52 protein-coding genes and 1 pseudogene (2 of these 53 running past the window's edge) are annotated in these 57,172 nt (G+C 70.3%); 13 read left to right on the top strand and 40 right to left on the bottom strand.

The genetic code is table 11. The annotated features are described in order from the left end of the window. Positions 1-215 carry the 3' end of a PRC-barrel domain-containing protein gene (locus LR394_RS23585; protein WP_231445791.1) on the top strand. Its footprint begins 271 nt before the window's first position, so the window shows 215 of its 486 coding nt (coding positions 272-486); its start codon lies off the left edge, out of view; it ends in the stop codon at positions 213-215. A gap of 58 nt (positions 216-273) precedes the next feature. Here the strand turns inward: LR394_RS23585 and LR394_RS23580 are convergent, their stop codons facing one another. Next, positions 274-1,398 carry a regulatory protein RecX gene (locus LR394_RS23580; RefSeq protein ID WP_231445774.1) on the bottom strand — a complete coding sequence of 375 codons (1,125 nt, stop codon included), beginning with the start codon at positions 1,396-1,398 and terminating at the stop codon, positions 274-276. 491 nt (positions 1,399-1,889) lie between these two features. Then, entirely contained in the window at positions 1,890-2,924 is a 1,035-nt protein-coding gene (gene recA, locus LR394_RS23575; protein ID WP_231445769.1) for a recombinase RecA, read from the bottom strand. Positions 2,925-3,524: 600 nt separating this feature from the next. Between recA and LR394_RS23570 the strand changes: the two genes are divergently transcribed. Beyond that, the gene (locus tag LR394_RS23570) at positions 3,525-3,956 is read left to right on the top strand and encodes an ankyrin repeat domain-containing protein (protein ID WP_231445768.1); all 432 of its coding nucleotides are present in this window, start codon (positions 3,525-3,527) and stop codon (positions 3,954-3,956) included. Between the two features lie 144 nt (positions 3,957-4,100). On the opposite strand, the gene LR394_RS23565 is transcribed toward LR394_RS23570, so the two are convergent. From LR394_RS23565 to LR394_RS23550, 4 genes are all read right to left on the bottom strand, one after another. Beyond that, the gene (locus LR394_RS23565; RefSeq protein ID WP_231445764.1) at positions 4,101-4,931 is read right to left on the bottom strand and encodes an ABC transporter permease; all 831 of its coding nucleotides are present in this window, start codon (positions 4,929-4,931) and stop codon (positions 4,101-4,103) included. Further along, on the bottom strand, positions 4,928-5,728 hold the full coding sequence (locus LR394_RS23560; RefSeq protein WP_231445762.1) for an ABC transporter permease: 801 nt from the start codon (positions 5,726-5,728) through the stop codon (positions 4,928-4,930). The genes LR394_RS23565 and LR394_RS23560 overlap by 4 nt, the downstream gene beginning before the upstream one ends. Next, positions 5,728-6,648, bottom strand: coding sequence for an ABC transporter ATP-binding protein (locus LR394_RS23555; protein ID WP_407937112.1), 921 nt, complete (start codon positions 6,646-6,648; stop codon positions 5,728-5,730). Before LR394_RS23555 ends, LR394_RS23560 begins: the two co-directional genes overlap by 1 nt. Before the next feature lie 344 nt (positions 6,649-6,992). Beyond that, positions 6,993-7,220 (bottom strand): DUF3046 domain-containing protein, encoded by a 228-nt coding sequence (locus tag LR394_RS23550; RefSeq protein WP_231445753.1) that lies wholly within the window; start codon positions 7,218-7,220, stop codon positions 6,993-6,995. Between the two features lie 119 nt (positions 7,221-7,339). Between LR394_RS23550 and LR394_RS23545 the strand changes: the two genes are divergently transcribed. Then, positions 7,340-12,241, top strand: a complete 4,902-nt coding sequence (locus LR394_RS23545; RefSeq protein ID WP_231445752.1) for an Lhr family helicase — start codon at positions 7,340-7,342, stop codon at positions 12,239-12,241. Positions 12,242-13,059: 818 nt separating this feature from the next. Here the strand turns inward: LR394_RS23545 and LR394_RS43715 are convergent. The 3 genes from LR394_RS43715 to LR394_RS23535 form a co-directional block, all read right to left on the bottom strand. Further along, positions 13,060-13,497, bottom strand: coding sequence for a protein-tyrosine phosphatase family protein (locus tag LR394_RS43715; RefSeq protein ID WP_407937106.1), 438 nt, complete (start codon positions 13,495-13,497; stop codon positions 13,060-13,062). Positions 13,498-13,614: 117 nt separating this feature from the next. Continuing rightward, positions 13,615-14,982 (bottom strand): MFS transporter, encoded by a 1,368-nt coding sequence (locus LR394_RS23540; RefSeq protein ID WP_231445857.1) that lies wholly within the window; start codon positions 14,980-14,982, stop codon positions 13,615-13,617. Between the two features lie 2 nt (positions 14,983-14,984). Beyond that, the gene (locus LR394_RS23535) at positions 14,985-15,557 is read right to left on the bottom strand and encodes a winged helix-turn-helix domain-containing protein (RefSeq protein WP_231445750.1); all 573 of its coding nucleotides are present in this window, start codon (positions 15,555-15,557) and stop codon (positions 14,985-14,987) included. Between the two features lie 168 nt (positions 15,558-15,725). Between LR394_RS23535 and LR394_RS43140 the strand changes: the two genes are divergently transcribed. Next, positions 15,726-16,613, top strand: a complete 888-nt coding sequence (locus LR394_RS43140) for a DNA-formamidopyrimidine glycosylase family protein (RefSeq protein WP_231445748.1) — start codon at positions 15,726-15,728, stop codon at positions 16,611-16,613. A 92-nt stretch (positions 16,614-16,705) separates the two neighbouring features. Here the strand turns inward: LR394_RS43140 and LR394_RS23525 are convergent, their stop codons facing one another. The 6 genes from LR394_RS23525 to LR394_RS23500 all read right to left on the bottom strand — a co-directional run bounded on the left by LR394_RS23525 (position 16,706) and on the right by LR394_RS23500 (position 23,777). Further along, the gene (locus LR394_RS23525) at positions 16,706-17,017 is read right to left on the bottom strand and encodes a helix-turn-helix domain-containing protein (RefSeq protein WP_231445746.1); all 312 of its coding nucleotides are present in this window, start codon (positions 17,015-17,017) and stop codon (positions 16,706-16,708) included. 408 nt (positions 17,018-17,425) lie between these two features. After that, on the bottom strand, positions 17,426-18,052 hold the full coding sequence (locus LR394_RS23520; protein ID WP_231445744.1) for a CinA family protein: 627 nt from the start codon (positions 18,050-18,052) through the stop codon (positions 17,426-17,428). 64 nt (positions 18,053-18,116) lie between these two features. Then, positions 18,117-18,704, bottom strand: coding sequence for a CDP-diacylglycerol--glycerol-3-phosphate 3-phosphatidyltransferase (gene pgsA, locus LR394_RS23515; RefSeq protein WP_231445742.1), 588 nt, complete (start codon positions 18,702-18,704; stop codon positions 18,117-18,119). After that, on the bottom strand, positions 18,701-20,197 hold the full coding sequence (rimO, locus tag LR394_RS23510; protein ID WP_231445740.1) for a 30S ribosomal protein S12 methylthiotransferase RimO: 1,497 nt from the start codon (positions 20,195-20,197) through the stop codon (positions 18,701-18,703). Before rimO ends, pgsA begins: the two co-directional genes overlap by 4 nt. A gap of 186 nt (positions 20,198-20,383) precedes the next feature. Then, positions 20,384-21,061 carry an NYN domain-containing protein gene (locus tag LR394_RS23505; RefSeq protein ID WP_231445733.1) on the bottom strand — a complete coding sequence of 226 codons (678 nt, stop codon included), beginning with the start codon at positions 21,059-21,061 and terminating at the stop codon, positions 20,384-20,386. Continuing rightward, positions 21,054-23,777, bottom strand: a complete 2,724-nt coding sequence (locus tag LR394_RS23500) for an FtsK/SpoIIIE family DNA translocase (protein ID WP_231445731.1) — start codon at positions 23,775-23,777, stop codon at positions 21,054-21,056. The genes LR394_RS23505 and LR394_RS23500 overlap by 8 nt, the downstream gene beginning before the upstream one ends. Positions 23,778-23,944: 167 nt before the next feature. On the opposite strand from LR394_RS23500, the gene LR394_RS23495 reads away from it, so the two are divergent. Next, positions 23,945-25,213, top strand: coding sequence for a GDSL-type esterase/lipase family protein (locus LR394_RS23495; RefSeq protein WP_231445729.1), 1,269 nt, complete (start codon positions 23,945-23,947; stop codon positions 25,211-25,213). On the opposite strand, the gene LR394_RS23490 is transcribed toward LR394_RS23495, so the two are convergent. The 6 genes from LR394_RS23490 to LR394_RS23465 form a co-directional block, all read right to left on the bottom strand. After that, positions 25,168-26,124, bottom strand: a complete 957-nt coding sequence (locus LR394_RS23490) for a pseudouridine-5'-phosphate glycosidase (protein ID WP_231445722.1) — start codon at positions 26,122-26,124, stop codon at positions 25,168-25,170. The genes LR394_RS23495 and LR394_RS23490 overlap by 46 nt on opposite strands. Before the next feature lie 24 nt (positions 26,125-26,148). Continuing rightward, positions 26,149-27,012 (bottom strand): carbohydrate kinase family protein, encoded by an 864-nt coding sequence (locus LR394_RS23485; protein WP_269329625.1) that lies wholly within the window; start codon positions 27,010-27,012, stop codon positions 26,149-26,151. A 7-nt stretch (positions 27,013-27,019) separates the two neighbouring features. After that, complete coding sequence (locus tag LR394_RS23480; RefSeq protein ID WP_231445855.1) at positions 27,020-28,666, bottom strand: ribonuclease J; 1,647 nt, start codon at positions 28,664-28,666, stop codon at positions 27,020-27,022. An 82-nt stretch (positions 28,667-28,748) separates the two neighbouring features. Then, the gene (gene dapA / locus LR394_RS23475) at positions 28,749-29,648 is read right to left on the bottom strand and encodes a 4-hydroxy-tetrahydrodipicolinate synthase (protein WP_231445713.1); all 900 of its coding nucleotides are present in this window, start codon (positions 29,646-29,648) and stop codon (positions 28,749-28,751) included. A 165-nt stretch (positions 29,649-29,813) separates the two neighbouring features. Beyond that, entirely contained in the window at positions 29,814-30,314 is a 501-nt protein-coding gene (locus LR394_RS23470) for a dihydrofolate reductase (protein ID WP_231445711.1), read from the bottom strand. Beyond that, positions 30,311-30,982 carry an HAD-IA family hydrolase gene (locus tag LR394_RS23465; protein ID WP_231445708.1) on the bottom strand — a complete coding sequence of 224 codons (672 nt, stop codon included), beginning with the start codon at positions 30,980-30,982 and terminating at the stop codon, positions 30,311-30,313. Before LR394_RS23465 ends, LR394_RS23470 begins: the two co-directional genes overlap by 4 nt. A 57-nt stretch (positions 30,983-31,039) precedes the next feature. Between LR394_RS23465 and LR394_RS23460 the strand changes: the two genes are divergently transcribed. Both LR394_RS23460 and LR394_RS23455 read left to right on the top strand, forming a co-directional pair. Further along, positions 31,040-31,585 (top strand): GNAT family N-acetyltransferase, encoded by a 546-nt coding sequence (locus tag LR394_RS23460; protein WP_231445706.1) that lies wholly within the window; start codon positions 31,040-31,042, stop codon positions 31,583-31,585. Then, positions 31,578-32,768 carry a heparan-alpha-glucosaminide N-acetyltransferase domain-containing protein gene (locus LR394_RS23455; RefSeq protein ID WP_231445704.1) on the top strand — a complete coding sequence of 397 codons (1,191 nt, stop codon included), beginning with the start codon at positions 31,578-31,580 and terminating at the stop codon, positions 32,766-32,768. The genes LR394_RS23460 and LR394_RS23455 overlap by 8 nt, the downstream gene beginning before the upstream one ends. On the opposite strand, the gene dapB is transcribed toward LR394_RS23455, so the two are convergent. Further along, positions 32,759-33,493 carry a 4-hydroxy-tetrahydrodipicolinate reductase gene (gene dapB, locus LR394_RS23450; protein ID WP_231445702.1) on the bottom strand — a complete coding sequence of 245 codons (735 nt, stop codon included), beginning with the start codon at positions 33,491-33,493 and terminating at the stop codon, positions 32,759-32,761. The genes LR394_RS23455 and dapB overlap by 10 nt on opposite strands. Before the next feature lie 44 nt (positions 33,494-33,537). On the opposite strand from dapB, the gene LR394_RS23445 reads away from it, so the two are divergent. Both LR394_RS23445 and LR394_RS23440 read left to right on the top strand, forming a co-directional pair. Then, a complete protein-coding gene (locus LR394_RS23445) occupies positions 33,538-34,038 on the top strand; it encodes a MarR family winged helix-turn-helix transcriptional regulator (protein ID WP_407937105.1) in 501 nt (166 codons plus the stop codon). 7 nt (positions 34,039-34,045) lie between these two features. Next, positions 34,046-34,477: a MarR family winged helix-turn-helix transcriptional regulator gene (locus LR394_RS23440; RefSeq protein ID WP_231445698.1), complete on the top strand. Its 432-nt coding sequence runs from the start codon at positions 34,046-34,048 to the stop codon at positions 34,475-34,477. Here the strand turns inward: LR394_RS23440 and eutC are convergent. The 6 genes from eutC to LR394_RS23410 form a co-directional block, all read right to left on the bottom strand. After that, positions 34,474-35,307: an ethanolamine ammonia-lyase subunit EutC gene (gene eutC, locus LR394_RS23435; RefSeq protein WP_231445693.1), complete on the bottom strand. Its 834-nt coding sequence runs from the start codon at positions 35,305-35,307 to the stop codon at positions 34,474-34,476. The two genes, LR394_RS23440 and eutC, sit on opposite strands and share 4 nt — an antisense overlap. Beyond that, a complete protein-coding gene (locus LR394_RS23430) occupies positions 35,304-36,722 on the bottom strand; it encodes an ethanolamine ammonia-lyase subunit EutB (RefSeq protein WP_231445691.1) in 1,419 nt (472 codons plus the stop codon). The genes eutC and LR394_RS23430 overlap by 4 nt, the downstream gene beginning before the upstream one ends. Before the next feature lie 167 nt (positions 36,723-36,889). After that, positions 36,890-38,266, bottom strand: coding sequence for a M16 family metallopeptidase (locus LR394_RS23425; protein ID WP_231445689.1), 1,377 nt, complete (start codon positions 38,264-38,266; stop codon positions 36,890-36,892). A 1-nt stretch (position 38,267) separates the two neighbouring features. Further along, entirely contained in the window at positions 38,268-40,505 is a 2,238-nt protein-coding gene (locus LR394_RS23420; RefSeq protein ID WP_231445688.1) for a polyribonucleotide nucleotidyltransferase, read from the bottom strand. A 323-nt stretch (positions 40,506-40,828) separates the two neighbouring features. Next, entirely contained in the window at positions 40,829-41,098 is a 270-nt protein-coding gene (rpsO, locus tag LR394_RS23415) for a 30S ribosomal protein S15 (protein ID WP_231445685.1), read from the bottom strand. A gap of 152 nt (positions 41,099-41,250) precedes the next feature. Further along, the gene (locus LR394_RS23410) at positions 41,251-42,255 is read right to left on the bottom strand and encodes a bifunctional riboflavin kinase/FAD synthetase (RefSeq protein ID WP_231445683.1); all 1,005 of its coding nucleotides are present in this window, start codon (positions 42,253-42,255) and stop codon (positions 41,251-41,253) included. A 165-nt stretch (positions 42,256-42,420) separates the two neighbouring features. On the opposite strand from LR394_RS23410, the gene LR394_RS23405 reads away from it, so the two are divergent. Further along, positions 42,421-42,594: a hypothetical protein gene (locus tag LR394_RS23405; RefSeq protein WP_231445681.1), complete on the top strand. Its 174-nt coding sequence runs from the start codon at positions 42,421-42,423 to the stop codon at positions 42,592-42,594. Between the two features lie 125 nt (positions 42,595-42,719). On the opposite strand, the gene truB is transcribed toward LR394_RS23405, so the two are convergent. The 8 genes and pseudogenes from truB to LR394_RS23365 form a co-directional block, all read right to left on the bottom strand. Then, positions 42,720-43,619 (bottom strand): tRNA pseudouridine(55) synthase TruB, encoded by a 900-nt coding sequence (gene truB, locus LR394_RS23400; RefSeq protein WP_231445680.1) that lies wholly within the window; start codon positions 43,617-43,619, stop codon positions 42,720-42,722. Then, the gene (gene rbfA, locus LR394_RS23395) at positions 43,616-44,071 is read right to left on the bottom strand and encodes a 30S ribosome-binding factor RbfA (RefSeq protein WP_231445678.1); all 456 of its coding nucleotides are present in this window, start codon (positions 44,069-44,071) and stop codon (positions 43,616-43,618) included. The genes truB and rbfA overlap by 4 nt, the downstream gene beginning before the upstream one ends. Positions 44,072-44,116: 45 nt before the next feature. Then, positions 44,117-44,413: a DUF503 domain-containing protein gene (locus tag LR394_RS23390; RefSeq protein WP_231445670.1), complete on the bottom strand. Its 297-nt coding sequence runs from the start codon at positions 44,411-44,413 to the stop codon at positions 44,117-44,119. Positions 44,414-44,476: 63 nt separating this feature from the next. Continuing rightward, entirely contained in the window at positions 44,477-47,449 is a 2,973-nt protein-coding gene (gene infB / locus LR394_RS43135) for a translation initiation factor IF-2 (RefSeq protein WP_407937111.1), read from the bottom strand. 9 nt (positions 47,450-47,458) lie between these two features. Beyond that, positions 47,459-47,596: pseudogene (locus LR394_RS43710) on the bottom strand (translation initiation factor IF-2 N-terminal domain-containing protein); the annotation flags it as partial. Between the two features lie 120 nt (positions 47,597-47,716). Further along, positions 47,717-48,073, bottom strand: coding sequence for a YlxR family protein (locus LR394_RS23375; protein WP_231445669.1), 357 nt, complete (start codon positions 48,071-48,073; stop codon positions 47,717-47,719). Between the two features lie 46 nt (positions 48,074-48,119). After that, positions 48,120-49,139, bottom strand: coding sequence for a transcription termination factor NusA (gene nusA, locus LR394_RS23370; protein ID WP_231445668.1), 1,020 nt, complete (start codon positions 49,137-49,139; stop codon positions 48,120-48,122). 10 nt (positions 49,140-49,149) lie between these two features. Further along, positions 49,150-49,674, bottom strand: a complete 525-nt coding sequence (locus tag LR394_RS23365; protein ID WP_231445666.1) for a ribosome maturation factor RimP — start codon at positions 49,672-49,674, stop codon at positions 49,150-49,152. Positions 49,675-49,833: 159 nt separating this feature from the next. Between LR394_RS23365 and LR394_RS23360 the strand changes: the two genes are divergently transcribed. After that, entirely contained in the window at positions 49,834-50,970 is a 1,137-nt protein-coding gene (locus LR394_RS23360; RefSeq protein ID WP_231445660.1) for a DUF4439 domain-containing protein, read from the top strand. Between the two features lie 21 nt (positions 50,971-50,991). Here the strand turns inward: LR394_RS23360 and LR394_RS23355 are convergent, their stop codons facing one another. The 4 genes from LR394_RS23355 to LR394_RS23340 all read right to left on the bottom strand — a co-directional run bounded on the left by LR394_RS23355 (position 50,992) and on the right by LR394_RS23340 (position 55,403). Beyond that, on the bottom strand, positions 50,992-51,717 hold the full coding sequence (locus LR394_RS23355; RefSeq protein ID WP_231445658.1) for an HAD family hydrolase: 726 nt from the start codon (positions 51,715-51,717) through the stop codon (positions 50,992-50,994). Next, positions 51,714-52,163, bottom strand: a complete 450-nt coding sequence (locus tag LR394_RS23350; protein WP_231445657.1) for a pilus assembly protein CpaE — start codon at positions 52,161-52,163, stop codon at positions 51,714-51,716. Before LR394_RS23350 ends, LR394_RS23355 begins: the two co-directional genes overlap by 4 nt. Positions 52,164-52,182: 19 nt before the next feature. Further along, a complete protein-coding gene (locus tag LR394_RS23345) occupies positions 52,183-53,964 on the bottom strand; it encodes a proline--tRNA ligase (RefSeq protein ID WP_231445655.1) in 1,782 nt (593 codons plus the stop codon). A gap of 170 nt (positions 53,965-54,134) precedes the next feature. Next, positions 54,135-55,403 carry a M50 family metallopeptidase gene (locus LR394_RS23340; protein WP_231445653.1) on the bottom strand — a complete coding sequence of 423 codons (1,269 nt, stop codon included), beginning with the start codon at positions 55,401-55,403 and terminating at the stop codon, positions 54,135-54,137. Between the two features lie 302 nt (positions 55,404-55,705). On the opposite strand from LR394_RS23340, the gene ispG reads away from it, so the two are divergent. Further along, positions 55,706-56,857, top strand: a complete 1,152-nt coding sequence (gene ispG / locus LR394_RS23335; RefSeq protein ID WP_231445651.1) for a flavodoxin-dependent (E)-4-hydroxy-3-methylbut-2-enyl-diphosphate synthase — start codon at positions 55,706-55,708, stop codon at positions 56,855-56,857. A 25-nt stretch (positions 56,858-56,882) separates the two neighbouring features. After that, positions 56,883-57,172 carry the start of a GNAT family N-acetyltransferase gene (locus tag LR394_RS23330; RefSeq protein WP_231445638.1) on the top strand. 562 nt of this gene lie beyond the right edge of the window, so the window shows 290 of its 852 coding nt (coding positions 1-290); it begins with the start codon at positions 56,883-56,885; its stop codon lies off the right edge, out of view.

Here is a 57,172-nt window from a genome sequence, read left to right as displayed (position 1 = left end):
TGGCGCGCCTGCACGAGTTCTTCCACACCTTTGACGGACGCACGCGAATCATTGCGGCGCCCGAGAACGAGCCCATCGTTGCTGCGGTACCGGAGCCGGGCGAAACGATGCCCTTCACCGGGCGGGTACATGAGCCGGCGTTCGGTACTGGGCAGCCCGGACCGGGTGAGCCGCACGATGTGACGCTTCAGGGGACGGGTAATCCGGCTCCTTGAGCTCTGCAGGTGGGGAGTTGCCGTGTGCGGCTGCTCCCCACCTGGCTGAGTTCAGCGGTCAGTCGAAGTCCGGGTGCCCGAACATGCCCTCGGCGTCGAGATCGGCGAGTTCTTCGCGGATGGCCTGGTAGGCGATGCCGGAGCTGTAGCCCTTGCGGGCCAGCATTCCGGCGAGCCTGCGCATCCGGCGTTCCGGGTCGTCCTTGGTCATGCTGCCGGCCTTCTTGCGGACCAGTTGCCGGGCGGTGGCGAGTTCGTCGTCCGAGCTGAGCGAGTCGACGGCCTCGCGCGCGGTTTCGTCGGCCACGCCCTTCTGCCGTAGTTCATAGGCCAGCGCGCGTTTGGCCAGGCCTCGCCCGGAGTGCCGGTTCTCCACGTACTGCCGGGAGAACGCAGCATCATCGACCAGGTCGACCTCTTCGAACCGATCGAGCACGGTCCGGGCCACTTCATCCGGGATTTCGCGCTGGTCCAGGGCTTTGGCTAGTTGAGAGCGGGTACGTGGGCCGGCCGACAGTTGCTTCAGCAGGATCTCGCGCGCCTCTTCCTCCGGATTGACCGGTGGGCGACGGCTGAGCGAGCCCCGGGACACGGCGCTGCGGTCGGTGCCGAGCCCATCGTGGTCGGCTTCTTCATGGCCGACCGATTCGTGGCCGTCGCCATCGTTGCGGGGGTTGGCTGATCCGCGCCGGCCGCCTCCGCCGCCCAGGCCGCGGCCGCGCGCCGCGAAACCGCCGCGGCTCAGCCCTTTGCGCTGTTTGGTTCCGCGTTCGCGGCGGGCGGGTTGCTCGGTCTCGTCGAAATCGGACGCGCCGAACTCTGGGGTACCGAACTCGGGAGCGCCTGTCTCAGGTGAGGCGGACGGGTTGCCGTAGCCACCCCGTCCTCGTCGGCCGAGACCGTTCGAGCGCCGGGAATCGCCTACGCCGGAACGCTGGGACTTCTTGGTCGGACGCTCGGTGTCTTCGCCCCAGCCCGGCAAAGTCCATGCAGGCTGGGCAAGTTCGGCGCCTGGCTCCGGAGCTGGTTCGTTCTGCCGGAAGCCCGGACGGCTGCGAGCGCCCTGACCGGCAGGGCGGTCCGACGCATCACCGGGATCGGCGGCACGCCAATCGGCTTCTTTCTGGGCGATCATGTCGCGCAGGTCGTGCGGGTTCAGCTTGGAACCGTCGAGGCTGACCACGGTGTTCTGGTCCGGCTCAGGCGCAGGCTTACGACGCCGATTGAGGCTGTTACCACGACGCCCCGGCTGATCCTTACCATCGCCGCCGAGCTGATCTGCGCCATCCGAGCCCGGGCCAGTCAAACCCTTGCCGTTCGAGCCTGTGCTGTTCGAGCCTGTGCTGTTGGAGTTCGCGGCCTCTGGCTCTACACCGGCCACACCCCCGCGGCCGCCCCGCTTCCCGGCAGCCGATCGGCCGGATGAATCGCGGCCGGAGAACAGGTTGTGGACAGTCGCCAGCCCCGGGGTGCCCCCCTCCGGGACACCCCGGGACCGTCGCTGATCGTCGGTCATGCGTGCTTCACCTTTTCCGGCCGGTACCGGCCGATCGGGCGCACTCGGCTCCGGCCACCACAGCGGAGCGAGTGCTGAATCCTGGCGATGAGCCTGTCACGATCCCGGCCGGTACCGGAGGAGGTCGGCCGGGACCGTGACGGGACGCACCGCTGGGATCAGAAGTTGACCGCGACCTCGGCGGGAGCGTCCACCTTCGCGCCCACACCAAGCTTTTCCTTGATCTTCTTCTCGAGCTCGTTGGCCAGGTCGGGGTTGTCGCGCAGGAAGTTACGCGCGTTCTCCTTGCCCTGGCCGAGCTGGTCGCCCTCGTAGGTGTACCAGGCGCCGGACTTGCGGATGAACGAGTGCTCGACACCCATGTCGATCAGGCCGCCCTCACGGGAGATGCCCTGGCCGTAGATGATGTCGAACTCGGCCTGCTTGAACGGCGGGCTCATCTTGTTCTTGACCACCTTGACCCGGGTCCGGTTACCGACCGCGTCGGAGCCGTCCTTCAGGGTCTCGATCCGGCGGACGTCCAGGCGGACCGAGGCGTAGAACTTCAGCGCCTTACCACCGGTGGTGGTCTCGGGAGACCCGAACATCACGCCGATCTTCTCGCGCAGCTGGTTGATGAAGATGGCGGTGGTGCCGGAGTTGTTCAGCGCACCGGTGATCTTCCGCAGCGCCTGCGACATCAGCCGGGCCTGCAGGCCGACGTGGCTGTCACCCATCTCGCCCTCGATCTCCGCCTTCGGCACCAGGGCCGCCACGGAGTCGATCACGATGATGTCCAGCGCGCCGGAGCGGACCAGCATGTCCGCGATCTCCAGGGCCTGCTCACCGGTGTCGGGCTGGGAGACCAGCAGCGCGTCGGTGTCCACCCCGAGCTTCTTGGCGTACTCCGGGTCGAGCGCGTGCTCGGCGTCGATGAAGGCGGCGATACCACCGGCGCGCTGGGCGCTGGCCACGGCGTGCAGGGCCACCGTCGTCTTACCGGACGATTCCGGGCCGTAGATCTCGACCACACGACCCCGGGGCAGGCCCCCGATGCCGAGCGCGACGTCGAGCGCGATGGCGCCGGTCGGAATGATCTCGATCGGCGGGCGGGTGTCGTCGCCGAGGCGCATGACCGAGCCCTTGCCGAACTGCCGGTCGATCTGGGCCAGGGCGGCGTCGAGAGCCTTTTCACGGTCCGCAGCAGCGGGCATGAGTGTTCACCTCACAGTCGGCCGGCTTCGCGGGGATCGCTTGCGCCGGGATTCCTTCGTCGATGCAGACGCTAGACGCGACCACCGACAGTCTTGGCCGAGTAACTTCGCCCTGTGGACAACCGGGCACTCGTATGTGCCGGTGGAGAACTGATCCTCGTCGACCCGCAGCCACCGGAACACCGGGACTCTATCCGAACAGGTGTTCGGACGGGCAATCGACACGCCCGCCCGATCTGGCCTGCGACCCCTCACGCCGACCGGCCCGACCGGCCCGGCCGCACCGGCAAACCGGCCCTGGCCTGCAGTGCGACATCTGTCGGGCAACGGTGCATATGTGCATTTTGCAAGGCCTGCAAAAGATCCCCCGGCGAATCCATGGCCCTCATTTTGTCACGCTGCGCAATCACTGTTGAACACGCAATGTGATCACAGCCTGCGTCCGTTCTGGCCCTGAAAGTTACGCCCCATCCGCCCCGTAGATCCCTGCTGACTCAGCATCATCACTGGCCAAGGGGCCGATCACGATTGTCGGAACAGGGCGTGACACGAGTTCCCAAGGGGTAGAAATGGTTGTTACTTAGAGGCACAATGCCGGACATGATCGATGCACTCCGCGAAACCGACGAGTTCGGGCGTTCCCCGCTCCACTACGCCGCTGCCGACGGCGACGCCGCTGAGGTCCAGCGTCTGCTGGCCGAGGGTGCCGACCCGAACCAGCCCGACGCCGTGCGCTTCACCCCGCTGCACTTCGCCGCGCAGGAGCAGCACCCCGAGGTGATCGCCCTGCTGATCGCCGCCGGGGCGGCCACCACCGACACCGACCGCTGGGGCAACACCCCGCTGTGGCGAGCCATCTTCACCGCGCACGGTCAGCGCGCGGCGGCCAACGCCCTGCTCGCCCACGGTGCCGACCCGGATGCGGCCAACTCCACCGGGATCAGCCCGCGCCGGCTGGCCCAGCGGATGGGCCTGGGCGACCTGCTCGCCCCGTCCACCCAGCCCATCCAGCTGCCCCGCCAGCGCGACTGACTCAGGCGCCCACGACGTCCATTGGTTGGAAGCCCTTACCCCGGCGCGACCGACTGAGGTGCCCCACACCTGGGGACCGTTGCTGGACGCTTACCCCAGCGCAAGAAACGTAGGTGCCCACACCGTCCGTTGGTTGTAGGCAGTTCAAGAAAGCAGTAGCCGTTCCAGCCTGCGCCCGGCCAGCCACAACCCGGCCGCGCCGAGCGCCAGCAGATACGCCAGATGCCCGAGCACGGTGAGGTCCATCGTGCCCAGCACCAGCGCCCGCTCCAGCTCGACCCCGTGGTACAGCGGGGTGAGCTGCACGAGCAGGCCGAACACACCTGGGTAGGTACTGAGCGGGTAGAACGTGGTGGAGAGCAGGAGCAACGGCAGCACCACCAGGTTCACCAGGTCGAAGTCCTGCCAGGAGCGCATGAACGTGGTGGCGGCCATCCCGGCCCCGGCAAAGGCCAGCCCGATCAGCGAGGCCGCCGGCACCGCGAGCACCGCCCACCACGACTTCACATAGCCCGCGGCCAGCAGCACCAGCAGGAACGCCGATGCGTAGCCGGCCCCGCGCAGCAACGCCCAGCTGATCTCCCCGGCCGCCAGTGCCCGCGGGTTCAGCGGAGTGGCCAGCATGCTGTCGTAGATCCGGGTGTACTTGAGCTTGCCGAACACGTTGAACGTGGAGTCCGCCACCGCGCCGTTCATCGCCGAGGCCGCCAGCAGCGCCGGGCCGACGAACTCCTGGTAGCTGAACGACCGGCCGCCGTACTGCACCTCGCCGACCAGCACCCCGATGCCGATGCCCATCGACAACAGGTAGAACAACGGCTCGAAGAAGCCCGAGATCACCACGAACAGCGAGCGCCGGGCGGAGCGGGCGTTGCGGTGCACCACCGAGCCGGCCCCTCGTAACAGAGCGAGTTCACCGGCCACCCGGTACAGAGCGCTACGGGCGGTTCGGGTGCCCTGATCCAGAACGCTCATGAGCGCAGCATCTTCCGGTAGGAGCGAAGGGCCAGCAGATAGCCGCCCACGCACCACAGCAGCAGGTAGGCGAGATGCCCCGCGGAGGCGAGCACCCCGGCGTCCCCCAGCGCCAGCTCCCGGCACAACTGCGTGCCGTGCCACAACGGTGTGAGCCAGGCCAGGAGCTCGATGCCCAGCGGGAACTGATCGACCGGGAAGAAGGTGCCGGCGAAGAGGAACATCGGGGTCATCACGAAGCGCATCAGCACGGAGAAGTCGGTGTCGTTCTCGCGGGTGATGGCGAACGCGATCAGTGGGGTGGCGTGGGCCAGGCCGGTGAGTACCGCGACCGGGACCGCGAGCACCAGCCAGGCCGAGGAGAACGCCCCGATCAGGGTGCCGATCAGGGCGAACGCGACCGCGCCGAGGGTCAGCCGGAAGGCGATGAAGAGCAGGTGCCCGGTGACGATGTCCGCGATGGTCAGCGGCGATCCGGCCTGGGCCTGGTAGTGCCCGTTCCATTTCCGGCTGGACAGGACCGGCCAGGTGCACTCGCCGAACGCGCTCTGCATCGCACTCGCGGCCAGGATGCCCGGGGCCACGAAGGCCAGGTACTCCACATCGCCGAGCGGGCCGGTGGTGTTGCCGTCGACCAGGCTGCCCAGGCCCAGCCCGAAGGTGCCGAGAAAGACCAGGGGCATCACGAAGGCCGTGACGGCGCTGGAACGCCAGGTGCGGCGGTAGGCGCGCAGCCAGTACTCCAGGGCGGCCAGCGAGCGCTTCGGATCGCCCAGCTCGAGTGTCGGCGTAGCCATCAGTCGACCAGGGTCCGGCCGGTCAGGTGCAGGAACACGTCTTCCAGCGAGCTCCGCCGGACCAGGACCGACAACGGACGGTCGGGTCCGGTGTCGATGCTCCGAGCCACCGCGTCGCCGTGGTCGGTGTAGATCAGCAACCGGTCGGGCAGGACCTCGACGCGGGCGGCCAGGTCGCCGAGATCCAGCCGGTCGCGGTGGGCGGCGAGGTCGAAGTCGGGGTAGCGCACCTCCACCACTTCTCGGCTGGAATAGCGTTCGATGAGGTCGCGCGGGGAACCCTCGGCCACGATCCGGCCGTGGTCCATCACCACCAGGCGGTCGCACAGCTGCTCCGCCTCGTCCATGTAGTGCGTGGTCAGGACCAGGGTGACGCCCTGTTGTTTGAGCCGGTACAGCCGGTCCCAGAGCACGTGCCGGGCCTGTGGGTCGAGGCCGGTGGTGGGTTCGTCGAGCAGCAGGATCTCGGGGGCGTTGATCAGTGCGCGGGCGATGGTCAGGCGGCGTTTCATCCCGCCCGAGAGCGGCTCGACCGGGCTGTTCGCGCGGTCGGCGAGCTGGGCGAAACGCAGCAGTTCGTCGGCGCGATGGGCGATCTCCCAGCGGCGCAGGCCGAAGTAGCGGCCGTAGACCAGGAGGTTCTCGCGCACCGTGAGTTCCTCGTCGAGCAGGTCCTTCTGCGCCACCACGCCGAGCTTGGCCCGGATCGCCGGGCCGTCGTGCTCGGGGTCGAGGCCCAGCATGGTGAGGGTGCCGGCGGTGACCGGGGAGACGCAGCCGATCATCCGCATGGTGGAGGACTTACCGGCGCCGTTGGGGCCGAGGAAGCCGAAGGCCTCGCCCCGGCGCACGTCGATGTCGATGCCGTCGACCGCGACGAAGTCGCCGAAGTGCTTGGTCAGGCCGCGGGCGCTGATCAGGACGTCGGGGTCGGCCGGGTCGCTCTTCGCGCCTTTGGTCCACTTGCGGACGTCGGGGTCTGCTCGGTCGTTCGGCGCGCCTTCGGTCCAATTACGGACGTCGGGGTCTGCTCGGTCGCTCAGCTTGCCTTCAGTCCACTTACGGACGTCGGGGTCTGCTTGAGCGTTCGGCGCGCCTTCCGGCCGATTACGGACGTCGGTGGGCGCGTCGATCTTTTCGTCCGGCCGGTGCCGGCTGGTGTCGTCGTGGTGATCCGGTCCGGCGTCCTGCCGGACCCTGATCTCTTCCCCCTGGTGGATGCCACTGCCGTCCTTGGTTGCTGGGCCCTCCCCTGCCCCACCTGTCATGCCCGGCGGCGCTCCTTCTCGTCTTGGCCCCAGCGGCGGTGCGCGGGTACGTCCATCGAGTCGCACAGCGCGAACCAGACCTCGCGAAGCGGCTCGCCCGCCTCGATCGCCTGCTCGGCCGTGCGGTTGCCCAGTTCGAGCAGCACGTGGTCACGGACCAGCGTGCGGCCGTGGGCGCGCCCGAACTCTTCGTCGACCAGATCCCAGAACTCACTGCTACGCACCGCACGAGCATGCCACCCGTTCGGCCGTCCGCGCGCGGCGATTGCGCTCGCGTCCGCTGTGACCTGCGGCGATGATTTCTGATCGAAGACTGTCGGTGGTGCGTGTGAGGATCCCTGGTGTGACGGAACAGGTGCTCGAGCGATTCTCCCCGGCCACGCGGGCGTGGTTCACCGGGGCCTTCGCAGCGCCCACGGCCGCCCAGGCCGGCGCGTGGAACGCGGTGAGTGCGGGCCGGCACGCGCTGGTCGTCGCTCCCACCGGCTCGGGTAAAACTCTCTCGGCGTTCCTCTGGGCGCTGGACCGGCTGGCCTCGAGCCCGCCGCCGGAAGATCCCAAGCAGCGCTGCCGGGTGCTGTACGTCTCGCCGCTGAAGGCGCTCGCGGTCGATGTCGAGCGCAACCTGCGCTCGCCGCTGGCCGGGATCCGGCAGGCGGCCGGGCGGCTCGGGCTGCCGCTGCCCGAGGTGAAGGTGGCCCTGCGTTCGGGTGACACCCCGGCCGACGAGCGCCGGGCCCTCACCCGTACCCCGCCCGACGTGCTGATCACCACGCCCGAGTCGCTGTTCCTGATGCTCACCTCGCAGGCCCGGGAGGTGCTGACCGGGGTCGAGACGGTGATCATCGACGAGGTGCACGCCGTGGCCGGCTCGAAACGCGGCGCGCATCTGGCGGTCTCGCTGGAACGGCTGGACGCGTTGCTGGCCAGGCCGGCTCAGCGCGTCGGGCTCTCGGCCACGGTCCGCCCGATTGAGGAGATCGCCCGCTGGCTGGGGGGCCGTAATCCGGTCGAGGTGGTGCAGCCCGCCTCCACCAAGCAGTGGGATCTGCGGGTGATCGTGCCGGTGCCGGACATGGGCGAGCTGGATGCCTCGGCCAACGGGGTGCCCGGGGCCACCGCCGATCCGGACGAGGACCTGACCGGTGCGGCGGCCGGAGCGGCGGCCCGGCCCTCGATCTGGCCGCACGTCGAGGAGCGCATCGTCGACCTGATCGCCGAGCACCGTTCCACCCTGGTGTTCGCCAACTCCCGGCGGCTGGCCGAGCGGCTCACCGCCCGGCTGAACGAGATCTGGGCCGAGCGGCAGGCGCTGGCCGAGCTGCCCGACGAAGGGGCGGTGCAGCCGGCCGAGATCATGGCCCAGTCCGGTGCGTCGACGGGTGCGCCGCCGGTGCTGGCCCGGGCGCACCACGGCTCGGTCAGCAAGGAGCAGCGGGCGATCATCGAGGGTGAGCTGAAGGCCGGGCGGCTGCCCGCCGTGGTCGCCACCTCCAGCCTGGAACTGGGCATCGACATGGGTGCGGTGGACCTGGTGGTGCAGGTCGAGTCGCCGCCCAGCGTGGCCAGCGGCCTGCAGCGGGTGGGCCGGGCCGGGCACCAGGTGGGGGCGGTGTCGGCGGGGGCACTGTTCCCGAAGTACCGCGGCGACCTGGTGCAGACCGCGGTAGTGGTCGAGCGGATGCGGGAGGGCTCGATCGAGCAGCTGACCGTGCCGGCCAGCCCGCTGGACGTGCTGGCCCAGCAGATCGTCGCGATGGTGGCGATGGACGAGTGGCGGGTGGCCGAGCTGGAGGAGCTGGTGCGGCGCTGTGCACCGTTCGCCGGGCTGACCCGGGGGGTGCTGGAGTCGGTGCTGGACATGCTGGCCGGGCGCTACCCCAGCGACGAGTTCGCCGAGCTGCGGCCGCGGCTGGTCTGGGATCGGCACGGCGACGTGCTGCAGGGCCGGCCGGGGGCGCAGCGGCTCGCGGTCACCAGCGGCGGCACGATTCCGGACCGGGGGTTGTTCGGGGTGTTCCTGGCCGGTGGGGACGAGGCTCGTAAGGGTGCCGGACGCCGGGTGGGCGAGCTGGACGAGGAGATGGTCTACGAGTCGCGGGTGGGCGATGTGTTCACCCTGGGCTCCTCCTCGTGGCGGATCGAGGACATCACGCACGACCGGGTACTGGTCACCCCGGCCCCCGGTCAGCCCGGGCGGCTGCCGTTCTGGAAGGGCGACCAGCAGGGCCGGCCCGCCGAGCTGGGCCGGGCGGTGGGCGCCTACGTCCGCTCGGTCAGCCGGATGAAGGCCGACGCCGCGCGGGATCGGGTGCTCGCCTCCGGGCTGGACGAGTGGGCCACCGACAACCTGCTGGCCTATCTGGACGAGCAGAAGCAGGCCACCGGGCATCTTCCGGACGACAAGACCATCGTGATCGAGCGTTTCCGGGACGAGATCGGTGACTGGCGGGTGGTGGTGCACTCGCCGTTCGGTGGGCAGGTGCACTCGCCCTGGGCACTGGCGGTGGCCGCGCGTTTTCGCGAGCGGTTCGGGGTGGATGTGCAGGCCGCTCCGGGTGACGACGGCATCGTGCTGCGGCTGCCCGACGTCGAGACGGAAGACGGCTCGGCGCCCGACGTGGCCGATCTGATCGTGCTCGAGGCCGAGGACGTGGAGGAGCTGGTCACCGCCGAGCTCGGGGGTTCGGCGCTGTTCGCCTCCCGGTTCCGCGAGTGCGCGGCCCGGGCGCTGCTGCTGCCCCGCCGGCAGCCGGGTAAGCGCCAGCCGTTGTGGCAGCAGCGGCAGCGTTCGGCCCAGTTGCTCGAAGTGGCCTCGCGTTACGGCAGTTTCCCGATCGTGCTGGAGACGCTGCGCGAGTGCCTGCAGGACGTGTTCGACGTGCCCGGGCTGGAATCGCTGATGCGGGACGTGCGGGCACGGTCGGTCAAGGTGCTGGAGGTGACCACGCAGCAGCCCTCGCCGTTCGCCCGGAGCCTGCTGTTCGGTTACGTGGCGCAGTTCCTGTACGAGGGTGATTCGCCGCTGGCCGAGCGCCGGGCCGCCGCGCTGGCGCTCGACCCGGCGTTGCTGGCCGAACTGCTGGGCCGGGGCGAGGGTGCCTCGCTGCGGGATCTGCTGGATCCGGATGCGTTGCGGCGTACCGAGGAGGAGCTGCAGCGGCGGGCACCGAACCGGCGGGCGCGCACCATGGAACAGGTGGCCGACCTGGTCCGGATGATCGGGCCGCTGTCCACGTCCGAGGTGGTGGACCGGACGATCGACGCCGAGGCCTGGGCGCTGGTCGAGGCCGGTTCCGGGGGTGAGGCCGAGGCCGGGGCTGAAGTGGCTGAGGGGTCGACGGAGGGTTCTTCGGAGGCGGACGCGGCGGGTTGGGGTGATGACGCCACGGCGGCCGAACAGGCTGTGGCCTCCGCGGGTGGTGCTGTTGAGCCGGCCGATCCCTCGTGGCCGCAGGCCCGCCCGGACCAGCCCGGCCCGGTGCGGATTCCCACCGCTGATCCGGCTGAGGTGGGCCGTTGGCTGAGCGAGCTCGAGGGCGCGCGCCGGCTGATCCGGGTGCGGGTGGCGGGCGAAGAACGCTGGGCCGCGGTCGAGGATTCCGGACGACTGCGGGACGCACTCGGTACTGCATTGCCGGTCGGGGTGGCGGAGGCGTTCACCGAGCCGGTGCCGGATCCGCTGGGCGATCTGCTCTCCCGCTACGCCCGCTCGCACGGCCCCTTCACCGCAGCGGACCTGGCCACCCGGCTCGGGCTGGGCTCGGTCGTGGTGATCGACGGGCTGCGGCGGCTCGTCGACAACGGGCGACTGGTGCAGGGTGAACTGCGGCCGCTGGAGTGTGGCGGCGGGCAAGGCATGGACTACTGCGATGCCGAGGTGCTGCGCACCCTCCGGCGGCGCTCGCTGGCTGCCCTGCGGGCCGAGGTCGAGCCGGTTCCGGCCCTCGACCTGGCCCGTTTCCTGCCTGGGTGGCAGGGCGTCGGCGGCCGCACCCGCGGGGTGGACGGGGTGCTGCGCGCGGTGGAACAGCTGGCCGGGGCCTGGGTTCCGGCCAGCGCGCTGGAGACCTTGGTCATCCCCGGCCGGGTTCCCGGGTACACGCCCGCCCTGCTCGACGAGCTGACCAGTGCCGGTGAGGTGGTCTGGGCCGGGCACGGCAGCCTGCCGGGTGATGACGGCTGGGTCTCGTTGCATCCGGCCGATCTGGCGCCGCTCACCCTGGCCGGGCCCGATGCCGAGTTCGAGCCGGAAGAACAGCACCAGGCCGTGCTCGACGCGCTGGCCGGGGGCGGGGCCTACTTCTTCCGGGCGCTGAGCGACGCAGTCGGCAGCACCGACGACCAGGCGCTCACCCAGGCGCTGTGGGATCTGGTCTGGGCCGGGCTGATCAGCAACGACACGCTCGCCGCGCTACGTTCCAAGCTGGCCGGGGGCAAGACCGCGCACAAGAGCAGGCCCAGCCCACCCCGGGCTCGCTACAGCCGTTACGGCTCGCTGCGCGGGGCCGGCCGGGCGGGCTCACGGCCGGCCATGCCCAGCCGCACCGGTCCCCCGCTCGCGGCCGGGCGCTGGTCGCTGCTGCCCGAGCGCGAACCCGATCCCACCGCGCGCGCCCACGCCCAGGCCGAGGTGCTGCTGGAACGGCACGGCGTGGTCACCCGCGGGGCGGTCATGGCCGAGCGCGTGGCCGGTGGCTTTGCCGCGGCCTACCGGGTGCTGTCCGGCTTCGAGGACGCGGGCCGGGTCCGGCGGGGCTACTTCGTCGAAGGGCTGGGTGCCTCGCAGTTCGCGGGCACGGGCGCGGTGGACCGGCTTCGGGCCTCCGCCCGGCCGGCCGGCGAGACCTTCGCCAGCGAAGGCGGCCTGCGCACCGTGGTCCTGGCTGCGGCCGACCCGGCCAACCCTTACGGCGCGGCCCTGCCCTGGCCCGAGCGTCCGGGCGACAACGCCGGTCACCGGCCCGGTCGCAAGGCCGGCGCCATCGTGATCCTGGTGGACGGCGCGCTCACCCTGTACGTCGAGCGCGGCGGGCGCACGTTGCTCTCGTGGACCGATGAGGAGGAGTTGCTGCGGGCCGCCGCCGACGCGCTGGCCCTGGCGGTCCGGGAGGGTGCGCTGGGCCGGCTGACCGTTGAGAAGGCCGATGGGGAGGGCGTTCTGAACACGGACAATCCCTTGGCCCAGGCCCTGGAGAACGCCGGATTCCGAGCAACGCCGCGAGGGCTGCGACTACGGGCTTGAGCAGGTGGGACGCCTGAGGGGCGCAGGGCTCGCCAGGAGGGCGAGTAGATGCGACGGAAGGACGTTGCCGCCGAGCCGAGAAACGTCGCGGGATGATCTGGCGGGCCGCAGATGACCTGGAGCGCCACGGTTGGCCGGGAGCGCCACGGCCCAGCCCGAGAACGCCACCGTTGAGCCCAGAGCGCCACGGCCAACCCGGGAGCGCCACCGTTGGCCCGGAGTGTGGCAGGTGTTAGGTCGTGTTTTGGAAGTCACGCCGACCTTGACGGCTTGTTCGGCGGATCTGCCACCCAGCCTTGGCGAATCCGTGCAAGCCCGATCCTTCTCCACCCCTGCTGCTGCCCGGCGAATTCACGACAACGCAGAAACAAAGTGTGCTCTGGCCACACTTTCTTTCCGCGATCCCTGGAATCGCCCGCACCAGCGCCCGGCCGGCGGTCGACTCCCTTAGCTGCGGTGCGCCCGCGCGGCCCCTACTCCACAGTGCTGTGACACAAAGCCCGGCGAACGACTGCCCGCAATGTGTCAAAGTGGTGCATCCAGTACCAGGTGTACACATGATCGAGGTGTCCCCGCCCAACCGCTCACGGTCCGGGACTTCTTCCCTTTGCCCTGTGCTGTGACCATAAGTCTTGGCCAGGTCGACTCCGCCCTGCAGTAGCCATGGACTCCCCAGAGAACGCCCCAGAGAGCTTGACGACCAGCATCGAGCAAGGCAGCTGGTCTTGAGCAAGACCGCTGCCAGGAAGCGTGACGGCTGGAGGTGGGGCGGGCCGGGCTCAGTCGGGCTCGGTCGGGCTAACCGGCGCTGAGATGCGCTAGATCTGGCCGAACCGTTCTACGTAGCACCTTTGCCAGAGCGTTTCGACCGCGTGACGCGAATACCTCTGTCTCACATAGGCAACCGCTGAACCTGGCGGCACCCCGTCGAGTACCGCCAGGCAGGCCAGTGCAGTGCCGGTGCGCCCTCGTCCACCGTTGCAGGCGATCTCCACGCGTTGCTCGGCGGCTCGGTCCCAGGCCGCTTGCAGCGCTTTCTGGGCGTCTTCGCGGTCTGTGGGGAGGCGGAAGTCGGGCCATCGGATCCATCGGCCGGCCCACGGGGTAGGCGGAGGCTGCTTGGCCAGTAGGTACAACCCGAACTCGGGGTCGGGGCCGGGCGGCGGTCCGGCGCGTAGGCCGCGTCCGCGGATGCGGCGTCCTGAAGGTAGTTCCAGCACGCCGGCGAGCTCTGGCTCCCACATGTCCGCGATCATCCCCTTCGCTCGCAGGTTGTGGCCACAGCAGTCGGGGATACTGCTGGACTGCCAGGACGCTTACCAAGGTGGCAGAAGCGGGCCAGACGTTCGCGCAGGCCCAAAGCGGTTAAGCCGCTACCGGCCGGCCGGATCCTGAGCCGCAGAAACCACCGCATCAGCAGAGGATCCAGGAGCTGCGGAGGTGCCTGAAGGAGCCAGGGCAACCGCGGCAGCAGACGGTGAGGTGCTGGCCCGAGGAGCCTCAGTACCTGCATCAGGCCGGTCCATCTCGGTCCATGCCCCGCCTCGGGCGGGCTGCAGGGTCACCACGATGTAGCAGATTCCGACCGCCACCAGGGTCGAGGTCAGGCCCAGGTGGTCCACCGCGAACCCGGCGGCCAGGCTCCCTACCGGCATGCCCGCCCAGCAGCCCGCGTTGACCAGGCCGAAGGCTCGGGCTCGCATCTGCGGCGGAATGCGTTCCAGCATCACCGTGCCGAGGATCGGGTTGATCGCACCGGCGCAGAAACCTGCGAGGAACTTGAACACCAGTAACGCCGGCAGCGGCAGTCCGGCGGCGAGCCCCAGGAAGACCGGGCCACCGGCCAGGGTGAAGGCGATGACCATGGTCGGCCGGCGGGGAAGGTGGTGCCCGACGGCGCCGAACAGTAGTGAACCGAGCAGCGCGCCGCCGCCCATCGCCCCGACCAGCAGGCCGAGCGCGACCGCGCCGCCGAGCTCGCGGTCGGCGTAGACCGGCATCAGCACCGCGCTGCCGGCGGCGTCGAACAGGTTGGTGACCACGACGAGCAGCACGATCGCGCGCATCAGCCGGTCCTGCACCACCCAGGCCAGGCCCGCCCGCAAACCCTGCCAGTAGCCCTCCGGATCCGCCGACTCCTCGGGGGCACAAACGTCCCCAGTTCGGCTCTTGCCCTTGACCAACAGCGTCACGAGCGATGCGGAGATCAAGAACGTGGCGGTGTCGACGAACATGGCCTCCAGGGCACCCAGCGACACGACCAGGAAGCCGGCCAGTGGCGCGCCCAGCAACCGGCCTGCGCGTTCGGTGGCTTCCATCCAGCCGACGGCACGCTCGAGGGGAACCCCGGCTGTCTCCGCGACGTCGGGAAGCAGCGCGCGCCGCGCGGTTTGGCCAGGGGCGTCGATCAGGCTGCCGACGAAGACCAGGGCGAACACGGCCCACAGGGGAAGGCCGATCGTGACGTGTAGCAGCGGCACCAGCGCAACGAAGAATCCGCCGAGTAGGTCGGTGAGGATGCTGGCTCGCCGGTAGCCCAGCTTGTCCACGATGGTCCCGCCGAACACTCCCCCGAGCACGATCGGCAGCGTGGCGACAACGCCGGCCACCCCCGTGGCCGAGGCCGAGCCGGTGCGTTCGAGTACATACAGGGGTAGCGCGATCAGCGTGATCATGTTGCCGGTCAGCGAGACCGTGTGCGCGAAATACAGCGCGTACAGCGATTTCGAGCTCCCCTGCATGGTCACGGCCTCCGGTACAGCTGATAGGCGACTGTCACGGTTTCGGTGCCATCCGAAGCGGGCTCCTTGCCTTCCCAGCGTTCGACCACCTCGTTGAGCTCGCTCTGGAGTTCACGCATCTGTTCGGGGGTCAGGTGCAGGAAGGCGTCGCTGGCATCGGCTGCCTCCACCCATTCCCGCTCCAGGGTGGGCTCCAGGTCTAGGTAAGCCTCGTAATCCGCCAGGAGCCGCCGGGCGACCACGCGCCGCAACTCCCCCGAGGCGAGATGCCGCTCCGGGTCTTTCAGATCGTCGGAGGGAGACCAGGATGTGCGCACGTGCGACGCCCGCCACCAGCGTTCACGGCGATCGCGGGCGAGCTCGGGCGCTTCCTCGACGAAGCCGAACTGGGCGAGCTTGCCCACGTGATAGCTGATCGAGCCGGGTGCCTCGTCCAGAATCTCGCAGAGCATGCCGACCGACTGCGGCCCGCGCACCCGCAACTCGGCCAGCACCGACAGACGCAGCGGGTGCGCCAGCGCGCGCATCGCCTTGGGGTCGTTCAGCTGGAAGTTGCCCTCACCGGGATTCGCCATGCTTCGACGATAGATGCACAACAACTCTTGTGCAATGTTCGTTGTTGATGTGACAGAGGGACGTGGGACGACCAGTACCGCTGTCAGCCCGGCTGTCCGCCCGGCCACCGGCGAGCTGACCTGCCCCGCTAGGCGGCACAACCCCCCACCTGCAGGCATGCTGTTGCGGTGCCCGAAGGTGACGTTGTGCTGCGGACCGCGCGCCGGCTCGATGCCGCGCTCGCCGGCCGCCGCCTGATCAAGGCCGACCTGCGCTGGCCCTCACTGGCCGGCGAGAACCTCAAGGGCCTGGAGGTGCTGGAGGTCGTGGCGATCGGCAAGCACCTGCTGATGCGGATGGAGCAGAACGCCACGCTGCACAGCCACCTGCGGATGGAGGGCTCCTGGCACGTTCACCGCACCGGCGAGCCGTGGCGCCGCCCGCGGGCCGAGCACGAGATCCGAGCGGTGCTGGCCAATCAGGAATGGACGGCCATCGGGCACCACCTCGGGATGATGGATCTGATCGCCACCGATCGGGAGGACACCCTGGTCGGGCACCTCGGACCGGACATCCTGGCCCCCGGCTGGGACCTGAAGCAGGCCACGCAGCGGGTCCGGGACCAGGGCGAGCGGGAGATCGGGCTGGTCCTGCTGGACCAGCGGGTGATCGCCGGGATCGGCACGTTCTTCATGAGTGAGGCCGCGTTCCTGCGCGGGGTGAACCCGTGGACCCCGACCAGCGAGGTGGCCAAGCTGGAAGAACTGGTGCGGCTGGCGCACCGGCTGATGGTTGTGAACGTGAACCGGGCCGTACAGGTCACCACGGGCAACGCCCGTAAGGGCCAGGAGTCTTACGTACACGCCCGCTCCGGACGTCCGTGCCGGCGCTGCGGCAGCACGATCCGGGTGGCGCCGCTGGGCGAACCCCCGAACGAGCGCCCGGTGTTCTGGTGCCCGCACTGCCAGCCTGGAGTGGTGCCGACCGATGATGGACGTCCGCGGCGCCCGTTGGGTGCCATCCAGCGCACCTCGCCTCGGACCCCGCCCCGTCAGCGTTCGCCCTACCGGCGCTAGGTCGTGTCAAAGCACGACCCAGGAACGGCAAACGCCCGAACGCCTCCGGGTGCGGGACCCGGAGGCGTTCGGACTGGCGCAATGCTCTTGGGTTATGCGGCCCCGGCCAGTTCGCCGGCCAGCCCGTCAGGAACTGTGTCCGGAACCCGGACCGCCGCCGGCCCGATGTTCTCCGCAGCAGCCACCCGCTCGCTGACCTCGTGCAGCACCGAAGACAGCGGGACGTCGAGTGCCCCGCAGATCGATGCCAGCAGCTCGGACGACGCCTCCTTCTGACCGCGCTCGACCTCGCTCAAGTAGCCGAGGGAGACACGGGCCACCGAGGACACCTCTCGCAGGGTGCGTCCCTGCTGGCGCCTGGCATCGCGGAGCACGTCGCCGATCTCCTGCCGTAGAAGCACCATGGCGCGCCCTCCCTTCTGTGGTCCTACCCTCGGCGCCCCGCCCGGAAGGCGGGACTCGACGGTGTTGGCACCATCTTGCCCCCGAACCGTCACGACCGCGTGGCCGACAGTCCGGCGTCCGTTCGACTTGACGGACTGTTCTTTACCTCGGCCGTTCATCGGGCCCGACCGGTGTGGACCGGCCGATGTAGGTCGTGGTGGATTTACCGTACCCCGCGGCACCGACAACGGTCGCGTAGGAGTCCGAACTGTGGGTGCCGGGACAGCACTTTCGGACCGGTTGGCAGCTGGCGACATGTGAGGGCTAACGGCCCCGAAGGCGGCTCTGTTCCGGGGTTGAGGCCAGGAGACTCAGGTTTGACCGCCTCTTGACGAACCCGGCTCGGCCGCGGCCGCACCCACGGACGTTCACCGACCCACCTCGACCAGCAGATCCAGCACCTGCGCGGTGGCTCCCAGCCGGACCGCCGCGCGATCCCCCGACAGGTCCAGCCGCCGCACCCGGGCCGTGACCTCACCGTGACCTACGGGGCGGTAAAAGTCCTGGTCAGTTGCCAGATCCGGGACCTTTGGCAGGACCCCGGCGACGGCCACGAAAACCCGTCCGGCGGGCGCTCCGTCGGCCGGGCCGGGCCCCGCGACGCCGGTCGTGGCGAGCCCGAAATCGGCCCCCATCAGCTCTCGGACGCCGGCCGCCATCTGCGCCGCGACGTCCGGATCGACCGGCCCGTTCGCTGAGAGCAGATCCGGATCGACGCCCAGAATGTCCTTCTTAAGGGTGGTGGCGTACGCGACCACCGCTCCGCGCAGCACCGCCGACGCACCCGCGATCGCCACCAGCGAGGCCGAGACCATGCCCCCGGTGAGCGACTCGGCGATCGCCACGGTCCGCCCTTGTTCGCTCAGGGCAGAAATGATCAGGGCCGCATTCCGGTCTATTTCCGCAGCCAGCTCTGAGTGAGCCGGGTCCGGATCAGCGAGGCCGGGGTCCGGCGTAGCAGCCGGCTCGGCTCCTGGCTGGTGGGGCTGAGTCATGGGCTCAGCCTGCCACCCGACCGGCTGGCGAAGCAGGGGTGAGCGGGGAGGAAGGGGAGGGAGGTCAGGCCGCCGGGTCCGAAGTACCGGAGGAGCGGCGCAGCCGGACTGCCTGGGCCACGTAGTCCAGCCCGGTGACCAGGGTCAGCCCCACGGCGACGGCCATGCAGACGTAGGCCACCGGCTCCACCACGGCCGGCAGCGGGCAGACCATCAGCAGGATCGCCACCGACTGGGCGACCGTCTTGGCCTTGCCGCCGCGCCCGGCCGCCATCACGCCGTACCGGATCATGAAGAAGCGCATCACGGTGATGCCGAGCTCGCGGAACAGCACCAGCCCGGTGACCCACCACCACAGCTCGCCGATCAGCGACAGCGCGATCAGCGCAGCCCCGATCAGCGCCTTGTCGGCGATCGGGTCGGCGATCTTGCCCAGGTCGGTGACCAGGCCCCAGTTGCGGGCCAGGTCGCCGTCGATCCGGTCGGTGATGATCGCCGCGGCGAAGACCACCGCGGCACCGATCCGCCAGCTGGTCTCCTGACCGTCGCCGTGCAGCATCAGGAAGGCGAACAACGGCACCAGCGCGATCCGCAGCAGCGTCAGCGCGTTGGCGATGTTCCAGTTGCTCGGCGCCTTGGTCGTGGTGCTCACCCGGCTGATTTCACCGCTGCCGCGGGCCGGGTGCCGACCAGTTCGGCCGGGGTGGCGACCAGGTCCACACCGAGGGACTCGGTCACGACGGCCTCGACCCAGTCGCCCGGCGCAGCCTCGACGCCGGGCAGCAGCACCTGGCCGTCGACCTCCGGGCCCTGGTGCGCGGCCCGCCCGACCATGGTGCCCGGGTCGTCCTCGTCCGGGCCCTCGACCAGCACCGTCACCCGCTCGCCGATCCGCTCCTCGGCGCGCTGGGCGGTGAGCTCCTCGACCAGGCCGGTGATGTGAGCCAGCCGCATCGCCACTTCGTCGGCGGACAGCTTGCCCTCGAGCGTGGCGGCTTCCGTGCCGTCCTCGTCGGAGTAGCCGAACACACCCACCACGTCGAGCCGGGCCTCGGTGAGGAAGCCGGCCAGCTCCTCGAGGTCGGCCTCGGTCTCGCCCGGGAAGCCGACGATGACGTTGGACCGGATGCCGGCCTGCGGGCTGCGCTCGCGGATGCCGCGCAGCAGGCCCAGGAAGTCCTCGGTGCTGCCGAAGCGGCGCATCCGGCGCAGCACGGCGTTGGAGGAGTGCTGGAACGACAGGTCGAAGTAGGGGGCCACGCCGTCGGTGCCGGCGATCGCGTCGATCAGGCCGGGGCGCAGCTCGGCGGGCTGCAGGTAGGACACCCGCACCCGGTCCACGCCCTCGACCTCGGTGAGCTCCGGCAGCAGCGTCTCCAGCAGCCGGATGTCGCCCAGGTCCTTGCCGTACGAGGTCGAGTTCTCGCTGACCAGGAAGAGCTCCTTCACCCCGCGCTCACCCAGCCAGCGGGCCTCGGTGAGGACCTCGGCCGGGCGGCGGGAGAGGAAGGCCCCGCGGAAGGCCGGGATGGCGCAGAAGGTGCAGCGACGGTCGCACCCGGAGGCCAGCTTCAGCGGCGCCCAGGGCCGGTCGTCCAGCCGGGCCCGGAACACCCGGGGACCGCTGACCGGGGCGACCCCGGACGGCAGGTCACCGATGATCACCGGGTCCTGGGCGTGGCCGGGGACGGCGACGTCGGCGGAGCGGCGCGCGGTCGGGGTCAGCGGCAGCAGGGTGCGCCGGTCCACCGGGACGTGCGACTTCGGCTTCTCACCGTGCAGGATCGCGTCGAGGTGACTGGAGAGGTCGGCGTAGGAGTCGAACCCGAGCACCGCGTCGGCCTCGGGCAGCGAGTCGGCCAGCTGCTCGCCGTAGCGCTCGGCCATGCAGCCGACGGCGACCACGGCCTGCGTCCGGGCCGAGGAGTCGTCCTTCAGCTCGGCGGCCTCCATCAGGACGTCGATCGAGTCCTTCTTGGCCTGCTCGACGAAGCCGCAGGTGTTCACGACCGCGACATCGGCGTTTTCGGCGTCGTCGACGAGTTCCCACCCGGCGGCGGCCAGACGTCCGGCCAATTCCTCCGAATCGACCTCGTTCCGGGCGCATCCCAGGGTGACAACAGCTACGGAGCGAGGGGCAACCACGGCCACAGACTACTTGCCGTTTCGGTGTGCCGGATTCCAAGGCCGCCGTTGGGCACCTGACGAGACGATAAGCACTCCCTCGGCGCAGCCTGCGCGCAGCTCGAGAACACTCCCGCGGGACCCAGCACGAAGGGTCCCGGCCACCCACGGCCGGGACCCTTCGCAACGCACTGCAGGCGAGCGTCCCTAGTTGGAGCTGTTGCTCTCGCTGAGCAGCGCCCGCATCGAACGGGTGGGCTGCAGCCAGGCACCACCGGCGGGCAGGTTGTCCAGCCGGACCCGCGGCAGCGGGGTGGTGAAGGCGCCGGGCACGTCCTCCAGGTCCACGAACCGGATCAGCTCGGACTCCTGGGCGTACCCCGCGACCTCGACGAACGAGAGCACGGTGACGTCGACGCCCTCGCGGGCCAGCTCTTCCAGCGGCTCGTTGAAGTTACGGCCGTCACCGCTGGCCACCACCAGCCGGCGCAGCGTCCGGGTGCGGTGCCGGTCGGCGATGTGGGCCAGCATGTCGGCGTCCACGTCGTCCAGCGGGCCGAGCTTGGGCCGGGCGAACACCGCGTAACCGAACGAGCGGATCGCCTCCACCCAGCCGCGCATCGTGGCCGCCCCGCCGGGGGGCACGTTCGCGAACACCGCGCCTTCCACGTCCCGCTCACCGGCCTGGGCCAGCAGCCACTTGGCGACCGCGTCGAACCGCGGCCGGGACTGGGCCGAGGGCCGGCCGCCGATCACGTTGGACAGCGTCATGTCGATGTTCGGGGCGTCCCAGACCAGCAGGTCCAGCTCGGTCCGCTCACCGCTGATCAGGCCGAGGTCCTCGACACTAAGGGGGGCGTCCTCGCCCAAATCGTGCTCAGTCATCATCCATACCTGGTTCCCATAGATCTTCTACCCGTCCGGCATCGTCGTCCGGCGGGGTCTCCCCCCGGATGAGGGCCAGCGTGCCAGGAAGATCGTCCGGTTTCACCATGACGTCACGGGCCTTGCTGCCCTCACTCGGGCCTACCACACCCCTCGACTCCAGCAGGTCCATCAGGCGACCGGCCTTGGCGAACCCGACCCGCAGCTTGCGCTGCAGCATCGAGGTGGAGCCGAACTGCGAGGTGACGATGAGTTCGGCAGCCGCGAGCAGCAACTCAAGATCGTCGCCGATGTCCTCGTCGATCTCCTTGCGCACGGCGACCGCGGCGACGTCCTCGCGGTAGACCGGCTGCAGCTGTTCCTTGACGTGCCCGACGACGCGCTCGATCTCACTCTCGGTGACCCAGGCTCCCTGCACACGCATCGGCTTGGAGGCGCCCATCGGCAGGAACAGCCCGTCCCCCTGGCCGATCAGCTTCTCCGCCCCGGGCTGGTCCAGGACCACCCGGGAGTCGGTGACGGAGCTGGTCGCGAACGCCATCCGGGAGGGCACGTTGGCCTTGATCAGACCGGTGACGACGTCGACCGAGGGCCGCTGGGTGGCCAGCACGAGGTGGATCCCGGCCGCCCGGGCGAGCTGGGTGATCCGGACGATGGCGTCTTCCACGTCACGCGGAGCGACCATCATCAGGTCGGCCAGCTCGTCCACCACGACCAGCAGGTACGGGTAGGGCTGCAGCCGCCGGTCGCTGCCGGGCGGCAGCACCACGGTGTTGTTGCGGATCGCCTTGTTGAAGTCGTCGATGTGCTTGAACCCGAACGCCGACAGGTCGTCGTAACGCGCGTCCATCTCCTTGACCACCCAGGCCAGCGCCTCGGCGGCCTTCTTCGGGTTGGTGATGATCGGCGTGATCAGGTGCGGGATGCCCTCGTAGGCGGTCAGTTCCACCCGCTTGGGGTCGACCAGCACCATCCGGACCTCGTCCGGGGTGGAACGCATCAGCAGCGAGGTGATCATCGAGTTGACGAACGACGACTTACCGGCCCCGGTGGCGCCGGCCACCAGCATGTGCGGCATCTTGGCCAGGTTCGCGATCACGAAACCGCCCTCGACGTCCTTGCCCACGCCCATCACCATCGGGTGCTCGGAGCGGCGCGCGGTCTGGCTGCGCAGCACGTCGCCCAGCGAGACGGTCTCCCGGTCGGCGTTGGGGATCTCGATGCCGATCGCCGACTTGCCCGGGATCGGCGACAGGATCCGGACGTCGGCGCTGGCCACCGCGTAGGCGATGTTCTTGCTGAGCGCGGTGACCTTCTCGACCTTGACCGCCGGGCCGACCTCGACCTCGTAGCGGGTCACGGTCGGGCCCCGGCTGAAGCCGGTGACCTGGGCGTCGATGTTGAAGTCGTCGAACACCCGGGTGAGCGCCTCGACCACCTTGTCGTTGGCCTCGCTGCGCTCCTTCGGGGCCGGCCCGGCGGGCAGCATGTCGGAGGGCGGCAGGTGGTAGGCGACGTCGCCGGCCAGCAGCAACTGCTCGACCCGTTCGGGCAGCTGGGTGGTCTCCGGCGCCTCGGGCGCGGTCGAGGGGACGGACGCGACTTTGGCCACGGGGGCCGGCGGCGGGGGCGGCGGCGGTTGGGTGTTCTTGCTTGAGGACGGTGTCCCGCGCCCGGCGTCGAGGAGGTCGCGGAGGTCGACCTCCCGCGGTTCGCGCTCGGCATCGGCCTGATCGGCCTCGTCCACGTCGAACACCTTCGCGGCCTTGCCCTTGCGGCCCTTGGTGGTCGGCAGCGGTGCGGTGTCGCCCTCCTCGGGCTTGAGGACGGCCTGGGCGTACGCCTCGTCGCCGTGCAACGGGCCCTCGTCGCCGAGGTTGCGCCGCCGCCGCTCGGCCCGCCGGGCGACGAGTTCCTCGGCTTCCTCGGTACCCATCGTGGTGAGCGTCTCGTGCAGTTCGCGCAGCCGCTCGGGGATCGCGTAGACCGGGGTGGCGGTGACCACGAGCACCCCGAAGAAGGCGAGCAGCAGCAGGATCGGCACCGCGGCCCAGGTGCTGACCCCGGCCTCGAGCGGGGCCGAGGCCAGGTAGCCGATCATGCCGCCGGCGCCGCGCATGTCGCTGGCGCCGTCGGAGGGGCCGGGCAGGCCGGCGGCCAGGTGGGTCAGGCCGGCCGCGGAGACCAGGAGGGTGGCGGTGCCGATGAACATCCGGTTCACCGAGGCCATCTCTTCCGGACGGCGCATCACCAGCCAGCCGGCGATCAGCAGCAGCAACGGCAGCACCAGGGAGATCCGGCCGAGCGTGCCGGCCACCACCGCGTGCACGGCGACACCGACGTTTCCGGGCAGGCCCCACCACTCCCGCGCGGCGACCACGATCGCTACGGCGATCAGGATGAAGCCCACTCCGTCGCGGCGGTGGTCCGGATCCATGTTCTGGGCACCCTGACCGACCGCCCGGGCTCCTCCCCCGATCAGGTGCGCGGTGCCCATGTACACGCCGCGGACCATCCGGAACGGCAGCGCCGGGCGGGAGGCCGCGCTGCGCCGGGCAGCTGGGCGGGCAGCCGCCTTGCCGGTCGTCTTCCCGGTGGCGCGGGGCTTGGACGTGCGGCCTTTCGCCGCGCTGGAACCGCGGGACCGGCCGGACCCACTCTTCGAAGCGGTGGAGCGCGACGAACTGCCGCCAGATGTGGACGTACGGGTCGCCATGGTGGCGAGGCTACGCGATAGCCACGCCGGATCACGGGTGCAACGCCGAGGGTCACGACGACCGGGTAGGCCCCTTACCGGCAGGTCGCGGAATCCGCCCCAACCGGCCGGTGACACACCGTGATGCATGGTCCGGGGGTTGCGGGCCCGCCCCTAGAGTTTTCGCCGTGCCAGCTCAGGAGCAGTGGATCGCGACGCCGGAGACGGAGGGCGGCCGCGCCCCGCAGCATCACCGCTTCGCCCGGACCGCCCTGCTCCTGGTGGTCCTGGTCGTGCTGGCCGCGATCGGCACGGTGGTCGGGGTACGGCAGCTGCGACCAGAGGCGCTCCCGGCCTGGCCGGCCCAGGCCGATCAGGCCGGCGCCTCGACCTGCCTCGATCCGTCCACCGGTCAGCAGTGGCGGGTCGGGTGGCAGGTCAGCTCGCAGATGGGGGTGCTGCCGACCGAGTTGCAGATGCGCAAGCTGCCCGGCGGCGAGTGGCAGGACCGGGCCGGCGATCGCTGGCAGATGCGCTGGAACCAGGCCCCGGCCGAGCTCGTCGGGGCTGACTTCGCCTGGGACCACTCGGTGACGGCCACGCTGTCCGGGCTGTCGCAGGTAGCGGTTTCGACTTCCCTGTCGCCGCGGTTCGTCACCCCCGACGGCGCTTGCACGGTGTACACCGCCCCCTTCGGACCGGGCGCGGGCGGCAAGGGGTCAGTCGCGGTGATCGGGGACAGCCTGATCGCGCAGCTCGTGCCCGGGGCCGGGGCGAAGAACAGCTCCCCCGGCCCGACCGTCTCCCCGGTACCGGGCGCGACCACGTCCGAACCGACGTCTTCCATCACCCCCACCGCAGTACCTGGCGCGCCGGCCAACGGCCCCCTCCTGGCGGCTCTGCGCGACCGCGGTTACCGCGTGCAGATCGACGGGCAGGGGGGCCGCCGGTGGATCGCGGCGCAAGAACAGCTGGACGCACTGGAACTGGCCAACGGCACCATGGCCGACGAGCTACGGGGACTCCGTGAGGCCGGGACCGTGGTGGTGGCGCTGGGTACCAACGACGCCAACTGGTCCAGTCTCGCCCCGGACGACGTCCAGTATCAGGGAAGGCTGAGCTGGACCCTGGCCGGTTTGGAGAAGACCCTCGACGAGCTGGCTCAGCAGGGGCACTGCACTGTGTTGCTAACGATGGCTGCCCGGGGTAAGGGCAATGCTGGTACCCCGCGCGGTGATCGGTTCGAGTTGGCCGCTGCCCGGATCAATGCCCTGATGCGGCAGAAGGCCGACGCCGAGCCGCGCCTCGCCCTGTACGACTGGGGCTCGCAGGGAGACCAGCACGCCTTCGGCACCGCGCAGACCTGGTTCGGCGCCGACACGATCCACCTCTCCCCCGCCGGGATCTCCGCCTACAGCCGGGCGCTGTCCGAGGCGGCCGACCTCGGCTGCTCCTGAGCGCACAACGCCACCGCAAGGTCGGCGGCGAGCGCTGCGTTGTTCTGGATGAGCGCCACGTTCGCGGTCAGGCTGCGGCCGCCGGTGAGTTCGTTGACCCGGGCCAGCAGGAAAGGCGTCACGTCCTTGCCCCGGATGCTCTGGCGGGAGGCGTCGGACAGGGCCTGCTCAATGATGCCGTCGATCTGTTCCGAAGCCAGAGCGTCCGCCTCGGGGATCGGGTTGGCCACGAGCACTCCGCCCGGCAGTCCGAGCAAACGCTGCGCGGCCACCAGTTCGGCCAGCTCGTGCGCCGAGTCCACGCGATGCGCGACCGGCAGGCCACTGGTCCGCGAGAAGAACGCCGGGAACTCGCTGGTGCCCACCCCGATCACCGGAACGCCATAAGTCTCCAGCACTTCCAGCGTTTTCGGCAGGTCAAGGATCGACTTGGCGCCGGCGCAGACCACCGTGACCGGGGTGCTCCCCAGCTCGATCAGGTCAGCGCTGATGTCGAAGGACTCCTCGGCACCGCGATGTACCCCGCCGATCCCGCCGGTGGCGAAGACCGGGATGCCCGCGAGCGCCGCGATGTACATGGTGGCGGCGACGGTGGTGCCTGCCGTGGCTTTTCGGGCGACCAGAGCGGCCAGATCGCGGCGTGAGGCTTTGGCTGCCTGCCCCGGCTCAGCCAGTTCTTCAAGGTCTTGCTGGACCAGGCCAACCTTCAGCCGGCCGCCGATCAGCGCGATGGTGGCGGGGACGGCGCCGTGCTCGTGGACGACTTGTTCCACCTGGCGGGCGGTGTCGAGGTTGCGGGGGTAGGGCATGCCGTGGGTGATGATCGTGGATTCGAGCGCGACGACCGGCCGGTGCTCGGCCAGGGCAGCGCTGACTTCGGGGCCGAGATCGAGAAGTGAGTGCTCTGCCACAGGCTGGATCCTACGTTTGCCGGTTCACAAAGGTAAGACGCTGAGCTCGCTCTCTACCGTACGGGCGGCCCGTTCGGCCCCGGCCTGGGCGGCCTCGATCAGGTCGGCTCCCCGGACCAGTCCGGCCAGGGTCCCGCCGATCAGCGCATCTCCCGCGCCAGTCACATCGATGGGCTGAGCAGGCACGGCCGGCAGTTCAGCCAGCACGCCAGGGCCGGCCACGACCAGCCCCTGCACTCCCCTGGTCAGCAGAACCGCGTCAGCTCCGGCCTCCAGCAACACCGAAGCCATGGCGCGGTCGTCGGATGGCCGGGGTACGCCGTGATGCGCAGCCCACGCGCGGGCCTCCTGCCGGTTGCAACTCAGCAACGCCAACCCGGACAGGTCTCGGGGCAGCCGCAGAACCTTGTGGGTAGAGACGGCGTCGAACGCGACCGGGTTCGGCTTACCTAGTGCTTCTTGCAGTACTGGAGCCGGAAGATTGCCGTCGCAGAACACCCACTCGGACTCGTCGGAAGGCCAGGCCGCTCGCAGTTGCTCCACGGTGATCCGGTCCAGCACCGCCATGACCGCGGCGCCCATGACCAGTTCGCCGTCCGCACCAAGCAGCGCCACGTACTGCGCAGTCGTCTCCCCCGGCAGTACCGCGACGTGTGCGGTTCCGATGCCCCGCGCCCGAAGTCCGGCCAGCAGACCCTGCCCAGCACCATCGTCCCCAATTGACGAAAGCAACTCGACCGGGATCCCGAGCACGGCCAGATTCTCCGCGACGTTCCTGGCCACCCCACCAAGCGAGCTGACCCCCGTCCCCGGGTTGGACGTCCCAAAAACCGGCGGCGCGGTGAAGCGGACCTTGAGGTCCACCACCGCGCCGCCGGCGCACAACATCAGAGGGTCAGGCCTCGATGACCAACGGGATGATCATCGGCCGCCGCCGGTAGGACTCGTTCACCCAACGGCCGACCACCCGGCGCACGATCTGCGACAACTGGTGGGTGTCGGTGTTGGTGCCGTTGCTGGCCGCGTCCCGCAGCGCGTCGACGATCCGCGGGCGGACCTTGTCGAACACCGCCTCGTCCTCGGCGAACCCACGGGCGTGGATCTCCGGGCCGGCCACCACCTTGCCGCTGGAGGGGTCCACCACCACGATGATCGAGATGAAGCCCTCCTCACCGAGGATCCGGCGGTCCTTCAGGTCGGCCTCGGTGATCTCGCCGACGGTGGAACCGTCCACGTAGACGTAGCCGCAGTCGATCTTGCCGACGATCGAGGCCTTGCCGTCGATCAGGTCGACGACCACGCCGTCCTCGGCGACCAGCACGTTCTTGCGCGGCACCCCGGTCTTGACCGCGAGCTCGCCGTTGGCCACCAGGTGCCGCATCTCGCCGTGCACCGGCATGACGTTCTTCGGCTTGATCACGTTGTAGCAGTACAGCAGCTCGCCGGCGCTGGCGTGGCCGGAGACGTGCACCCGGGCGTTGCCCTGGTGCACCACCTTGGCGCCGAGCCGGGTCAGGCCGTTGATCACCCGGAACACCGAGTTCTCGTTGCCCGGGATGAGCGAGGAGGCGAGCACCACGGTGTCGCCCTCGCCGACCTCGACCCGGTGGTCGCGGTTGGCCATCCGGGACAGCGCGGCCATCGGCTCACCCTGCGAGCCGGTGCACATCAGCACCACCCGCTCGTCGGGCAGGTCGCCCACGGCCTTGATGTCGATCAGCACACCCGGCGGCACGGTCAGGTAGCCCAGGTCGCGGGCGATCCCCATGTTGCGCACCATCGAGCGGCCGACCAGGGCCACCCGGCGGTTGTGCGCGTGCGCGGCGTCCAGCACCTGCTGCACCCGGTGCACGTGCGAGGCGAACGAGGCCACGATGATCCGGCGCTCGGCCGAGGCGAACACCGAGTTCAGGACCGGGGTGATCTCCCGCTCGGAGGTGGTGAAGCCGGGCACCTCGGCGTTGGTGGAGTCCGGCATGAACAGGTCCACGCCGGCCTCGCCGAGCCGGGCAAAGGCCCGCAGGTCGGTGATCCGGCCGTCCAGCGGCAGCTGGTCCATCTTGAAGTCACCGGTGTGCAGCACGGTGCCCGCGCTGGTGGTGACGGCCACCGCAAGGGCGTCCGGGATGGAGTGGTTGACCGCGACGAACTCGCAGTCGAACGGGCCGAACTGCTCCTTCTGCCCCTCCTTCACGGCCAGCGTGATCGGGGTGATCCGGTGCTCCTTCAGCTTCGCCTCGATCAGCGCGAGGGTGAGCTGGGAACCCACCAGCGGCAGGTCCTCCTTGAGCCGGAGCAGGTAGGGAACGGCGCCGATGTGGTCCTCGTGGCCGTGCGTGAGCACCACCGCGACCACGTCGTCGAGCCGGTCGGCGATGTAGCCGAAGTCGGGCAGGATCAGGTCGACGCCGGGCTGGTGGTCCTCCGGGAAGAGCACCCCGCAGTCGATGATCAGGAGCTTGCCCTTGTGCTCGAGGACGGCCATGTTGCGGCCGACCTCGCCCAGGCCGCCGAGGGCGACCACGCGCAGCGCGCCGTTCATCGGGGCCTTGGGCTTGCCGAGCTCGTTCAGGGTCTTGGTCACGCGGTCACCTCACGGTGTCCGCCGGTTGCGATTACCAGGTTCAAAGAAGCTGTGCCTCCTCGAGGTCGCTGCGCAGCAGCGCTACCTCCTCGTTCGTTGCCGCCGTCTGCGGCAGTCGTACTGTTCTTGTGGGCAGTACTCCCATGAGTTCCAGAGCGGCCTTCGCCATGACCGCGCCCTGGGCGCGGGTCATGACGCCGCGGACCGCGGGCAGCACCTCGGAGTTGATCCGCCGCGCGGTGACCAGGTCACCGGCGTCGACGGCCGCAACCATCCGCCGGTAGGACCCGGCCGCGACATGGCCGACCACACTGATCATGCCGGAGGCGCCGACGCTGAGCCAGGGCAGGTTCAGCTGATCGGAGCCGGAGTAGATCTCCAGATCGGTCTGTTCCAGCAGCCAGGCCCCGGCGTACAGGTCGTCCTTGGCGTCCTTCACCGCGGTGATCCGCGGGTGCTCGGCCAGCCGCAGCAGGGTCTCGGCCTGGATCGGGATACCGGAACGGCCCGGGATGTCGTAGAGCATGACCGGCAGGCCGGTGGCGTCGGCGACCGCGGTGAAGTGCGCGACCAGGCCCGCCTGCGCGGGCTTGGAGTAGTACGGGGTGACCGCGAGCAGGCCGTTCGCCCCGGCCTTGGCGGCCTGGCGGGACAGCTCGAGGGTGTGCGCGGTGTCGTTGGTGCCGATCCCCGCGATGATCACGGCCCGGCCGTCCGTGGCCTCGATCACGGCGCGCAGCAGCTTTTCCTTCTCCGCGTCGGACGTGGTGGGCGACTCGCCGGTGGTGCCGGAGACGACCAGGGCGTCGCAGCCCGCCTCGATCAGGTGCACGGCCAGCTTCTGGGCGGCATCGAGATCGAGCTCCCCGGCGACGGTGAACGGCGTGACCATGGCGACGCCGACCGAACCGAAGGAACGAGTGACAGGTTCCACGGACATGGCGCAAAGGTACCGGGCGCAGACCCGGCCCGGGGCCCGGGCCGCTTTTGCCGCTCAGTGAGGGCTGACCCTGCTCGCTCGGGGGTTCGACCAGGGTCAGCGCTCGCAGGAGAGATCGGCCTGGCACCAGGCGATGTTACGAAAAGGCCACGGAAGTGACGCAGGTCACACTAAGGGGCTGGTGTGGCGCACGTAGTTCAGGATCCGGTAGCGGGTGCCAGTTCGCGACTCGAGCCATTCGCGGCTCTGACCAGGCTCCTCGGCCCATTCCGGGGTGATTTCGGGGGCCCGGGTGTCCCCCGGCACGGCCAGATCGACCTCGGTGACCACCAGGCGGTCGGCGAGCGGGAGGAACTGCTCGTAGATCGCTCCCCCGCCGATCACCCAGGCGTCCTGCCCCGCGGGGAGGGCCTGCTGGACGTCGTGCACCACGGTGGCCCCTTCGGCCGACCAGTGCGGGTTTCGGGTCAGCACCACGTTGGTCCGCTCGGGCAGCGGCCGGAAGCGCTCGGGCAGGGAGTCCCAGGTGGCCCGGCCCATGATCACGGCGCTGCCCTTGGTCAGCCGGCGGAAGTTCGCCTGGTCCTCGGGCACGTGCCAGGGGATGTCACCTTCGTGGCCGATCACCCGGTCGTGGGCCTGGGCCCAGATCAGCGCGATGCTCATCGGGCCTGCACCTGCACTCCGGCCTCGGTGACCACGAACTGCACGGCCGACAGATCAGGGACGATCGCCTCGGCCTCGAGCTGATCCGCGGTGTGAGTGGTGGTCAGGGCCAGGCAGGCCGCGCCGGCCTGGCGCCCCGAGGTCAGGCCGGCGGGTGCGTCCTCGACCACCAGGCAGTCGGCCGGGTCGACGCCGAGCTGCTGCGCGGCCAGGAGGTAGGGGGCCGGGTCGGGCTTGCCCACCGGCACCATGTCGGCGGTGACCAGGACCTGCGGGGGCACCAGGCCGGTGGCGGCGATGCGGGCCTTGGCCAGGGCCGACACACACGAGGTGGCGATGGCCGAGCGGCCGCTGGGCCGGAGGGCGGCGAGCGCTTCGGCGGCGCCGGGGAGCACGACGATGCCCTCGGTGTCCTCGGTCTCGATCTGCTCGATCCGGCGGGCTCCGGCCTCCCACTGCTCCTCGGGCAGGAACTTGGGGACGATCTGCGCCGCCGGGATACCGTGCCAGGTGCCGAAAGAGGTCATCTCCACGTTGAATTCGGCGGCCCAGCGCAGCCAGGAGCGTTCCACCGCGGGGGTGGAGTCGATCAGGGTGCCGTCCATGTCGAAGAGGACGGCGGCGAAGGTGCGCCCGGCGAGGGAGCCCAGCAGATCGTTGTCGGCCACACCGGCCAGCGTAACGAGCATCGGTGCGCTTTCGGCGGCGGGTGGAATGATGCGGACATGGCATCGAACGTCCTGGTCCGGCCCGCCCGCGCCAGCGATCCCGCGGTGATCGGCTCGATCCAGGCCCGGGCCTGGAGCACTGCTTACGCGGATCTGCTCCCGGCCGAGGCACTGGCGGTTCTCACCCCCGACGAGCTGACCCCGGTCTGGCGCGAGGCCGTGCTGCGGCCACCGAGCACGAAACATGGCGTGTTCGTGGCGGTCACGGACGAACTGGTGGTCGGCTTCGCCTCCGTGGCGCCGAGCGACGACAAGGACGCGGACGGCGCGACCGGGGCGCTGGGGGTACTGGCGGTCGACCCCACGCACCAGCGCGCCGGGCATGGCTCGCGGCTGCTCTCGGCGGTGGTCGATCACCTGCGGCAGCACGAGCTCGGTGAACTGACGGTGTGGGTGCCCGAGTCGGACCTGCCGCGGGTGGCGTTCTTCACCTCGGCGGGAATGGTGGCGGACGGCGCGCGGCGGTCTTTCGTCGGGGCGGGCGGGAAGACGGTGGTGGAGGCCCGGTTCGGCGCGGAGATCGGAGCTCCGGCGGGTGGTTGACACGAGTACCGCGGCCGGGAAAGGCACGCGGCTCACCGGGATCGACGTGGCCCGGTCCTTCGCGCTCTTCGGGATGATGGCCACGCACATCCTGACCGGCCCGGGGTCGGACGAGGGCGCGATGGGGGCGATCCACGAGGCGGCGGGTGGCCGGGCCGCAGCGCTGTTCGCGGTGTTGGCCGGGGCAGGTCTGGCGCTGGCCTCCGGGGGTGATCGGCCTACCCCGGAAAAGGTCTCGCGTACGCGCCGGACCACGCTGGTGCGTTCCGTGGCGCTGGTCGCGCTGGGGCTGACGCTGGGCATGATCGAGACACCGGTCGCGATCATCCTGGCGTACTACGGTCTGCTCTTCCTGGTTGCGATTCCGGTACTGCAGTGGCGGGCGAGGTCCTTGACCGCCGCGGCGGTGGCCGCAGCGCTCGCCACGCCCGTAGTCAGCTACTGGCTGCGGGGTGACCAGGGCCTCGAAGAATCGGCGGGAGACAACCTGGAGTGGTCGTCGCTGGGCGAATTCGCCCACGTGGTCAGGCATCTGCTGCTCACCGGCTACTACCCCGTGCTGACCTGGACGGCCTATCTGTTCGCCGGGCTGGCGGTGGGGCGCCTGGCGCTACGCGACCAGCGGGTGGCCGCGCTGGTCGCCGGGATCGGGGCCGCGCTCGCGGCCGGGGCCTGGGCGGTCTCCACGATCGCGGTCCGGGCCGCCGGTGGCTTCGGCGCCCTGATCGACAACGACCTGCTGACCCGCTACTCGGTCAACGGCCGGACCCCTAACGACGGCTTCTACGGCACCTCACCGGTGAACGACCCCTGGTGGCTGCTGGTCCGCATCGCCCACAGCGGCTCGATCACCGACCTGGTGCACACCATCGGCACCTCAATGCTGGTGCTCGGGCTGACGCTGCTGGCCGTGCGGCCGATCCAGCGGGTGGGCCGGGTGCCGTTGCGCATGCTGGCCGCGGCGGGCTCGATGACGCTGACCCTGTACTGCCTGCACGTGGTGGCGGTCGGCCTGAACAGCAGCGGCTTCGGCGATCCGCTGGTGCCGGTCTGGCCGTTCCTGGTGCTGAACATCGTCGGGGCCGTGGTGATCGCTCTGTTGTGGGGTGCCCCGGACCGTCGCGGACCGGTTGAGGACGCGATCGCCATCACGGCCGGGGCAGCCACCCGCGATCAGAGGTAGTGCTCGAGCCCCTGCACCAGGCCGGGGCGCCCGGCGATCTGGCGCACCGCCAGCAGCACACCCGGCATGAACGAGATTCGGTCGAAGCTGTCGTGCCGGATGGTCAGCTGTTCCCCCGGCCCGCCGAGCAGAACCTCTTCGTGTGCCACCAGGCCACGCAGCCGCACCGAGTGCACCCGCACTCCGTCGACGTCCGCGCCGCGAGCGCCGTCGAGCGCGGCGGTGGTGGCGTCGGGCGAAGGCGCTACCCCGGCCTCGCGGCGGGCGGCGGCGATCTGCTGGGCGGTGTGGCGGGCGGTGCCGGAGGGGGCATCGGCCTTGTTCGGGTGGTGCAACTCCACCACCTCGACCGATTCGAAGTGCTTGGCGGCCTCGGCGGCGAAGCGCATCAGCAGCACGGCGCCGAGCGCGAAGTTGGGTGCCAGGAGCACCCCCACCTCCGGCTTCGAGGCCAGCGCAGCCTGCACCTTGGCCAGGCCGGCCTCGGTCCAGCCGGTGGTGCCGACCACGGCGTGCACGCCCTGCTCCACGCAGGTCGCCACGATGTCGTCGACCCCCTCGGGCCCGGTCATCACGACCGCGACCTGAGCACCCTTGAGGCCGGCGAGCAGGTCGTCGCCGGAGCCGATCCGCGCGCTGAGCGTCAGATCGGCGGCGGCCTCCACCGCGTCGCAGGTGGTCTTGCCCATCCGACCGGCCGCGCCGATCACTGCTACCGAGATCACGCACGCGAAGCTACCAGCCTCTCCATTCGAGAGGTTTAGTAGCCATGGCTACTGTTGTCATGTACAGTGAATTCGTGCCCGCAGAACCCGTTCATCCGCACGGCTACCTGGTCTGGCGGCTGTCCACGAAATGGCGGGTGGCGGTCGACCGGGCCCTGGCCCCGCTCGGCCTGACCCATGCCCAGTACTCGGCTCTGGCCTCGATCGCCGCGCTCCAGGCCGACCAGACCAACCCGAGCCAGCGCCAGCTCGCCGACCACACCGGCCTGGAGGCGCTCTACATCTCCAAGCTGGTGCGCAGCCTGGAGAACGCCGGCCTGATCACTCGCGAAAGCGATCCGGCCGACAGCAGGGCCCGGCAACTGCGCCTCACCGCCGAGGGCACCCGGGTGACCGAGCAGGCCGTCCAGGTGGTGAAACACCTGATCGCGCAACTGCTCGAACCGCTCGGTGGGGCCGGCAGCGCCCGGGCCCAGCAGTTCCAGCACGACCTGAACACCCTGCTCCAAGCACCGCTCGAACCCCCGCACCCGACCGGGAAGTGAGTACGCCATGAGCACAGTCCTGAACGGCGCCGACATCGGCCGCGCCCACTACGCCGTCCGCGCTCTGCTGGAACGCCGGCTCGAGCCGACCGGACTCAGCTTCGAGCACTGGATCCCGCTGAACGCCATCGGCACCAAGGGCGAACCCGTCCCGGAGGGCGAGCTGATCGCCTTCGTCACCGAGGGATTGAGGCTCAGCCCGCAGCAGACCCGCCGCCGTGTCGCCGACCTGCTCGCAGAGAAGCTCTTGGTCAGCCGGGAGGACGGCCGGCTCGCCCTGTCCGAACGCGGTCAGGAACTGTGGAGCCAGGTCACCGCGGAGGTAAAACCGATCACCAGCTACCTGTTCGAGGGCTTCACGGAGGCGGAACGGGCAACCGTCGTCGCGCTCCTCGCCAAGGTCACCGAACGGGCCGACGCTGCGCTGGCAGCCCCTTAGGAGAGCGCGGTGTCGGGGGTAGCGAGTTCGACCTCCCGGCTGGTGTCTTTCAGGTCCACGCCGGAACGGCCGAGCTGACGTGCTCCGGCGATCAGTCCGCTGACCACCCGGGCCGCCACCTCGTACGGAAGTCCGCCCGGGGCATGGATGTTCGACACGCAGTTGCGGTCGGAGTCCGCTCGGCCGGGGCGGGGACGGTGGGTCAGATAGATGCCCAGGCTGTCCGCCACCGAAAGGCCGGGGCGCTCGCCGATCAGAACGAGCACGGTCTGCACGCCGAGTGCCTCGCCGATGTGGTCCCCCAGCCCGACCCGGGCCTGGGTAGCGATCACCGGCGGGGCCAGCGTCATCGTGGTGGGTAGAGCCTGGATAAGTGCGGCCAGCAGGGCCGGACCGTGAGTTTGCAGCGCCCGGGCAGACAGACCGTCCGCTAGGACGAACCCGACGTCGGCGGGAGAAGAAGGTGCGACTGCGGAGAGATCGGCGGGGAGGCGGCCGAGATCGGGGCGGCGCAGATACTCAGCGCGGGAGGCAGCTTGGCTGGTCACCACAATCGCGGAGCCGAGGCTACGACCGTTACTGGATTCGTCGGTCGCCGAAGTGCTGCCGGAGGCGGGCGCCTTGCCCCTGTCCGGGCCGGCACTGATACCCCGTCGGTCCAGATCCGCCACCAGAGCATCCACATCCAGCGGGTCATGCACCGCGTCCCGGGCAACGGCATGCGCCAGCCGGAACTCCAGCACCCGCCGCGTGGGCATTCCGTCTCCCACCCGGCCGAGCCCGATCCGAGCCTGGGTAGTCGCCCGTAGGTCTGTCCAGAAGTCCGTCACCGCGAAGCCACCCCCGTCAGCGAACGCAGCGCGGAAGCGGAGGGCTCGACCGGAAGCACGCGCCCTCCCCCGTCCATCATTCCCAGTCCCTCCAGCCAGGCCTCGAACTCGGGCGCCGGCCGCAGACCCAGCGCCTGCCGAACGAACAAGGCGTCGTGGAAGGAGGTGCTCTGGTACCCCAGCATCACGTCGTCGGCGCCGGGAACCGCAATGACGAAGGAGCACCCGGCCACCCCCAGGAGGGTGAGCAGGTTGTCCATGTCGTCCTGATCGGCCTCGGCGTGGTTGGTGTAGCAAACGTCCACACCCATCGGCAGACCCAGCAGCTTCCCGCAGAAGTGGTCCTCCAGCCCGGCCCGCACGATTTGCTTGCCGTCGTACAGGTACTCCGGGCCGATGAACCCCACCACTGTGTTCACCAGCAGGGGCTTGAACTCCCGGCAGACCGCGTAGGCCCGTGCCTCCAGCGTCTGCTGGTCCACCGGCCGCCCGCCCACTCCCCGGTGCGCGTCGGCCGAAAGCGCCGACCCCTGGCCGGTCTCCATGTACATCACGTTCTGCCCGACGGTTCCGCGCCCCAGCGACAGCCCGGCCTCGTACCCCTCGCGCAGCATCGACAGCGTCACGCCGAACCCCTGGTTGGCCGCCTGCGTCCCCGCCACCGACTGGAACACCAGGTCGACCGGAACGCCCGCCTCGATCAGCCCGATCGTGGTGGAGACGTGGGTAAGGACGCACGACTGGGTGGGGATCTCGTAGGTGGAGCGGATCTCGTCGATCAGGTGCAGCAGGTCGGCGCAGGTCTGCGGTGAGTCGCCGGCCGGGTTCACGCCGATCACGGCGTCTCCGCAACCCAGCAGCAGACCATCCAGCGTGGCCGCCGCAATGCCACGGCGATCGTCCGTCGGATGATTCGGCTGCAGGCGGGTGGCCAGCCGACCCGGAAGCCCGATCGTGGAGCGGAAGGCCGAGGTGACCCGGGTGGCCCGGGCTACGGCGATCAGATCCTGGTTGCGCATCAGTTTGCTGACCGCCGCCACCATCTCCGGGGTAAGGCCGGGAGCCAGCGCGGTGAGTACTGCGCCTGAGTCGGCACGGGGAACCAGGTCGAGCAGCCAGTCGCGAAAGGCGCCTACGGTCAGTGAAGCCACGGGCTGGAACGCCGCGCGGTCGTGGGAGTCAAAGATGAGACGGGTGACCTCGTCGGTCTCGTACGGCACCAACGGCTCGTCCAAGAACTGCTGCAGAGGGACGTCGGCCAGCGTGAGTTGGGCGGCCACCCGCTCGGCGTCACTGGTGGCCGCGCACCCCGCGAGTTCGTCCCCGGAACGGGCCGGAGTGGCCTTGGCCATCAGATCGACCAGGCCGTCGAACTGGTACGTGACACCCCGGACGGTTTGCCCGTACCTAGTCATGGCGCGCCCCTCCGCAGCTGATCCGAAACGCCAAGTCCAGCACCGCCCTGGGCGAGGGTCAACGAACGGGCCGTTGCGGTTGTGGGTCGGTCTGTTTCGGGCTTCCGAACCAACAAAGGACGCTGTCCCCGGGTACCCGGGGACAGCGTCCTTTGTTCTGAGCGGACTCAGGAGATCCGGAAGGTGCGCTCCGGATCGAACGGCCCCACCACTGCCAGAGTCAGCGGACGGGAGGCCAGGTCGTCGGCCAGCGACTGGACGTCCTGGGTGGTGACCGAGCGGATGCGCTCCAGCGCCCGATCGAGCCCGAGGTACTCGCCGTGCACCAGCTCCGCCTTACCCAGACGCGACATCCGCGAACCGGTGTCCTCCAGGCCCAGCACCAGGCCCCCGGCCAGCTGGCCGTGCGCCCGGACGAGCTCGTCCTCCGGCAGCCCGTCGGCCGCCAGACGGCGCAGCTCGGCGACCATCAGGGCGACCACCTCGTCCACCCGGGACGGCGTGCATCCCGCGTAGAGACCGAAGTAGCCGGAGTCGGAATAGCCCGAGGCGAACGAGTAGACCGCGTAGGCCAGGCCCCGCTGTTCACGGATCTCCTGGAACAGGCGGCTGCTCATCCCCCCGCCGAGCACGGCGTTGAGCACCGACATCGCGTAGCGCCGCGGGTCGGTGGCCACCAGGGAGGTGGTGCCGATGACCACGTTCGCCTGCTCGGTGGGCCGGTTGACCACGATCGAGCGGTGCGGCAGGCCGTCCGCCGTGACGATGGCCTTTTCCCGCTCCGGGTGGGTGATTCCACGCCGGGCGTGCGGGGTGCGGTCGGAGTCGAGGTGCCACCCGGAACGCGCCAGGCTCGCGGAGACCAGTTCGCAGACCTTGTCGTGGTCCACTCCCCCGGCCACCGTGACCACCAGGCCCGGTGCCTTGTAGTGCTCAGCGTAGTGCTCGGCGATGTTGTCCCGCACGACGGCCCGGATGGTCTCCGGGGTACCGCCGATCGGCCGGCCCAGCGGGTGCTGCCCGAGCACCAGTTCGGCGAAGCGCTCGTGCACGACGTCCGCGGGGTCGTCGTCGTTCATCGCGAGCTCTTCGAGGATGACCCCGCGCTCGTTCTCCACGTCCCCGGCGTCCAGACGGGCGCCGGTGACCATGTCGCAGAGCACGTCGACGGCCATCGGCAGGTCCTCGTCGAGCACCCGGGCGTAGTAGCAGGTGTGTTCCTTGCCGGTGACGGCGTTGGACTCACCGCCCACCTCGTCGAACGCGGTGGCGATGTCCATCGCGCTGCGCCGGGTGGTGCCCTTGAACAGCAGGTGCTCGAGGAAGTGGGTGGAACCGTGGTGACCGGTGGTCTCGTCGCGCGAACCCACGCCGACCCAGAACCCGATGGTGGCCGAGCGCAGCCCGGGCATCGCCTCGGACAGCACCCGGACCCCGCCGGGCAGGACGGTGCGGCGCACGAGTGCCCCGCCCTCCTGCCCGGCGATGGTCTGGGTCGAGCCGGTGGTTCCCGCTGCGACCAGCGGCAGAGGGATCGCCGTCATGTCAGGCGGTCGCGTCGGCCGCGTCGCCCTTGCCCTCGGTCTCTTCCTCCAGGACCGGCGCCAGCGAGAGCTTGCCCCGCGGGTCGATCTCGGCGATCTCGACCTGGACCTTCTGGCCGATGCTGAGCACGTCCTCGACGTTCTCCACCCGCTTGCCGCCGACCATCCGGCGGATCTGCGAGATGTGCAGCAGACCGTCCTTGCCCGGCACCAGCGAGACGAACGCACCGAAGGTCGTCGTCTTCACGACGGTACCCAGGTAGCGCTCCCCGACCTCCGGCATGGTCGGGTTGGCGATCGCGTTGATCGCCGTCCGGGCGGCCTCGGCCGAGGGGCCGTCGACCGCACCGATGTACACCGTGCCGTCGTCCTCGATCGAGATGTCGGCGCCGGTGTCGTCCTGGATCTGGTTGATCATCTTGCCCTTGGGGCCGATGACCTCGCCGATCTTGTCGACCGGGACCTTCACGCTGATCACGCGCGGGGCCAGCGGGGACATCTCGTCCGGGCGGTCGATCGCCTCGCTCATCACGTCGAGGATGTGCAGCCGGGCCTCACGGGCCTGGGTCAGCGCGGCGGCCAGGACCGAGGCCGGGATGCCGTCGAGCTTGGTGTCCAGCTGGATCGCGGTGACGAACTCCGAGGTACCGGCGACCTTGAAGTCCATGTCACCGAAAGCGTCCTCGGCACCCAGGATGTCGGTCAGCGCCGCGTACTCGGTCTTGCCGTCCACGGTGTCCGAGACCAGGCCCATCGCGATGCCGGCGACCGGGGCGCGCAGCGGCACACCGGCGTTCAGCATCGACAGGGTGGAGGCACAGACCGAGCCCATCGAGGTGGAGCCGTTGGAGCCGAGGGCCTCGGAGACCTGACGGATCGCGTAGGGGAACTCTTCCCGGCTGGGCAGAACCGGCACGAGCGCACGCTCGGCCAGCGCGCCGTGACCGATCTCGCGGCGCTTGGGCGAGCCCACCCGGCCGGTCTCACCGGTGCTGTACGGCGGGAAGTTGTAGTTGTGCATGTAGCGCTTGCGGGTCACCGGGGAGAGGGTGTCCAGCTGCTGCTCCATCCGCAGCATGTTCAGCGTGGTGACGCCCATGATCTGGGTCTCGCCGCGCTCGAACAGGGCCGAGCCGTGCACCCGGGGCAGGACCTCGACCTCGGCGCCGAGCTGACGGATGTCCGCCAGGCCCCGGCCGTCGATCCGGACCTTGTCCTTGAGGATGCGCTGGCGCACCAGCTTCTTGTTGACCGAGCGGAAGGCCGCGGAGATCTCCTTCTCCCGGCCCTCGAAGTCGGCGGCCAGCTTGGCCTTCACGCCGTCCTTGAGCTCGTCCAGCCGGTTCTCGCGCTCCTGCTTGCCGGCGATGGTCAGGGCCTGCGCCACGTCCTCGGCGACGGCGGACTCGACCGCGGCGTACACGTCGTCCTGGTAGTCGAGGAACAGCGGGAACTCGGCGGTCGGCTTGGCCGCGGCGGCGGCCACCTCGGCCTGGGCCCGGCACAGCTCGGCGATGAACGGCTTGGACGCCTCGAGCCCGGCCGCGACGACCTCTTCGGTCGGGGCGCTGACGCCCTGGTCCTTGATCAGGGTCCAGGAACCCTCGGTGGCCTCGGCCTCGACCATCATGATGGCGACGTCGTCGGAGCCGTCCTCGGCCTTGACCACGCGGCCGGCCACGACCATGTCGAACACCGCGCGCTCGATCTCGGAGTGGCGCGGGAAGGCCACCCACTGGCCGTCGATCAGGGCGATCCGCACGCCGCCGATCGGGCCGGAGAAGGGCAGGCCGGACAGCTGGGTGGACAGCGACGCGGCGTTGATCGAGACCACGTCGTACGGGTCGTCCGGGTTGAGCGCGAGGACGGTGATGACCACCTGGACCTCGTTGCGCAGGCCCTTGACGAAGGTCGGGCGCAGCGGGCGGTCGATCAGCCGGCAGGCCAGGATCGCCTCGGTGCTGGGCCGGCCCTCACGCCGGAAGAACGAGCCGGGGATCTTCCCGGCCGCGTACATCCGCTCCTCGACGTCGATCGTCAGCGGGAAGAAGTCGAACTGGTCCTTCGGCTGCTTGCCGACCGAGGTGGCCGACAGCAGCATCGTGTCGTTGTCCAGGTACACGGCGACCGAGCCGGCGGCCTGCTTGGCCAGCCGGCCGGTCTCGAAGCGGACGGTGCGCTTGCCGAACGAGCCGTTGTCGATGACGGCTTCGGCGGCGGTGATCTCGGGACCCTCCAAGGGGCACTCTCCTGTTCGTGCGCGGTGGAACCAGCCACCGCGATCCGGTTCAGGAGTGGTGCGCCGAGCCGTGGTCTGTCTTTCCGGTCTTCGATCGAGGCCCACGCGAGGCACTCGCCCGAGGGGCGGTGCAGTGCGCGGAGGCCACTACCGAGGACCGGTAACCGGGTCTCGCCGACCCCTCCTGAGTGCAGTTCGTCTTTGGTACTCGATGGTGCTGTGGCCCACCGATGACCCGATGATCGGGCATCGGCGGGCCGGCCGTACGGGGCGACACACCGAAGAGGCCGTGCCCGGAAGATCCGGTCACGGCCTCGGAGGTACTAGCGGCGCAGGCCCAGGCGCTCGATCAGCGCCCGGTAGCGGGTGATGTCCTTCTTCTGGACATACTTGAGCAGCCGGCGGCGCTGGCCGACCAGCAGCAGCAGGCCACGCCGGCTGTGGTGGTCGTGCTTGTGCTCCTTGAGGTGCTCGGTCAGGTCCTTGATCCGCTGCGAGAGCATCGCGATCTGGACCTCGGGAGAACCGGTGTCACCCTCGACAGTCGCGTATTCCGCGATGATCTTCTTCTTCGTTTCGGCGTCGAGCGGCACTCGATCTCCTCGTGAATTCGCTGCGCGGCGTCCGGGGCAGATCCACCCGGGCACTCTGGTTCCGCGGCCGATCTAACGGCAGCGACCACGGTAACAGTGCGGAGCCTTCCGAACCCAATCAGGCCCTCCGGCCCGGGAGGCAACTGCTCAGGTCAGGCCGGGGAGCTGACGCCGAGCACGGCCCGGCAGCGGGCCACGTCGTCGTTCATCTGCTTGATCAGCGCGTCCATCCCCTCGAAGCGCAGGGTGGGGCGCAGCCGCTCGACGAACTCCACGGCGATCCGCTCGCCGTACAGGTCCAGGTCGTCGCGATCGAGCACGTACGCCTCGACCCGGCGCTCCTCGCCGTCGAAGGTGGGGTTGGTGCCGACCGAGATCGCCGCCGGCAGCCGCTCCCCCGTGTCGTGCTCCGGGTCCGCGGCCGGTTCGCCGTGCTCGCCCGGGCGCACCAGGTAGCCCGCGTACACCCCGTCGGAAGGCACCGCGCCGATCGAGTCGGTGGTCATGTTGGCGGTGGGGAAGCCCATCTCGCGGCCCCGGTGGTCACCGTGCACGACCACGCCGGTGACCCGGTGCGGGCGGCCCAGCACCTCGGTGGCGTCGCGGACGTCGCCGCCGGCGATCAGTTCCCGGGCGAGGGTGGAGGACCAGCGGCGGGAGGCGTCGGCGCCCTTGAGGTCGGCCACCTCGTCCACCTCGAAGCCCATCTCGGTGCCGAACTCGCGCAGGGTGCCGATGTCCCCGGCGTTGCGCCGGCCGAAGCGGGTGTCCGAGCCGACCACGATCTGCCGGGCCGCCAGCGCGTCCACCATCACCTCCTGGACGAACCGTCGCGGGCTCCACTGCGCCAGCTCGTGGGTGAACTCCAGCATCAGCACCGCGTCGATCCCGGTGTAGCTGAGCAGTTCCAGGCGGTGGGCCGGCGTGGACAGGGGCTGCGGGGCGCGCTCGGGATGCAGCACGGCCAGCGGGTGCGGGGCGAAGGTGATCGCCACCGAGCGCAGCCCGTGCGCGGCCGCCGCCTGCACGGTCCGGCCCAGGACGGCCAGGTGACCGCGGTGCACCCCGTCGAAGTTGCCGATCGTCACCGCCGAGGGACCGAAGCCGGGCGGCACCTCGCCGAGACTGCGCCACACGTGCATTGGGCTCTGCTTCACGGGACAACTCTGCCAGGTGGGTACTTCAGTTCCACGTTCGGTGCTCCGATGTGGTGAAATCGCTCGGTCGTCGTGAGAGCAACGTAACAATCCGAGCGGCGGCAGCGATGCAAGGCAGCGATCGGTTCGTCAGTTCAGTTCGTCACGTCCACGAAGGACCTCACCATGAACAGTCAGCATGTCGCCGGCCGGGCCCCGATGCCTGCCCAACGAGCCCTCGAGACCTTCATGCACAGCAGCGGCGGAGGCTTCTGCACCGTGTGCGGGACCGTGTGGCCGTGCAGCCAGGCCGCGACGCAGACCAGCGACGAGAAGACGCTGGCCGGCACCTCCAGCTGACCTTCGGCGGGTTCCTCACCGGGCTGGTCCCGGTGAGGAAGCCACCTGCTCGCGGCCAGAGCGGGAGCCTTCACGGCCTCAGGGCAGGAGCCTTGGCAGCCTCCGGGCAAGAGCCTTCGCGGCCCTCAGCCGGTGAGGACGACCAGGGGCCGGGCGGTGAGCCCGGCATCGGCGATCAGGGCCACCAGTGAGCCGTCCGGCGCGAACGCCGCGACCGGCCCGGGGCCCAGTTCGCTGGCCTCCAGCCGCTGCCCGTGGGCCAGCTTGCGGGCCTCGTCCTCGGTGAGGTCGCGGCCGGTGAAGGCGGTGCGGGCGGCATCGGCGATCGGCAGCAGCCGGAACGACTCCTCCAATGCCGGCAGGGTGTGCGAGCCCTCCAGGCGGTACGGGCCGACCCGGGTGCGCCGCAGCGCGGTCAGGTGCCCGGCGCTGCCCAGGGCGGCACCCAGGTCGCGGGCCAGGGCCCGGATGTAGGTGCCGGACGAGCAGACCACGTCCACGTCCACGTCGAGCGCCGCAACGCCCTCGTGCTGCACCGGACGGGCCGCCAGCACCCGCAGCGCCGAGACGGTTACCGGGCGCGGCTCGAGCTTGACCTCTTCGCCCTCGCGGACCCGGGCGTAGGCCCGCTTGCCGTCCTTCTTGATCGCGCTGACCGAGCTGGGCACCTGCTGGATGCTGCCGCGCAGGAACTGCGCGGCCGCGTCCAGCTCGGCCAGGCTCAGCTCGGCCTGACCGGGAGCGGCGGACACCTCACCCTCGGCGTCGTCGGTGATCGTGCCGACGCCCAGGCGCATCGTGGCCGAGTAGGCCTTGTCCGCACCGACCAGGTAGGTCAGCATCCGGGTGGCCCGCTCGACCCCGATCACCAGCACACCGGTGGCCATCGGGTCGAGCGTGCCGGCGTGCCCCACCCGCCGGGTACCGGCCAGCCGCCGGATCCGGGAGACCACGTCGTGCGAGGTCATCCCGGCCGGCTTGTCCACGATCACCAGGCCGCTGGGGCCCGGCTCCCGGGACTTCACGCGCCGTCGTCCTCGTCCTCGTCGTCCTCGGCCACCGCGGGCTTCTTGTACGGGTCGGACTCACCGGCGTACTTGGCGCCGTTGGCCAGCGCCGCCACCTCGGCGTCCCGCTCGTTGGCGACCTTGATCAGGTCGGCCATCGCCGCGGCGTTCTCAGGCAGCGCGTCGGCCACGAACTCCAGCGTGGGGGTGAGCCGGATCCCGACCCGCTTGCCCAGCTCGGAGCGCAGGACACCCTTGGCGCTCTCCAGCGCGGCGGCGGTGGAGGCGCGGTCCTCGTCGTCGCCGTACACGGTGTAGAAGACCGTGGCGTGCTGCAGGTCGCCGGTCACCCGGGCGTCGGTGACCGTGATGAAGCCCAGCCGCGGGTCCTTGATCCGCTTCTCCAGGGCCTCGGCCACCACCTCGCGCACCCGGTCCGCCAGCTTGCGTGCCCGTGCCGTGTCGGTCATCTCTCGTTCCGCTCTTCGCTCTTCACTCACCCCAGGGATACGGGGTTACTCGTCTTCGTCGCTCCACACCCGGACCCGGGCGGAGAGCAGTTGCAGCTCCGGCCGCGAGGCGACCAGACGCTCGCAGGACTCCAGGACCTGCTGGCACTGACCGGCGTCCGAGGAGACCAGGGCGACGCCGATCTCGGCGCGCCGGTGCAGATTGGCATCACCGGTCTCGGCCGCGTGCACCTCGAACTTACGGCGCAGCTCGGCCACGACCGGTTTGATCACCGACCGCTTCTCCTTGAGCGAGTGGACGTCGCCCAGCAGCAGGTCCAGGGTCAACGACCCGACGTACACGACTGACCTCCAGAAAGGAGCCGGGCGGCCGGTCCGCGAAGGACCGGCCGCCCGATCACCGGATCAGGCCCGAGCCTTCTCGCGCATCTCGTAGGTCTGAATGATGTCCTCGTTCTGGATGTCGTTGAACGACCCCAGCCCGATACCACATTCGTACCCTTCGCGAACCTCGGTCGCGTCGTCCTTGAACCGCTTGAGCGACTCGATCGTCAGGCCCTCGGCGATCATCTTGCCACCGCGCAGCACCCGCGCCTTGCTGTTGCGCCGGATCTCCCCGGTGCGAACGATGCAACCCGCGATGTTGCCGAAGCGGCTGGAGCGGAAGATCTCGCGGATCTCCGCGGTACCCAGCTCCGCCTCCTCGTACTCGGGCTTGAGCAGGCCCTTGAGCGAGGCCTCGACCTCTTCGATCGCCTGGTAGATGACCGAGTAGAAGCGCAGGTCGACACCCTCGCGGTCGGCGTACTCCGCGTTCTGGCCCTCGGACTTCACGTTGAAGCCGATGATGATCGCGTTGGAGGCCACGGCGAGGTTGATGTTGTTCTTCGTGATCGCACCGACACCACGGTCGATGATCCGAAGCTCGACCTCTTCGCCGACGTCGATCTGCAGCAGCGCATCTTCCAGGGCCTCGACCGAACCCGCGCCGTCACCCTTGAGGATGAGGTTGAGGGTCTCGACCTTGCCCTGCTCGAGGGCCTTGGTGAAGTCCTCGAGGCTGATCCGCTTGCGGGACTTGGCCAGGGCCGCGTTCCGCTCGATCGCCTCACGCTTCTCGGCGATCTGCCGGGCGGTGCGGTCGTCCGGGGCCACCAGGAAGGTGTCACCGGCGCCGGGCACGCTGGTCAGACCGAGCACCATGACCGGACGGGACGGCGTGGCCACCTCGACCGACTCACCGTGCTCGTCGATCATCGCGCGGACCCGGCCGTGGCCGGTGCCGGCCACGATCGAGTCACCGATGTGCAGCGAACCGGACTGCACCAGGACGGTGGCGACGGGACCGCGACCACGGTCGAGGTTGCCCTCGATCGCGACGCCGCGGGCGTCCTTGTCCGGGTTGGCCCGCAGGTCCAGCGCGGCATCGGCGGTCAGCAGGACGGCCTGGAGCAGACCGTCGATGTTGAGCCGCTGCTTGGCCGAGACCTCGACGAACATCGTGTCACCGCCGTACTCCTCGGCGACCAGGTTGTACTCGGTCAGCTGCTGCCGGATCTTGTCCGGGTTCGCGCCTTCCTTGTCCACCTTGTTGATCGCCACCACGATCGGCACGTCCGCCGCCTGGGCGTGGTTGAGCGCCTCGATCGTCTGCGGCATCACGCCGTCGTCGGCCGCGACCACCAGCACCGCGATGTCGGTGACCTTCGCACCACGGGCCCGCATGGCGGTGAACGCCTCGTGACCCGGGGTGTCGATGAAGGTGATCGCGCGGTCCACGTCCTCGTGCATGGTGTGGATCTGGTACGCACCGATGTGCTGGGTGATGCCACCGGCCTCGCCGGCCACCACGTCGGTCTGCCGGATCGCGTCCAGCAGCTTCGTCTTACCGTGGTCGACGTGGCCCATCACGGTCACCACCGGCGGCCGCGCCACGAGGAACTCCTCGTCGGCCTCGGCCTCGCCCTCGATGTCGATCGAGAACGTGCCCAGCAGCTCGCGGTCCTCGTCCTCCGGGGAGACGACCTGGATCACGTAACCCAGTTCCTCACCGAGGACGTCGAACGTCTCCTCGTTCAGCGACTGGGTCGCCGTGGCCATCTCACCGAGGTGGAACAGCACGGTGACCAGGCTGGCCGGGTTCGCGTTGATCTTGTCCGCGAAGTCGGTCAGCGAGGAGCCGCGGCGCAGGCGGACGATCGTGGTGCCGTCGCCGCGGGGAACCGTGACGCCACCGGGTGCCGGTGCCGCCATGCTCTCGAACTCTTGACGCCGCTGACGCTTCGACTTACGGCCCCGGACCGGACGGCCACCGGCGCGACCGAACGCGCCCTGCGTGCCACCACGGCCACCCCGGCCGCCACCACCGGGACGACCGGCGAAACCGCCGCCGCCACCACCGGGGCCACCAGGACCGCCACCGGGACGACCGCCGAAGCCGCCGCGGCCACCGCCGCCACCACCGGGGCCACCACGACCCGGACCACCGGGACGACCGCCGCCGCCACCGCCGCCGGGACGCCCGACGCTGGTGCGGCCGGGCATCATGCCCGGGTTCGGGCGGTTGGGCATGTTGCCCGGGCTGGGCCGCGGGCCGCCCGGACGGGGTGCCGGACGGTCACCGGCGTCGCCGCCACGAGCAGCGGGAGCGTCGGGACGACCGCCGCCACCTTCGGGACGCGGGCCGCGCTGCGGGCGCGGCATGCCCTGGGCCGAGGCGAACGGGTTGTTACCCGGACGCGGCGGGCCGCCGTCGCCACCCCGGCCGCCCGGACGGGGCATGCCCTGCGAGGAGGCGAAGGGGTTGTTGCCGGGACGGGGCGCGCCGGGACGCGGGCCCGGACGGGCGTCGCCACCCGGACGGGGACCACGGTCACCACGCTCGGGGCGCTCGCCCCGGGGAGCCTGCGGACGGGCACCGCCGGGACCCGGACGGGCGTCGCCGCCCGGACGCGGGCCACGGTCGCCGCGGGGTTCCGGGCGCGGCCCGCGCTCGGGCGCCGGGGCGCTCGCGGCGGCCGGACGCTCGGACGGGCCGGGACGACCCGGGGTGGGACGCGGACCCGGAGTGGGTGCGCTGGGACGAGCAGCCGGACCCGGGGTGGGCCGAGCTGCCGGGGCCTCGGCCGCAGCCGGGGCGGAGAACGGTGCCTCGCTGGGCGCCGGCGCGCTCGGCGCGGGGCCGGGCTTGACTGCCGGGGCCGGGCTGGGGGTCGCCGCGGCCGGTGCTGCCGGAGCAGCGGGACGCGCGGGGGACGGACCCGGACGGGCCGGGGCAGCCGGGGCCGGAGCGGCGGCGGCCGGGGACGGCGCCGCCGGCTTGGGCCGCGGCGCGGGCTTGGCGGGCTTGCGACCACCGGCTCCGTCGGCGGCGGGCATCGCGTCACGCAGACGCCGCACCACGGGAGCCTCGACGGTGGACGAAGCGGAGCGGACGAATTCGCCCATGTCTTGCAGCTTGCTCAGTACGGTCTTGCTGTCGACTCCGAGCTCCTTGGCGAGCTCGTAGACCCGGACCTTTGCCACATCTCTCCTGTCTCGGCCCGAGCCAGGAGGAGGCTACGGACCGTCGTTACGGTGAAGGGGTGCTCATCGGAGCGCGCTCATCGGGTGCTCACAGCGCCGAACCCGCCTTGCGAATGCTGCTCATAGCGTTTGACCCATTCTCGTTAAGGACACTTCTGACGCCTGTGCTGTGACGAACTCACGGACCTGAACCGCGTCCAGCGGTCCCCCCCGGCGCAGGGCCCGGGGGAACGCCCGGCGGCGTTCGGCGAGTTCAAGACAGCTCAGCTGGGGGTGCAACGAGGCACCTCTGCCGGACAGCTTATGGCCGGGATCGGGGACGGCGCACCACTTGCCGCCGAGTTCCGCCGCGACCACTCGCAACAGGTCGGACCGGAGAGCGCGTTCACGACATCCCACGCACGTCCGGATCGGCCCGTTTCGGGACGAGGACGACGGCTCGGGATTCGTGGCCGCGTGACCGGCCCCTGAAATCATAGCCCCGGACGGCGCCGGATTGTTCCCAGGGTCGACCAACGCTTGCTCAGCCGTTCTCCGGACCGGCCGCGGAACCGGTCCCGCCGGCGCCCCCACCGGTCTCGGCGGTGTCCGAGCGGATGTCGATCCGCCAGCCGGTCAGCTTGGCCGCCAGCCGGGCGTTCTGGCCTTCCTTGCCGATCGCCAGGGACAGCTGGTAGTCCGGCACGATCACCCGGGCCGAGCGCGCGTCCAGGTCCAGGACCTGCACCGACGAGACCCGGGCGGGGGACAGCGCGCTGGCCACGAACTGCTCCGGCTCGTCGTTGAAGTCGACGATGTCGATCTTCTCGCCGCGCAGTTCGGTCATCACCGCGCGCACCCGCTGGCCCATCGGCCCGATGCAGGCGCCCTTGGCGTTCACCCCGGCCACGGTGGCCCGCACCGCGACCTTGGAACGGTGACCGGCCTCACGCGCCAGCGCCGCGATCTCCACGGTGCCGTCGGCGACCTCGGGCACCTCCAGGGCGAACAGCTTGCGCACCAGGTTGGGGTGGGTGCGCGAGAGGGTGATGGCCGGGCCCTTGAGGCCCTTGCGCACCCCGACCACGTAGCAGCGCAGCCGGGTGCCGTGCGGGTAGCTCTCCCCCGGCACCTGCTCGGCCGGCGGCAGGATCCCCTCGATCGTGCCGAGGTCGACGTGCACCATCCGCGGGTCGGAGCTCTGCTGCACGATGCCGGAGATGATGTCGCCCTCGCGGCCCTGGAACTCGCCGAGCACCTGCTCGTCCTCGGCGTCGCGCAGCCGCTGCAGGATCGTCTGCCGGGCGGTGGTCGCCGCGATCCGGCCGAAACCCACCGGGGTGTCGTCCCACTCGCGCCGGATCGCCCCGGTCTCGTCCAGCTCGCGGGCCCAGACCACCACGTGCCCGCTGCGGCGGTCCAGCTCCACCCGGGCCTGCGGGTTGGCACCCTCGGTCCGGTGGTAGGCCTGCAGCAGGGCCGTCTCGATGGTCTGCACCAGTGTGTTGAGCGGAATTTCCTTCTCGCGCTCGATCGCGCGCAGGGCCGCCAGGTCGATGTCCATCCGTCCGCCCCTAGTTCTCGTCTTCATCGTCGTCATCGGCCTCTTCCAGGCCGGCGAAGTCGTCCGGGTGGCCGAACTCGAGTTCGATCCGGCCGCCGGTGATCTCGGCCCAGGGCACGGTCCGCTCCTCGTCCAGCACGATGCCGGCGTCGGTCACGTCGCTGAGCCGGCCGGTCTGCGCGGTCGCGCCGGCGGCGGGCAGGGTGCGGACCAGGCGCTTGCGGGCCCGCAGCCAGTGCCGCCGCTCGGTCAGCGGCCGGTCGGCGCCGGGTGAGCTGACTTCCAGCACGTAGGGCATGCCGCCCATCACGGCGCTGGCGTCCAGCGCTTCGGAGATGGTCTGCGAGACGGTGGCGACCGAGTCCATCGGCACACCCCCGAGCTCGGTCTCCGGGAGATCCACGGTGACCCGCAGCACCCGGCGCTTGCCGGCGGGGGTCACGGTGACGTTCTCGATCACGAGCCCGGCGTCTGCGGCCAGCGGTTCCGCCAGTGCTCGCACGCCGTCGGCCTGGTGTCCGGAGGACGCGCTCATGCCGACCTCCTCGATATTGGGTTGGGACAACTCACACGACTGAAGGCGCGCCCTGCCGGAGCGCGCCGCCGGACAACCATACCCGCTGCTGAGGGTGCTCACGGACTTGTCAAGAGTGAGGCGACACCTGCACCGTGCGTCTCATGAAATGATCCCCCGGTGCTGAGCCCGGTGACCGCATCGCCCCCCGCCCGTGTGAACCGCCGGATCTTCCTGACCCTCGGCACGACCGGCGCCGCAACCACTCTGGCGGCTTTGTCCGGGTGCAGCGCGATGGGCGGCACGGCCGTCGCCTCCACCCCGAACCCCGACACCGTGCAGGAAGAAGCAGCGGTCAAGCTGGTGCTGGCGCAGGTCAAGGCTCTGCACACCGGGGCATCGAATCTGGCCTCGGGCACCCGGCCGGACGGCTCCGCGATCCGCATTCCGGGTGCAACGGCGAGGCTGCTGACCCAGATCACCGCGGTGCACGAGGCTCAGCTCACCGCCCTCGGCTCGCCCGTGGCCACCACAGCTACCCCCAGTTCCAGCCCTACCCCCAGTGAGAGCGCCGCCGAGGAAAGCGCCATCGCCTCCCCCGGCAAGCTGGTCACCGCCGAGTGGAACACCGCCCGACTGGCTCTTACCCACGCCGCCGGTCTGAGCCCCGAATTCGCCCTGCTGCTCTACAAGATCGCTGCCTCCTGCGCAGCCAACGCCGACCTGTTGCGCACGGCGGTGGGTAAGGGTCGGGCTCTGGGCGAGCTCACTCCGGTCGAGGATCAAACAACAGACGATGTGGGCGCCTCGGCCCCGGAGGGCACCACCGGGACGGCTGGGGCTGCGGAAACCACCGACGACACCGGCGCTTCCACGCCGGAGGCGAGTGCAGCGTCTCCCATTGAGCTCACCGACGGCGAAGCCGAGGCGCTGAACCGCCTGCTCGCCGGGGAACACGCCGCCTTCTACGCCTACCCGCTGGTCATCGCGCACGTGGACAGCGCCCGCCGCACGGTGGCGAACTCGCTCTGGGAAGCCCACCGGCAGCAGCGCGACGAACTGGAGCGGATGCTGGTCGAGGCACAGCAGGAACCGGTCGAGTCCGGCGCCGCCTACAAGGTCGCCGTCCCGGCCAGCGCCGGCAAGGCCGCCGCCCTGGCCGCCCAGATCGAACGGCGTCTCGGCGGGCTGGCGGTCGACGTGATCGCTGCGGCCGAGGACGACCAGGTCGAGTCCACCGCGGCCGGCCTGCTGGTGCTCAGCACCCGCCGGCAGGCCGCCTGGAGCAACAAGCCCGTGGCCGACCCGGGCGTCTAGCACTCACCGACCGGCGATCAGCTAGAACTCGTCGATCAGCTTCAGGACGTCGAGCAGACGCTGGACGGTGCCGTCCGGGGTGACCTCGACCGGCACCTGCTGGTCCAGCGGGATGTCGCTGTGCGGGATGTGGATCGCCCGCAGCCCGGCCCGCTGCGCCCCGTGCACGTCCTCGTAGATCCGGTCGCCCACATACACGCAGTTCGCCGGCGAACTCGCCCCCACCGCCTGCACCGCCGCCGCGAAGGCCTCGGGATGCGGCTTCACGTAAGGGATCTCGGAGGAGTACACGTCGCCGTCGATCAGATGCAGGATGCCGTCGCGCTCGAACAGGCCGCGGTGGTAGTCCCGGGTCCAGATGGTGTTGGACAGCACGCCGATCTTCAGCCCGCGCTCGCGCAGCCCGGCGAACAGCTCCGGCACGTCCGGGTCGAGGTAGGTGTGCGGCTCCCAGAACTCCTCGTAGGCCACCCGGGCCGCGTCGTGGCCCGGGTGGTCCGAGCGAACTCCGACGGCCTCGAACACCTCGGCCAGCCGGGCGCTCGCGCCGGAGTCCCGTAGCCGGCCCCAGGCTTCCTTCTCGGCCGCCATCATCCGCTCGGCCAGCTGAGCGCCGCCGTCGGGGTATCCACCGATGTCCTCGGTGGCGTAGACCCGGGCGAACACCCGCCACTGCTCACCCAGCTCGATCGCGCGCCAGGGGGTGAGCGTGCCGCCCCAGTCGAAGATCACCGCTTCCAGGCTCACGAAGCCCCCTCCCCCGACTCATCTGGCTCGTCCGGCTCGTTCGGCGAGAGCGCGGCCAGCACGGTGAGAACCGCCCGGGCGTAGGCCGACTCGGCGTCGGCGTCCACCTCGCGCACCTGTTCCTCGCCCAGCTGCAGGGTCACCGCCCAGCCGCCGGTCACGCTCTCCAGGCCGACGAAACGGTCGCCGAGCAACTCGCGCAGCTGGGTCTCGCGCGGCATCCAGACCACCTGGCGCTGCTCCAGCGAGTCCAGCGCCCACTCGGTGGTGCCGTTGAAGCCGATCACCTGGCCGCCGGGGGTGTCGTGGATCTCCACCACCATGTGGCTGACCACGAAGACCTCGTCGTCCATGTTCCGCCCGGGCAGGACGAACCGGTCTCCGGGTAAGGGGTTCCAGGCCAGACCGGCCTTGCGCAGTTGCTGTGCCAGATCCAGATCAAGCATGGAACCCCACCTACCCGCCTCAGCTACGGATTGCCGCCACCACGTGCTGCACTGCCTCGCCCACCGGCACCTCGGCCTCGGCGCCGCTCTTGCGGTCGCGGAACTCGATCACGCCGTCGGCCAGCTTCCGGCCCACCACCAGGATCGAGGGCACCCCGATCAGCTCGGCGTCCTTGAACTTGATCCCCGGCGAGACCTTGCCCCGGTCGTCGTAGATCACCCGCACGCCCGCGGCCTCGAGCTCCAGCGCGATCTTCTCGGCCGCCTCGAACACCGCGTCGTCCTTACCGGTCTTGCCCTGCGCCACCACGTGCACGTCGGCCGGGGCGACCTCGCGGGGCCAGCACAGCCCCTTCTCGTCCCACGACGCCTCGGCGATCGCGGCCATCGCCCGGCTGACCCCGATACCGTACGAGCCCATGGTCACGGTGACCAGCTTGCCGTTCTGGTCCAGAACCTTCAGGTCGAGCGCCTGGGCGTACTTGCGGCCGAGCTGGAAGATATGGCCGATCTCCAGGCCGCGGGCCAGCGTGAGCCTGCCGTCGCCGCCCTCGGTGGCGCAGACCGGGCAGGCGTCGCCCTCGACCACGTTGGCCGCCTCGACCGTGCCGTCGGCGCTGAAGTCCCGCCCGGCGACCAGGTCGAACACGTGCTTGCCGGGCTCGTTGGCGCCGGTGATCCAGGCCGTGCCCTCGACCACCCGGGGATCGAGCAGGTAGCGGATGCCGGTGGCCGACTCCTCGCCCAGCACCTGCGGGCCGATGTAGCCCTTGACCAGGCCGGGGTGCTTGGCGAAGTCGGCCGCCTCGAAGGCGTCGATCTCGGCCGGGGCCACCGCGGCCTCGAGGCGCTTGGTGTCCACGTCCCGGTCGCCGGGCACGCCGACGATCAGCGGCTCGCGCTCGCCGGTGGGGTGCACCAGGGTGACCACCACGTTCTTCAGCGTGTCGGCGGCGGTGAAGTTGCGGCCGGGGAACATCGCGTTGGCCGCGTTGACCAGCGACTCGATGGTGGGCGTGTCCGGCGTGTCCTCGACGTGGGCGGCGGGCAGCCCGTCCAGCGAGATCTTCTCCGGCGCGGGGGTGATCACCGCCTCGGAGTTGGCCGAGTAGTGACCGGTGGAACAACGCACGAAGGTGTCCTCACCGATCTCGGTGGGGTGCAGGAACTCCTCGCTGCGACTGCCGCCCATCGCCCCCGAGGTGGCCGAGACGATCTCGAAGGGCAGGCCGAGCCGGTCGAACGTCTTGATGTAGGCGTTGCGGTGCTTCAGGTACGAGGCGTCCAGACCGGCGTCGTCGATGTCGAACGAGTAGCTGTCCTTCATCACGAACTCGCGCCCGCGCAGCAGGCCGGCCCGGGGCCGCGCCTCGTCCCGGTACTTGGTCTGGATCTGGTAGAGCGAGAGCGGCAGATCCTTGTAGGACGAGTACAGGTCCTTCACCAGGAGGGTGAACATCTCCTCGTGGGTGGGGCCGAGCAGGTAGTCGTTGCCCCGGCGGTCCTTCAGCCGGAACAGGTTCTCGCCGTACTCCGTCCAGCGGTTGGTGGCCTCGTAGGGCTCCCGGGGCAGCAGCGCCGGGAAGTGCACCTCCTGGAAGCCGGCCGCGTCCATCTCCTCGCGGACGATGCGCTCGACGTTCTGGTAGACGCGGTAGCCCAGGGGCAGCCAGGAGTAGATACCGGGGGCGGCACGGCGCACGTAACCGGCGCGGACCAGCAACCGGTGACCCGGCACCTCGGCGTCCGCCGGGTCCTCGCGAAGTGTTCGCAGGAACAGCGACGACATCCGAAGCAGCACTTGACTCATCCTCCTGGGGCAGTTCGACCTAAGCCTCACGAGCCTAGTCCTTCACGAGGACGGTTCCCGCCACCTTTTCCGGTGCCACAAACCACGGCAGGTGCCCACGACGTCCATAAATCTGAGACGTTGTGGGCACCTGAGGCCTGCGGGACACCTTGGTGGGCGGTTCAGTTGAGCCGGATCGGGTTCACCACGTCGACCGACACCGTCAGCAGGGTGAACGCGCCGAAGATGGCGATGATCACCAGGGTGACCGGGATCAGCTTCTCCCGGTCGACCGGGCCCGGGTCGGGCCGCCGGCGGCGCAGCGCCAGCTTGCGCCGGGCCGCCTCGTACCAGGCCACCGCGATGTGCCCGCCGTCCAGCGGAGGCAGCGGCAGCATGTTGAACAGGCCTAGGAAGACGTTCAGGCCGGCCAGGATCGCCAGGAAGGTGGCGGCGCCGTCGATCCCGCTGGTCTCGACGATCTCACCGCCGATCCGGCTGGCCCCGACCACGCTGATCGGGTCGTCCTGCGAGCGCTCGGCGCCCCACAGCGCGCTCCACAGCGAGCTGATCTTGCTGGGCAGCCGGGCGATCGCCTCGTAGCCGGCCACGATCGTGTCACCGGTGCTGGTGAACGACTTGCCCACGCTCTCGACGAAGCCGTAGTGGACGTTGGTGGTCTCGGTCAGGTTGGTGATGCCGATGGTCGGGGTGGCCACCGTGGTGGTGTCCCCGGCCGGGGCGTCCAGCGGCGGGCGCTCGGTGTTGACCAGGGTGATCTGGGCGGTCCGGGTCTGCCCGTCGCGGGTGTAGACCAGTTCCACCGGCTCACCGGCGTTCTGCTCGCGGATCGCCTTCTGGAACGCCGCGTAGGAGGGGATCTCGGTGCCGCCGAGGCTGACGATCCGGTCGTCGCGCTGCAGACCGGCCTGCTTGGCCGGGGAGACCGGGTCGGCGGTGGTGCAGGCCCGCAGCCCGCCCTGGTCGGTGAGCTCGTACTTGGGCACGACGCACTCGGCCACGCTGCCGACCACGGCCGGGGTCTCGTTCAGGGCCTTGGGGGTCGGGATGCCGAACAGCCAGAACGCCGGAACCAGCAGGATCACGGCGATCATCAGGTGGACCAGCGAGCCGGCCGAGAGCACCAGGGTGCGCTGCCACAGCGGCTTCTGCCAGAACGCCCGGCCCTGGCGCTCGGTCTCCTCGCCCTCGGGTTCCTCGACGCCGGGGGCCATCCCGATGATGTTGACGAACCCGCCCAGCGGGACCGCCTTGAAGCCGTACTCGGTCTCGCCCTTGCGGAACGACCAGACGGTCGGGCCGAAGCCGGCGAAGAACCGGGTCACCCGCATGCCGAACGCCTTGGCCGCGAGCATGTGCCCGGCCTCGTGCAGGACGACGCTGAGGAGCAGGCCCAGGGCGAACAGGACCACCCCGATCGTGTAGCTCATCCCCGCGGTTACTCCCTGCTAGGCACTGATGCACGTGTGGTTGCCCCGGATCGGGGAACGCCCACTTTTATACCTGGCCCGGCTGTCGGCCGTCGGCCCAGCTGGTGGCCAGGACATTCCGGGTGCCTGCCCATCGGTCCGGGTGAACATCCGGTGCAGAGGCCGGGTGGGTGAGAAGAGGCACTCGCTGGGTTCGGCATAATTGGGCCGCCGGGCCGTTCCCTAGGTCTGGACGGCCGATGGGGTTCGCCTCGCACAGGCTCTGCGCACGGGGAAATCTTCACAGGAGGCACGGTTCAGGTATGAGCGTCAGTCTAGGTATTCCGACCGCACCTCCCCCGGTCCTCAACCCGCGCCGCAAATCCCGCAAGATCCAGGTCGGCAAGGTCGCGGTCGGCGGCGACGCACCGGTCTCGGTGCAGTCCATGACCACCACGCTGACCTCCGACGTCAACGCCACGCTGCAGCAGATCGCGCAGCTCACCGCGGCCGGCTGCGACATCGTCCGGGTGGCCTGCCCGAGTCAGGACGACGCCGAGGCGCTGCCCGCGATCGCCCGCAAGTCCGGCATCCCGGTGATCGCCGACATCCACTTCCAGCCCAAGTACGTGTTCGCCGCGATCGACGCCGGCTGCGCCGCGGTCCGGGTCAACCCGGGCAACATCCGGCAGTTCGACGACAAGGTCAAGGAGATCGCCAAGGCCGCCGGGGACGCCGGCACCTCGATCCGGATCGGGGTGAACGCCGGCTCGCTGGACAAGCGGCTGCTGGAGAAGTACGGCAAGGCCACCCCCGAGGCGCTGGTCGAGTCGGCGGTCTGGGAGGCCTCGCTGTTCGAGGAGCACGGCTTCCGCGACTTCAAGATCTCGGTCAAGCACAACGACCCGGTGGTCATGGTCCGGGCCTACGAGCTGCTGGCCGAGCGCGGGGACTGGCCGCTGCACCTGGGCGTCACCGAGGCCGGCCCGGCCTTCCAGGGCACGATCAAGTCGGCCGTGGCCTTCGGTCACCTGCTCGGCCAGGGCATCGGGGACACGATCCGGGTGTCGCTGTCCGCCCCGCCGGTCGAGGAGGTCAAGGTCGGCATCCAGATCCTGCAGTCGCTGAACCTGCGCCCGCGCAAGCTCGAGATCGTCTCCTGCCCCTCCTGCGGGCGGGCCCAGGTCGACGTGTACACGCTGGCCGAGCAGGTGACCGCCGGCCTGGAGGGCATGGAGGTCCCGCTGCGGGTGGCCGTGATGGGCTGCGTGGTGAACGGGCCCGGCGAGGCGCGTGAGGCCGATCTCGGAGTAGCCTCCGGAAACGGCAAGGGGCAGATCTTCGTCCGCGGCGAGGTGATCAAGACCGTGCCGGAGTCGAAGATCGTCGAGACGCTGATCGACGAGGCGATGCGGATCGCCGAGGAGATGGGCGATGATGCGCCCGAGGGCACGCCTTCGGTGACCGTGAGCTAGTTCTACGACAAGTGGGGATGGCACGTTGCTGCGCTCGGCGCTGAAGGTTCTGGCCAGGGACGACGTCGAAGAGGCCCTGGCGCTGTGCGACCAGGACCCGGTGGCCAACCTGTTCGTGGCCGCCCGGCTGCGGGCGCTGCGCGGCGACCCGCGCCGGCACGGCGGCGAGATCTGGGGCTGGTACGAGGGCGGCTCGATGCGCGCGGCCTGCTGGTCCGGCGCCAACCTGGTGCCGGTCAACGCCAGCGAGCAGGCAGTCGAGGCGTTCGCGTACCGGGCCCGGCGCAGCGGGCGGCAGTGCTCCTCGATCGTCGG

The sequence above is a fragment of the Kineosporia babensis genome (assembly GCF_021129305.1).
GTDB classification, from domain to species: Bacteria; Actinomycetota; Actinomycetes; order Actinomycetales; family Kineosporiaceae; genus Kineosporia; species Kineosporia babensis.
Note: the sequence above shows the minus strand (reverse complement) of the source record. Positions and strands in the feature narration are given on the sequence as shown.

Coding starts and splice junctions, on each gene's coding strand:
- LR394_RS23570 (WP_231445768.1), top strand. CDS start 3,525: ATGATCGATGCACTCCGCGAAACCGACGAGTTCGGGCGTTCCCCGCTC.
- LR394_RS23500 (WP_231445731.1), bottom strand. CDS start 23,777: ATGGCGACCCGTACGTCCACATCTGGCGGCAGTTCGTCGCGCTCCACC.
- nusA (WP_231445668.1), bottom strand. CDS start 49,139: ATGGACATCGACCTGGCGGCCCTGCGCGCGATCGAGCGCGAGAAGGAA.
- dapA (WP_231445713.1), bottom strand. CDS start 29,648: ATGTCCGTGGAACCTGTCACTCGTTCCTTCGGTTCGGTCGGCGTCGCC.
- infB (WP_407937111.1), bottom strand. CDS start 47,449: ATGCCCGCCGCCGACGGAGCCGGTGGTCGCAAGCCCGCCAAGCCCGCG.
- LR394_RS23540 (WP_231445857.1), bottom strand. CDS start 14,982: ATGCAGGGGAGCTCGAAATCGCTGTACGCGCTGTATTTCGCGCACACG.
- LR394_RS23470 (WP_231445711.1), bottom strand. CDS start 30,314: ATGAGCATCGCGCTGATCTGGGCCCAGGCCCACGACCGGGTGATCGGC.
- LR394_RS23445 (WP_407937105.1), top strand. CDS start 33,538: ATGGCTACTGTTGTCATGTACAGTGAATTCGTGCCCGCAGAACCCGTT.
- LR394_RS23565 (WP_231445764.1), bottom strand. CDS start 4,931: ATGAGCGTTCTGGATCAGGGCACCCGAACCGCCCGTAGCGCTCTGTAC.
- LR394_RS23365 (WP_231445666.1), bottom strand. CDS start 49,674: ATGAGCGCGTCCTCCGGACACCAGGCCGACGGCGTGCGAGCACTGGCG.
- LR394_RS23440 (WP_231445698.1), top strand. CDS start 34,046: ATGAGCACAGTCCTGAACGGCGCCGACATCGGCCGCGCCCACTACGCC.
- LR394_RS23460 (WP_231445706.1), top strand. CDS start 31,040: ATGGCATCGAACGTCCTGGTCCGGCCCGCCCGCGCCAGCGATCCCGCG.
- LR394_RS23525 (WP_231445746.1), bottom strand. CDS start 17,017: ATGGTGCTTCTACGGCAGGAGATCGGCGACGTGCTCCGCGATGCCAGG.
- LR394_RS23375 (WP_231445669.1), bottom strand. CDS start 48,073: ATGATTTCAGGGGCCGGTCACGCGGCCACGAATCCCGAGCCGTCGTCC.
- rbfA (WP_231445678.1), bottom strand. CDS start 44,071: ATGACCGACACGGCACGGGCACGCAAGCTGGCGGACCGGGTGCGCGAG.
- LR394_RS23480 (WP_231445855.1), bottom strand. CDS start 28,666: ATGAACGGCGCGCTGCGCGTGGTCGCCCTCGGCGGCCTGGGCGAGGTC.
- LR394_RS23430 (WP_231445691.1), bottom strand. CDS start 36,722: ATGACTAGGTACGGGCAAACCGTCCGGGGTGTCACGTACCAGTTCGAC.
- LR394_RS23535 (WP_231445750.1), bottom strand. CDS start 15,557: ATGGCGAATCCCGGTGAGGGCAACTTCCAGCTGAACGACCCCAAGGCG.
- LR394_RS23520 (WP_231445744.1), bottom strand. CDS start 18,052: ATGACTCAGCCCCACCAGCCAGGAGCCGAGCCGGCTGCTACGCCGGAC.
- LR394_RS23350 (WP_231445657.1), bottom strand. CDS start 52,163: ATGCTTGATCTGGATCTGGCACAGCAACTGCGCAAGGCCGGTCTGGCC.
- LR394_RS23425 (WP_231445689.1), bottom strand. CDS start 38,266: ATGACGGCGATCCCTCTGCCGCTGGTCGCAGCGGGAACCACCGGCTCG.
- ispG (WP_231445651.1), top strand. CDS start 55,706: ATGAGCGTCAGTCTAGGTATTCCGACCGCACCTCCCCCGGTCCTCAAC.
- LR394_RS43715 (WP_407937106.1), bottom strand. CDS start 13,497: ATGATCGCGGACATGTGGGAGCCAGAGCTCGCCGGCGTGCTGGAACTA.
- LR394_RS23340 (WP_231445653.1), bottom strand. CDS start 55,403: ATGAGCTACACGATCGGGGTGGTCCTGTTCGCCCTGGGCCTGCTCCTC.
- LR394_RS23505 (WP_231445733.1), bottom strand. CDS start 21,061: ATGACTGAGCACGATTTGGGCGAGGACGCCCCCCTTAGTGTCGAGGAC.
- LR394_RS23560 (WP_231445762.1), bottom strand. CDS start 5,728: ATGGCTACGCCGACACTCGAGCTGGGCGATCCGAAGCGCTCGCTGGCC.
- LR394_RS23485 (WP_269329625.1), bottom strand. CDS start 27,012: ATGTTGTGCGCCGGCGGCGCGGTGGTGGACCTCAAGGTCCGCTTCACC.
- recA (WP_231445769.1), bottom strand. CDS start 2,924: ATGCCCGCTGCTGCGGACCGTGAAAAGGCTCTCGACGCCGCCCTGGCC.
- LR394_RS23405 (WP_231445681.1), top strand. CDS start 42,421: ATGAACAGTCAGCATGTCGCCGGCCGGGCCCCGATGCCTGCCCAACGA.